Raw genomic sequence first — 57,671 nt, forward strand, 5'->3', positions numbered from 1 at the left:
TGATCGACGGCAACTACTTCTATCTGCGCTACAAGCCGGTGGTGGGCGATATGAGCGATCTGATCTACGTGCCGGCGGTGCTCATTTTGTGCCGCCTGCTGTTCGAATTCGGCAGCCGCTTGTATATGCACCTCTTAGAGCGCCTTACAGAACTTCCCCGAGCCTCCGGGCGATTCGGCGATAGGACGGCGCGTCTATTTGAATCCGTCCTCCGCTTCGGGAAATAAAGCCCTCCCGTTCCAGCGCGCCGAGGTGGCGGTACAGGCTCCTAAGCGAAAGGCCCGTCAGATCCGCGAGATCCGCGCGGGTAAAGGGAAAGGTGAAGGGAAAGGGCGGCTCGGCGGCGCGGTAAAAGGTGTATAGGAGGAGATCCTCCGGCGAAAGGTTCTTCTCCGACGCCCGCCGCTCCATCTCCTGCACGTGGAGCGCGGCGAGGTAGCGCAGCAAGAGCGCGAGCACCGCCGGGTCCCGAAACACGGCATCGCGCGCGTCGACGGCGTAGTATCGCCCGGCGGTAAGCGCCCGCACGCCCGATAGGATCTCGGTCTTTGCCAGGCTTTCGATCAGCCCCAGGCATTGGGGCGCGGCGAGAATGCTCTGTAACAGGCGCCTTCCGTCGCGGTCGTAGCGCGAGATTTCTACCGTGCCCTCTGCCACAACTAAAATCGAGGACGCGCGGCTTTCGGGAAAGAGCAAAATCTCTCCCTCTTCGAATACCGTGGCGGCGCGATCGCTGAGCGCGTCAAATAATGCAGAAAAATCCATATTCTCCTCCCTAAAGGTGCCAAATGGCATCTTTTTTTCTTCGAGAAGAGTATACACTGAAGTTAATAGGAAGTCTATGAGAATACAGGAGGGACGACATATGGAACGATTCAAGACCGTAGATAGCATCGTCGAGGCGGTGCGTAACGTACAACAAGACGACGCCCAAACCTACGAACAACAGACCTACCGATTGGCGAAGATCGCCGAAAACGTCGTGGATTACCCCGTGGCGGAAGACGACGCCTTCTACGCCCTGTACGAGAGCGGCCAGATCTGCGATCTCGACGAGGGCCATGCCCCCTATGCGCCCCGCTATATCTTGCCCGACTATGAAAAATACTTACGGGAGGGGAGCGCCTTTTTGCGCATCGATCCGCCCGAAACGCTCTTGGATGCCACCACCGCGCTATTGGTGCTCTACCACCACGTGCCGAGCATCACTCGATTCCCGGTCTATATCGGCGCATTGGATGCGCTCCTCGAGCCCTTTGTCAAAGATACGGATCCCGACACGGCGCGTTCGATCCTCAAAAACTTTTTGCTCCAGATCGACCGCACCGTCACCGACTCCTTTTGCCACGCCAATATCGGCCCCGAGGAGACCGAGACCGGCCGCATGATTATCGACTTGGTGGGCGAACTGCAAAACCCCACCCCGAACCTCACCTTCCTCTATGACGAGGCGGTGACCCCCGATGCCTTTGCCGAACGCGCCGTGGCGGCGAGCTTGGTCTGCGCCAACCCGGCCTTCGCCAACGACGCCTACTATAAGAAGGACTTCGGCGATGTGGACTACGGCATCGCGTCCTGCTACAACGCGCTTCCCAAACACGGCGGCGCCTTTACCCTAAGCCGTCTGCGGCTCAACAAGATCGCCGAAGCGGCGGGTTCCACCGAAACATTTTTCGAAAAGACCCTGCCCTTCGCCATCGATACCATGCTCCGCTTTATGGAGGCGAAGATCACCTATTTGGTGGAGGAAACGGCCTTTTTCCGCGCCAACTTTATGGTCAAAGAAGACCTGATCGACGTCGACAACTTCGTCGGCCTCTTCGGCATTGTGGGCTTGCACGAATGCGTGCAGACTCTCTTGGGCTATGACGAGATTCCGGGCACCTTCGGCACCGACGAGGCGGCCGATGCCATGGGAATTCGCGTTATGGACTATGTAGAGGAACGGGTCGGCGCCTTTACCTCCCGCTACTCGCCGGTGTGGAACCACAAGTTTATGCTCCACGCCCAAGTAGGCGCCGCGGGGGACCTGGGCACCACCGCCGCCCACCGCATTCAGATCGGCAAAGAACCCGATCTCTATACCCACCTGCGCCAGGCCGCCAAGTTCCAGAAATACTTCCCCTCCGGCGTGGGCGATCACTACCCCTTCGATTCCACCGCCAAGAAAAATCCCGGCGCGGTGCTCGACATCTTTAAGGGCGCCTTCCGCTTAGGGAATCGCTATGTAAGCGCCTACAACGAGGACGGGGATTTGATCCGCGTCACCGGCTACCTCGTCAAAAAGAGCGACGTCGAGGCCTTCCGCCGGGGCGATGCGGTGCATTACGACACCGTACAGTTTGCGTTGGATCCCCTGACCGAATACGGCGTGAACAAGCGGCAGGTCGAGGGCGTATAATGCTCGTCGTCAATCGCCTCATTCCCATGAGCGTCGTCGACGGCCCCGGCAACCGCTTTGCGATCTTCCTCCAGGGCTGTAATTTCAACTGCCTCTACTGCCACAATCCCGAGACCATCGGCCGCTGCGTGCAATGCGGCCACTGCGTGGACCTCTGCCCCGCCGGCGCCCTTTCCCGCACCGAGGCGGGGCGCGTGGCTTGGGACGAGAGCCTGTGCATCGACTGCGACCGCTGCGTCGCCGCCTGCCCCCACGGCGCATCGCCCAAGCTGAAGTATATGGAGACCGAGGCGCTACTGAAAGAAATCGACGACGCCCGCCCCTTTATACAGGGCATCACCGTAAGCGGCGGGGAATGTACCCTACAGGCCGAGGCCCTGATTCCCCTCTTCGAAGGGGTGCACGCGCGGGGCCTGACGGCGCTGTTGGACTCCAACGGCGGCATCGACTTTTCCCGCGGGACGATACAAAAATTGATCGAGATCTCCGACGGCGTTATGCTCGACATCAAGGCATGGGATGCGGCGGAACATGTGGCCCTTACCGGCCGGGACAACGCCGTGGTGAAGGCGAACCTCGCCTATCTCGCATCCATCGACAAACTCCTCGAAGTGCGGCTCGTGCTCTTAGAGGGGCGCGACCACGAAAAGACCATTCGCGGCATCGCCGACATCCTGGGCGAAAAAATCCAAAACGTCGCCATCAAACTCATCGACTACCGGCCCTTCGGCGTGCGGGCAAACAATGCCGCGCATCTCGCCGGCGTAGGGCGCAAAGAAAAAGAGCAACTGATCCACTGCGCCGAGGACTTGGGTTTTCGCGCGGTCATCGATATATAACAAAGGTGGATTTTCGGATCCGCCTTTTTGTGTGCTGTTTTTAGGAAAGTAGACTTCCGCTTTCAAAATGTTCACCGACTCCGTTATTTTCGCGTTGTACTCGATTTGTAACCGAAAAAATAAAAGTATGAACCTATTGTCATTTGCAAAATTTGCACGGGGGGTATACTCCCTATAGGGGAAGGTGCTAAAGGACAAAAGCTGCAAAGATAAAGATCTCTTGCCGGTACATACTGTGAAGCATAGGTTTTTATCCGCGCGCCGACGTTTAGATACGGCCATTCCTCGACAATAGATACTGTGTTTGCGGCGAGGACCGCAGAAAAGAAAGGAGAGGCCTATGAAAAAATTGGCAGTATTGGCACTGGCATTGGTCCTGTTGCCCCAGGCGGCCTTTGCGGATGCCCGCCCGGTTTCGGTGTATATGAACGGCATCAACATCACCGAAGGAACGGAGACCCTGAAGCCCATACTTCGAGACGATCGCAACTACTTGCCCCTACGCGCGGTAGCGGAAGACATGGGTATGAAGGTCGATTGGAATGCAGAAAAACGCGTGGTCACGGTGGGCGAAAAGGAGCGCGGCATCACCATGACCATCGGAAAGAAGACCTATACCAAGGCGGGAAAGGCCGTACAAATGGACGTGGCGCCCTTTATCGAGGCCGACCGCACCTATGTGCCCATGCGCTTTGTAGCTGAAGGCATGGACATTCCCGTCGATTGGGACAAAGAACAACGCATGGCCGTGGTCGGCAGCTACGCCAAAAAAACCGATTTCGACGAAGCCGATCGCGTACAAGCCGAGGGCTATTCGTATATTCTGCCCAAGGCATGGCGGGATCGCATCGTCGTTACGAAAAAGGGCAACGACTTGGTCTTTTACGACAAGGTGAATTCCACAGATGGTTTCGGCCGCATCGGGCAGATGCAAGTGGAAAAAGACCCCGTACAGATCCCCGTCCCCACCATTCTGCTCGGAAAGGCGGAGGGCGGATACCGGGTATTTACCTTTGCCAGCGACGTACAGGTCAAAGACATCGAAGACAAAACTTTGACGGAATCCTACGCGACCGCCCGGGCCGACGTACAAGAACTGTTAAAAACCTACAGAGCCGAGTAATTGAAAGAATATACACAGTCCACAGGGAGCCCGCAGAAAGCGGGCTTCTTTCTTGTTTGGGGAAGTGACAAAAAGAGAAAATTTGCAAAAAAAACTAATATGATATATATGGTGTTGAACGCGTGGGGACAATGGCAAAGGTCTGTCGAAGTTCTTTCCGCAACTGCCGCAAAGGGCGACAGAATGCCCTTCTCTGTGATAGGATAGAGGCGAGCAATGGCAGTAGGAGACAGGAGGAAGTATGAAAATCGTCTATAAAGACCCCGTCCGGGCGAGCCGACTGTATGTGGGGATTGTGACCGCAGTGTATCTCGTGTTCCTCGGCGCCTTTAGCGCAAAGGGGATGGGATACGGGGCAAGTCTTTCAGATTCGTTTTTCGATGCGGCGAGAAAGCTATTTTATATTGCCGGGTTTTGTGCCGTGATCGGCTGGGCGCTGATCCCCAAGACGCCGGCGGTTTGGGCGCTGATTGCGATCCCTGTGGCGTTTCACATCGGCGTCGGGATTCTGTTTCTCGTGCGGGGAGAGGGAAATATTCTGATCGCCCTTCCCGAATATGTCAATCGACTGGTGGCGGAACCGTTTCAAATGATCGAGGCATTCGCGGCCTATCGCGGGCCGATTGGCGACGCTACATTGGGACTCTTCCCGTAAGGAGGGCATATGAAAATCGTATATAATGACCCGGCGGCGGCACAAAAGCGCTTTATCCGCATTGCGTGGATCAGCTATATAGTGGTGGTCCTGCTTTTTACCTTGCGTGGAATGTCGGTCGGGCAGAATGTAACAACGGCCATCGACGGCGGTCTGTATTCTTTGATTCCCCTCTCGGGATTTTTTGCGCTGATCGGCTTGTTCTTTATCCCCAAGAGTCCTTGGGTATGGGTGAACATCGCCATTCCCCTTGCCTTGAATCTATTTTCTATGGTTCTCTTGATGGGGTTTCTGGACGGACACGGGTATTTTGGTATGTTCGGCCAGTACTTGGGCTATATGGTGGCTGCGCCGTTGTTCCTATTGCGCAGTTTGGTATATTTTAAGCAGTATGGGTAATCCGCCGCACGGTATGCAGCACTCTGATAAAGAGTGCTTTTTTATTGGGATTGTTGACTTCGTTTTCCCCCTTGGTATAGACTGAAACAAAATCGAAAGAAGCGGCGCAGAGCGCCCCAAGGAGGCAGTGGCGAACTATGAAAGTGATTACCGTGGCAGAGGCCGCACAATGTATAGAAGATGGAGACGCGCTGGCGGTGTCGGGCTTTTTGCTCGCCACCACCCCCAGCGAGATTTTGCGCGCGGTGGGCGCGCGCTACGAGCGGGAGGGCGCGCCCAAGGGCATGACGCTTTTGCAGGCGGCGGGGACGGGAAACAACGGCGACGAGGGGATCTACGAGATCTCTCGCCCCGGGATGATTCGCCGCTATATCACCGGGCACTTCGCCAACAACCGCAGGCTCGAGGCGCAGGCCATGGCGGAGGAGATCGAGGCGTATAATTTTCCCCAGGGCGTGCTGTCCAAAATGTATCGAAATCTGGCGGCGGGAAAGGACGGGGAGCTCACCAAGGTGGGGCTGATGACCTTTTGCGATCCCCGTTACGGCGGCGGCAAGGTAAACGCCCGCACCACCGAGGACCTGGTGGAATGCGTCACCCTCGGGGGTGAGGAGTACCTATATTACAAGGCGCAGAAGATCGACGTGGCGCTGATCCGCGGCACCACCGCCGACGAAGACGGCAATATTAGCTTTGAAGAGGAATCGGGGATTGTCGATGCCCGGGAGATCGCCATGGCGACGAAGGCCTGCGGCGGCAAGGTGATCGTGCAGGTAAAGTATCTCGCCGATGCGGCTTCGGTGGCGCGAAACGAGGTGCTGATCCCGGGGATCTTCGTAGACTATGTGGTGGTCGCTGAGACCCCCGAGCGCACCCATCGCCAGACGGTGGCGGCCTATTACGACCCGGCCATCGCCGGACACCGCCGGGTGTCGGTCAAAAAAGCGGCGCCGTATCCGCTCAATGCCCGAAAGGCGATCGCCCGGCGCGCCGCGATGGAACTCTCCCGCGGCGACGTGGTGAATTTGGGCAAAGGCATCCCCGAGGTGGTGGGCCTGGTGGCCGAGGAAGAGGGGATCGGCGACGATATCGTGCTCACCTTGGAAAGCGGCATTCTCGGCGGCATCCCTCTGGGCGGCGCCCACTTCGGCTCGGCGGTCAACGCCATGGCGGCGCTCCCCATGAGCCAGATGTTCGATTTTTACAACGGCGGCGGCCTGGACTGTGCGTTTTTGGGCTTTGCCCAGGTGGACGGCGCGGCGAATATCAATGTCAGCCACTTCGGCGATCGGATCGCCGGCTGCGGCGGCTTTATCGACATCTCCCAGTCGACGCAAAACATCTATTTCGTCGGCACCCTGACCGCCGGGGGCCTCGTAGAGCGGGTAGAAGGGGGAAAGCTCGTTATCGAGCGCGAGGGACGGGCGAAGAAGTTCCTCTCTTCCATTGATAAGATTACTTACAGCGGCGAATACGGGCAGAAGCACGGGCAGAACATCACCTTTATCACCGACCGCTGCGTCATGCGGCCCGCGAAGGGGGAGATGGTGATCACCGAGATCGCCCCGGGCGTCGATCCCGCGCGGGATATTTTGGCGCAGATGGAATGTGCGGCGCGGATCGCCGAAGATTGCATCGAGATGGACCCCCGGATCTTTCGGGCGGGCCCCATGGGCATTGTAGATGCGCTTTAATACAAAAAACCGAGGCAGAGCCTCGGTTCTTTTTATAGGGCGTGTTCTTTTTTGTAGCGCTTCCAGCGGCGGGAAAGAGTGCGGTCGTCGATCTTTCCCGTGCCGCCCGCCGGCAGTGCGTCGTGAAAGAGGATGTATTTGGGGATTTTGTAGCGCACCAGATGTTCGCCGATAAAGTCGCGGATCTCGTCTTCGGTCTGCTTTTCGTCCCGCTCCTCGTTTAAGGAGATATGCAGACAGATTTCCTCGCCCATATACTCGTCGCGCACGGCCAAGGCGCGGGCCTGTTCGATATAGGGCAGGTCTTTGACGACGTTTTGGATCTCGATGGCCGATATATTTTCTCCGCCGCGGATGATGATGTCCTTGCTCCGGCCCGATACATAGAGATTGCCGTCGCGGTCCAACAAGCCCACATCGCCGGTGCAGAGCCAGTCGCGTTCGGTGTAGCGGCGCTCGCCGTTGATATAGCCCTTCATGACATTGCGGCCCCGCACTTGTATATGGCCGGGGTGATTGGGCGGTACGGGGTTGCCGTCTTCGTCGAAGATCGCCACCTCGCAGCCGGGAATCGGCGCGCCGACGCTGGTGGCATATAGGGTGGGGGAATCACCCGGGCGGTTCATGGTGACTGCCGGGGAGGTCTCGGTCTGGCCGTAGGACTGGATTAAGGATTCGAAGCCGAAGCGGATCTTAATCTCCCGGTACTCCTTGGCCGTAAGGGGGGCGCCGGCGATAATGCCGCTCCGCAGGGTAGAGAGGTCGTATTCGGATACGTCGTTGTGGCGCATCATGACGATAAAAAGCGTCGGCACGCCGTTAAAGATCGTCACCTTGTCGCGGCCGATGGACTGCAGAATATGCGAGGACTGAAAGGGCTCCACGATGGTGAGTTCCGCCCCCAACATAAAGGCGCAGAGGGTCGTCGCCGTCAGCCCGAAGCAGTGAAAGAGCGGCACCGTCAGGAGGAAGATATCGTCTTTGCACCAGCCGGCGACATCGGCCGTGGTGGTGCAGTTGTGGAGCAGATTGTCGTGGGTGAGCTGCACGCCCTTGGGGATGCCGGTGGTGCCGGAGGTGAGGAGGATACAGGCCACATCCTTTGTATCGTCCTTGCGCGTAAGCTGCAGCAGGGGGGAGTATTGGCCGCCGCGGTCCATAGGAAGAAGCACATAGTCCCGTTGTAGAGCGTGGAGGCCGCGGATGCGCGCCGTCACATTTTGAAATTCGTTATATAGGATGACTTTGGCGCCGACGATCTCCATAATCTGACCCAGCTCCCGGGGGGTAAAGGAGGGGTTTACGGGCACGGGGACCGCGCCCAACAGCTGGAGGCCGAAGAACGAAAAGAGCCAATCGGCGGAATTTTTGCCCATAAGGACCACCGCTTCCCCTTCTACGATGCCGGAGGTGGCAAAGTAAGAGGCGAAGGAGGCCGACTTTCGGTAGAGTTCTTCGTATGTATAGGTGACGCCCTTATATTTTAAGGCGCGGCGTTCTTGAAATCGCGTGTTCCAATCTTCCAGCGCGGCGCCGATGGTCGTATATGTCATGAAAATCCCCCAAATGAAATCGTTCTACCCCCGGAAAAAGCCGTTGGGATACTTGTATACAAGTATTACATTACTATAAATTAAAAATTTGGCAAGGGGTTTCGAAAAATTTTTGACGGGGATTCGGAAAAAATATTTGCCCCGAAGGACGGAAAAACGGGGCAAAAAAGGAAAACTATTTCCGAAATCGTTAAAAAAGAGCCGAATATTCGGAAATTTGTGAAACTCCATACAAACGCTATATATAGGCGATAGCAGCGGGTATTCTATTTCGAGAGAAATTTGACGAAGGGATTGTTAAATTTCACAGAATCTTCTTGCAATTGTTTTTTCTTAATAGTAGACTAGTACACAAGAAGGAGAAGTCTATGCTTACAAAGATAAACTCAGAGACCCTGTATAGGGAACTGCTCCGACGGATTATCGATCTGGAACTCTATCCGGGAATGCGCATCAGCGAAAACGCTGTCAGCGAGGAATTCGACGTATCCCGATCGGTGGTCCGGAACGCTTTTGCCCGTCTCGCCCAGTCCAAACTCTTAAAGGTGTACCCCCAGCGGGGGACGTATGTAAATCTCGTAGACTTGAACTACATACGCAAGGCGCTGTTGATCCGCGTCTCGGTGGAAAAAGAGATGTTACGCCGCTTTATGAGACAGGCCGACAAGGAAGAGACCCTCAAAAAGATGGAAAGAAACCTCGAGGAGCAGAGGAAGTATTACGACGAGAAGAGGTATATCGACAAGTTCAGGCTGCTGGACGAAGAATTTCACAATCTGATTATCGCGAGCCAAGGCTCTGAGGATATACTTTATTTAATGGATACGCACCTCCTTCACATTGCTCGCTGGAGAAATATCTACGTTCGAAGCGGGGTTTATCTCGCGATTCTCGTGGACCAACACACGCGGATTTTGGAAGCCATATGGGAAGACGACCTGGACAAGGCGTTGGAGGCGACCGAGATCCACATCGACACGGTGCACGATATGGTCGTGATCGATCCGGATTTTGCGGATTATTTTCAGTAGCCCTGTCGTCGCTCTCGTCGGTTACAGCAGTATTTCCCTGGGGAAAACGAAATCCCGCAGGCAAGGAAAGGATGGATACGATGGAAAACAGAAAGAAGCCCTTAGAGGGCGTAAAAGTTGTCGAGCTGGCGACCTTTATCGCCGCCGCCACCACCGGCCGCTTTTTAGCAGACCTCGGTGCAGACGTCATTAAGATCGAAAGCGCAAAGGGCGATCCCCTTCGCTACACGGCGCCTTCCGAAGGCAGACCCCTGGATATGTACGAAAACACCACCTGGGAATTGGAAAACGCCAACAAGAGATGTCTCTCCATCAACACCCGCGACGAAAGAGGAAAAGAAGCCCTTTTTAAGCTATTGGAAGATGCAGACATCCTGATCACCAACTGGCGCGTGGGCGCGCTCCAAAGAGCCGGCCTCGACTATGAAACCCTGAAGAAGAAGTTCCCGAAATTGGTCTACGGCATTATCACCGGCTACGGCGAATTCGGTCCCGACAAGGATCTCCCCGGATTCGACTTCACCTCTTTCTTTGCAAGAGGGGGCTATTTGGAAACCCTGCGTCAAAAAGACGACGTGCCCTTTAACGTCGTACCGGGCGTCGGCGACCACAATGTCGGCATGAACCTCGCCTGCGGTCTTTTGGCGGCATTGTATCACGCAAAGATGACCGGCGAAGGCGAAAAGGTAGAAACCAGCCTCTTCGAAACGGCGATCTTCAACATGGGCATGATGGTGCAAGCCGCCCAATACCCCGATTACGGCAGCACCTACCCCATCAACGTACGGGAATCCAACAACCCCTTCCTCGCCTGCTGGAAGAGCAAGGACGGCCGTTATGTGCAAACCTGTATGCCCGACTACAACACCTATTTTGAACGTTTTATGACAGCGCTGGGCCTCACCCAATACCTAAACGACGACCGTTACTTCCCCGTAACGAATCTGCAAGAAAACAAATTGGGTCCCGATCTCTATGACGCCATTATGGAACGCTTCGGCACCAAGACTTTGGACGAATGGAACGAAATCCTCGTAGAAGCCGACATTCCCTTTGCGTTGGCAAAGAACTGGGAAGAAATCCTCGAAGACGAACAGGCTTGGGCCAACAACTGCTTCTACAAGATGGACTACCCCAACGGCGAACGCATCCTCGTCAACCAACCGGTACGCTACCACGAAATGGGCGCCACCGAATACAACAAGGGCCCCTTGATCGGCGAACACAGTGTGGAAGTCCTCAAGGAACTGGGATATTCCGACGAAGAAATCCAAAACATGCTCGACGAAAAAGTCGCCTATGTTTGGGATAAATAAGCTGTCGCTCAGGAAATAGTAAGGACGGGAATGTGGACATCTTAACCATGGGAATCGATATCGGTTCCACCTCTTCGAAATGCGTCGTGCTGAAGAACGGAACGGATATCGTCGCAAAAGAAATCGTAAATTTGGGCGCGGGCACCAAGGGCGTCAAGCAGGTGCTCGAAAAGATCGCCGCCGAAACGGGCCTCGACCGGGACGACATCGACGTGCTCGTCGCCACCGGTTACGGACGAAATTCCTTCGAGGACGCGGACAAGACCATGAGCGAATTGAGCTGCCATGCGCGCGGCGGCGCCTTCTTGTTCGGCGAAGTCAACACCATCGTCGACATCGGCGGCCAAGACATCAAGGCGCTTTCGCTCAGAAACGGAATGCTCCAAAACTTTCTGATGAACGATAAGTGTGCGGCGGGAACCGGTCGGTTCCTGGAGGTGATGGCCCGGGTATTGGACGTAGAGATCGACGAATTGGGAGAACTGGATGCGCAGGCGACCGAAAAAGCCTCCATCAGCTCCACCTGTACCGTGTTCGCCGAATCTGAAGTGATCTCCGCCTTGGCCAAAAACATCCCCATTCCCAATGTCGTTCGCGGAATTCACGCTTCCGTGGCGACGCGGGTGGCGGGTCTCGCCCGCCGGGTGGGTCTGAAGGAGCCCGTCGCCATGACCGGCGGGGTCTCCAAAAACCCCGGCATCGTCCGCGCGCTGGAAGAAGAATTAAAATGCGACGTAAAAGTTTCAAAGGATTCGCAATTGGCAGGTGCCTTAGGCGCCGCACTCTACGCCTTTGACGAGTATGAAAAGAAAAGGAAGGATTGAGTATGTCGAAAGAATCGCTAAAAGAGAGAGAAGCGCAAATTAAAGAAGAATTTGCCGACTTGCCCGCAGCGAAAATGCTGGGCAAAATCGTAGGAAAGAGCTACAAGGATGCCTTCGAAGCCAAAGAAGCCGGAGAACCGGTGGGCTGGTGTGCATCCAACTTCCCCCAAGAAATCCTGGAAACCTTGGACATCAAGGTCGTGTTCCCGGAAAACCAAGCGGCCGCTATTTCTGCCAAGGGCGGCGGGGAAAGAATGTGCAATATCGCTGAAGACAGCGGATATTCCAACGACATCTGTGCGTATGCGAGAATCTCTTTGGCCTATATGGATGTAAAGGATGCGCCCGAGATGAATATGCCCCAACCGGATTTCGTCGCATGCTGCAACAATATCTGTAACTGTATGATCAAATGGTACGAAAACATCGCTCGTGAACTGGACATTCCCTTTATCATGATCGATGTACCCTACAACAACGAGTACGAAGCCGAAGAAGACCGCGTCGCCTACTTAAAAGGACAATTCGATCACGCCATCAAACAACTCGAAGAGATCTCCGGTAAGAAATGGGACGACGAAAAGTTCCAAGAAGTTATGGACATTTCCCAAAGAACCGGCCGTGCATGGCTCGACGCCACCGGATACGCCAAGTATACGCCCTCTCCCTTTAGCGGATTCGACGTATTTAACCACATGGCGGTTGCCGTATGTGCACGCGGTAAGTTGGAATCGGCCATCGCCTTTGAAAAACTCGCCGAAGAATTTGCCGAAAACGTCAAGACCGGAAAGTCTACCTTTAAGGGCGAAGAAAAATACCGCATTATCTTCGAAGGTATCGCATGCTGGCCGCACCTCCGTCACACCTTCAAGGGTCTGAAGGACAACGGCGTCAACGTAGTCGGTACCGTATATGCGGACGCCTTTGGATACATTTACGGCAACACCAACGAACTCATGCAGGCATACTGCGGAACCCCGAACGCGATCAGCTACGAACGTTCCCTCGATATGCGTCTGAAACTCGCGAAAGAAAACAATGTAGACGGCATGCTCGTCCACATCAACCGCTCCTGCAAACAGTGGAGTGCGATTATGTACGAAATCGAACGCGAGTTCAGAGAAAAGACCGGCATCCCCACCGCATCCTTTGACGGCGACCAAGCCGACCCGAGAAACTTCTCGGAAGCCCAATATGATACACGCGTGCAAGGCCTCATCGAAGTGATGGAAGCCAACAAGCAAAAGGAATCTAAGGAGGCGTAAGGATGACAGCGAAAGAACTGATTCAAGAATTAGATATCGACGTACTCGGTCGCATCGATCAATACGTCAACGAAGGCAAGAAGGTAATCGGCGTTTCCGGACCCTTTGCACCGGAAGAGCTGGTATACGCATCGGGCATGATTCCCGTAGGCATTTGGGGACAAGAAGGCGAAGTCGTAGGCGCTAAGGAATACTTCCCTGCATTCTACGCTTCGATTATTCTCCGCACCTTGGATTTGGGTCTCGAAAAGAAGCTGGACAAACTCTCCGGCATGGTGATCACCAACCTGAGTGACGGTCTGAAGGGCTTCAGCCAAAACTGGAAGCGCGCCGTCGACGTGCCCCTGCTCTACATCCCCTATGGACAAAACCGTAAGATCGAAGCGGGACTGGACTACAACGAAAAACAATATATAAAACTGAAAGAACAGTTGGAAGAGATCTCCGGCAACAAGATCGAAGACGACAAGATTGAAGAAGCCATCGCCCTCTACAACGAACACAGAAAGGCCATGCGCGAATTCAACGATCTCGCCGCCAAGCACTTGAACACCGTAACCCCGATTCTCAGAAACCGCGTGTTCTCCAGCGCCTATGTCTATGACGTAAAAGAACACCTTGAAAAGGTCAAGGCCATCAACGAAGCCCTCGCGGCCATGCCCGAAGAAGAATTTAAGGGCAAGAAGGTCGTCACCACCGGTATCCTCGCCAACTCCGAAGACATCCTCAAGATCTTCGAAGAATACGGATTCGGCATCGTAGACGACAACATCTGCCACGAATCGTTGCAATACGAAACCCTGATCGACGAAAAGACCGGCAATCCCGTGCGCGCCCTTGCCAAGGAATTCTCCGACATCGAAGGCAATCTCTTTATCTTCGACGAAAAGAAATTGCGCGGACCGATCCTCGCAGAAAAGGTCAAGGAAAAAGGTGCCGACGGCGTCGTCTACTTGCTCACCAAGTTCAGCGACACCGACGAATTCGACTATCCCATCATCCGCAAGGACCTGGAAAAAGAAAATATCCCCTTGATCAAGATCGAAGTGGACCAACAAATGGTCAGCTTCGAACAAGCCAAGACCGCACTGCAAACTTTTGCGGACATGATCTAAGCTATACGGAAGATACCGTGTAGATAGCCCGAACCCGACCCCCGAAGCGGGGGTTTCGGCTACCGGGCAGGAAAACTATTTCCCCGTGTCAAAGGCACCACGAAAGGAGACTGAAAATGGTAAAAATTAGAAGTACTTGTAACAAAAACTATGTAGAAAAATTTGGCGTCGAAAGACCGGCCGATTGGGATTACCAATATATCAACTACCCCTGCTCCGACGAAGAACTGGTAGAACAATGTAAGGATGCCGACATCATCCACTGCGGTCCCGTCGACTTCTTCCGCAGAGAAGTCATCGAACAACTCGACAACTGCAAGCTGATCCAATCTCTGGGCGTAGGATTCGACAAGATCGACCTCGAAGCCGCCAAGGAAAAGGGCATCTACGTATGTAACAACCGCGGCGTAAACGCAAAACCCGTAGCAGAACTCGCCGTTGCCCATATGCTCACCAGCCTTCGCCGCATGCCCGAAGCCGATATGAAGATCAAACTCCACGGCGCCAAGGGATTTGCCGAAAGCTATAAAGAATTTACCGAAAAGGGACAAAACGAAATGGGTTCCCGCGTGGTCGGTCTCGTAGGCCTCGGCGCTATCGGACACGAAGCCGTAAAATTGCTGAAACCCTTCGGCTGCAAGATCCTCTACTACGACGTAGTGCGCCACGAAGAGTTCGAAAAAGAACACGACCTCACCTACGCCACCTACGAAGAAATCCTCGACCAATGCCATATCATCTCTTACCACGTACCGGTATTGGATTCCACCCGCGAAATGATCCGCAAGGAAACCATCGAAAAGATGAAACAAGACGCCATCGTCGTCAACGTCGCCCGCGGCGAATTGGTCAACAACCAAGACCTCGCAGACGCGTTGAACGCCGGCAGAATCTTTGCCGCATTGGACGTAGTCGCTCCGGAACCCCCGGCAGAAGACCACCCCTTGTTCCAACTCAACGAAGTCGGCCAAGCCAGACTCTCTATCACCCCCCACATCGCAGGTACCACCGACGACTCCTTTATGCGCATGAGCCAATGGTCCTACGACAATATGCAGAGAATCGTCGACGGCGAAAAGCCCATTAATATCGTAAACGGTTTATAAAAGACCAGAGCCGAAATCGGCTACAGGAGTGCTTATGGAAATCAAAAGAAAAGACATACTGGTCTGCGGTTTTGCCCTATTTGCCATCTTCTTCGGCGCAGGAAACCTGATCTTTCCGCCCTATCTCGGCGTCCTCTCCGGGGACCGCTGGTTTACCGCGGCGGCGGGGTTTCTGACATCCGACCCGGTTATGCCCATTCTCGGGGTAATCGTAACGGCAAAATTGGGCGGCAGGGCCGTCGACCTCGGAAAGCGAGTGGGGTATACCTTCTCGATTATCGTAGCGGCGATCTCGATACTGATCATCGGACCGTTCTTCGCGGTACCCCGTACCGGCGCTACGACCCACGAAATCTTCGTCATCCCGAACTTCCCGGCGATTCCCCCGGTGGTGACCTCCGTCGTATTCTTCGGATTGTCCCTGTACCTGGTATTGAATCCCGGCAAAGTCCTCGACTATATCGGACAGTTTTTGACCCCGGCGCTGTTGGTGATCCTCGCGGTCATCGTGGCCGTCGCTATCGCCAATCCCCCGGGCACCATGATTACCACCGATACCCCCAAGCTCTTTGCCATGAGCTTTAAGGAAGGCTACCAAACCATGGACGCCCTCGGCGCCTCGTTGATGAGCGGTATCGTACTTACGGACTTGATCCGACGGGGATACCACGACAAGGAAACCCAATTTAAGGCCAGCTGGCAAATCGGCGTCGTCGCCTTTATCTGCCTCGCCCTGGTATACGGTTCTTTGACCTATGTCGGCGCAACAGTGAGCAGTTTCTACACCCCCGACACCGAGCGTACCGTGATCCTGATCGGCATGGTAGAAAAACTCTTGGGCTCCGTCGGACGGACGCTCCTCGGTTTGGGCGTCGCCCTGGCCTGCCTCACCACCTCGGTGGGCTTGACCTCGACCTGCGGCAACTTCTTCGAAGACGTATCCAACGGCAAGCTCCCCTATAAGAAAGTCGTCGTCGTCGCGACGACCGTAGCGTTTATCATCTCTCTCGTCGGCGTCGACGGCATTATCAACATCGCGGTGCCCGTCCTTACGGCGGTATTCCCCGTGGTGATCTTCTTGATCCTCGCCTCGATCTTCGACGAAAAGATCAAACACAATCTCTTCTTTACCGGCGGCGTGATCGGCGCATTGGCCGTGAGCCTGGTAGAGGCGATCAACCTCTTCTCCGTCATGCAGGGCGGCAGCGCTTTGCAGGATCTGGCCGATAAAATCTACGCCCTTCCCTTGGGACAGATCGGTCTGGAATGGTTTGTGCCCGCATTGATCTGCGCCATTATCGGCGGACTGATCGGTAAGTACGCAAAAGTGGGCGGAACCCGCGAAGACGTCTATCGTCTCGAAGCGATCCGCGACGAACAAAGAGCCAAAGAAGCGGCTGCAATCGAAAAGTAAATTCAGTTTGGAGGAACTATGAGCAATAAAAAAATGGCCCAGTTGGGCAAACAAAAGTCCGTAATCCGTGAACTCGCCGGATTCGGCGCCGAACGCGCAAAAGTCGTCGGCCCCGAAAACGTACTGAACTTCAGCATCGGCAACCCCAGCGTACCGGCGCCCAAGGAAGTACAAGAGGCGATCATCGACATCGTCACCAACGAAACGCCCCAGGCGGTACACAGCTATTCCGCCAGCAACGGTTTTGAATCTACGAGAAAAGCCATCGCCGACAACTTAAACGAACGCTACGGCACCGACTACACCGCCGACAATCTCTACATGACTTGCGGCGCGGCGGCATCTTTGAACATCTCGTTGGCGGCCTTAATCGAAGAACCCAGCGACGAAGTCATCGTACTCGCGCCTTTCTTCCCCGAATACACCGTATTTATCGAAAGCCAAGGCGGCAAAATGGTCCTGGTGGAAGCCCTCGAATCCATGGAACTCAATCTCGAAGGCATTGAAAAGGCGATCACCAAAAACACCCGTGCCGTCTTGATCAACACCCCGAACAACCCCGGCGGCGTGATCTACGGCAAAGAAGACCTCGAGGCGCTCGCAAAACTCCTCACCGAAAAGAGCAAAGAAATCGGACACGATATCTTTATCCTAAGCGACGAACCCTACCGCGAACTCGTCCTCGTCGACGATGCCGAAGTGGCATGGGTACCCAGCCTCTATAAAAACACCGTCGTATGCTACAGCTGGTCCAAATCCCTCTCCTTGCCGGGCGAACGGATCGGATACATCCTCGTCCCCTCCGACGTATCGGATAAGGATTTGATGGCAGCCGTCGCCGGTGCGGGCCGCTCCCTCGGATTCGTCTGTGCGCCGACCTTGATGCAAAAAGTCATCGAACGCTGCGTAGGCGTAGAGCCCGACGTGACCGTCTACAAAAAGAACCGCGACCTCTTGGCCGATGCCCTGACCGAAATGGGATACACTGTGGCCAAACCCGCCGGCGCGTTCTACCTCTTTATCAAATCTCCGGACGGAGACAGCGAAACCTTCTCCGAACGGGCAAAAGAATACGATATGTTGGTCGTTCCGGGCACCGGATTCGGCTCCAAGGCATTTATGCGTCTGAGCTACTGTGTGGATACCGAAACTTGTGAAAAATCCATCCCCATCTTTAAGGAAATGATGGAAAAATATTATAGCTAAGACCTTGAAAAATGCGGTTTCGGGCTTTGGAAACAAAGTCCGAAATCTCGCATTTTTTGCTTGTTACTAAAGGGACAATGCGGTATACTAGTAGACAAGGTAAACGTGAAGGTTTTCATTCCCTTCTCCGGAACCAAGGTATGCTTACGAGTATTCGTAATTAGCGATTGTAGAAATGTAAACGTGAAAATTTTCCCGTGTGGGAAAACGGTAGCGTACACTGCTCCGGTACATTTCCGACCGGTGCACTGCACGATTTTTTGTGCGAAAATACCGATCATTAGGAGGAAAACATGGAATTTACGAAAGAGCACCAACTGATTCGGGATCTGGCAGCGAAATTTGCCGATACGGAACTCACCGATGAAGTACTCGAACAAGCCGAAGAGACCGGCTGTCTCGATATGGACGTCGTCCGCAAGATGGGCGAAGCCGGATTTTTCGGCATTAAGACGCCGGTAGAATACGGCGGCGCAGGCGGCGACCACGTAGCATATGTAGCCGTTATGGAAGAAATCTGCAAGAGAAGCGGCGTGGCCGGGGTCTTTGTATCCAGCCCCAACTCCCTCTGCGGTACCCCGATCCAACTCAGCGGCACCGAAGAACAAAAGAAAAAGTACTTAACCGGCATCGCCACGGGCGAAATGACCTTCTGCTTCGGCCTCACCGAACCGGGTGCGGGCAGTGACGCGGGCGGCACCAAGACCACCGCCGTCCTCGACGGAGACGAATACATCATCAACGGCCGCAAGACCTTTATCACCGGCGCGCCTTTGTCCGATTACTGTATCGTATACGCCAAGACCGACATGACCCAAGTGGGATCCCGCGGCATCTCCGCCATCATTGTCGACTTGAAGAGCGAAGGCGTATCCTTCGGTAAGCCCGAAGACAAGATGGGCATTATCGGCTGCCCCACTTCCGATATCGTGTTCGAAAACGTGCGCGTACCCAAGGAAAACCTCCTGGGCAAAGAAGGCAAGGGCTTCTCGAACGCCATGGCCGCCCTCGATACCGGCCGTATCGGTATCGCCGCGCAATCCATCGGTATCGCCGGCGCCGCCCTTGAAGAAGCGATCTCCTTCGCCAAGGACAGAAAGCAATTCGGCCAACCCATCGCAAAATTCCAAGGCATTCAGTTTATGCTCGCCGATATGGCCACCAAACTCGAAGCCATGCGCCTGTTGGTATACGAAGCGGCAGCAAGAAAAGACAAGGGCGAAGACGTCACCAAATTGGCTTCTATGGCGAAATACTTCTGTGCCGAAGGCGCCAACGAAATCTGCGCCAAAGCGGTACAAATCCACGGCGGTTACGGCTACATTAAGGAATACAAAGTCGAACGCCTCTATCGCGACGCCCGCATCCTGACGATCTACGAAGGTACCAGCCAAATTCAACAAATCGTCATCGCCAGCCAAATTTTGAAATAAGATCAGTACAGGAGGAAGATCATGAATATAGTGGTATGTATCAAACAAGTACCCGATACGACCGAAGTTCGATTGGACCCGAAGACCAACACCTTGATCCGCGAAGGCGTCCCCAGCATCATCAACCCCGACGACCTCTCGGGTCTCGAAGTGGCGCTCAGAATCAAGGACCAAGATCCCGAAGGCGTAAAGGTCATCGCCCTTTCCATGGGGCCCCCGCAAGCGGAATACGCATTGCGTGAAGCCCTCGCCATGGGCGCAGACCAAGGCATCCTCGTGAGCGACAGAGCCTTCGGCGGCGCTGATACCTGGGCGACTTCCTGCACCATAACCGCGGCCATCGAACAAATCGACTACGACTTGGTCATCGCCGGTCGTCAAGCCATCGACGGCGATACCGCACAAGTCGGTCCCCAAATCGCAAGACACCTGGGCATCCCGGCCATTTCCTATGCGGAAGGGGTTGAGCTCGAAGGCGATAAGATCGTCGTAAAACGCCAATTCGAAGACCGTTACCACGTACTCGAAGCGGATATGCCGATTTTGATCACCACCCTGACCGAAGTGGCAAAGCCCCGCTATATGAGCATCAAGGGCATCTACGACGCCTACAAAGAAGAGATCACCGTATGGGGTCTGGAAGACATCAAAGACAAATTGGATATGTCCAATATCGGTCTGAAGGGATCCCCCACCCGTGTTAAGAAATCCTTCCCGAAACAAGGGAAATCCGCCGGTGAAATCGTAAAAGACGTATCTCCGGACGAAGCGGCACAGGCCATTCTCGCAAAACTCAAAGAAAAGTACATTATCTAAGGGGAGGACGAAATGAGTAAAGATATATTCGTATTTATCGAACAACGTGATAACCACTTAGAAAAAGTCGGCATCGAACTGCTCGGCAAGGCCCGCGAACTCGCCGACGATCTGGGACAAAAAGTAGTCGGCATGCTGATCGGCGGAAGCGTAAAATCCGAAGCGGAAATTCTCTTCCGCCACGGCGCCGACAAGGTCATCGTCGTAGAAGATCCCCGCCTCAAGGAATTCTTGAGCGAAGACTATGCGGATGTGGTCTACGGCATCATCGAAAAATATGAACCCGAAATCGTGCTCTTCGGCGCGACTTCCATCGGACGCGACTTGGCGCCGAACCTCGCCGCCCGCGTACACACCGGCTTGACCGCAGACTGCACCAAGCTGGAAATCGACCCCGAAACCAAGCTGCTGATGATGACCCGTCCTGCATTCGGCGGAAACCTTATGGCGACCATCGTCTGCGAAAACTTCCGTCCCCAAATGGCGACCGTACGCCCCGGCGTAATGTCCAGCATCGACGTCGAAGGCGTAGAAGGCGAAATCATCGAAGACAAATTCGAATTCTCCAACCCCGAACCTAAGGTTCGCCTGCGCGAAGTGCTCAAGGTCGAAAACAAGAAGAAAGACATCACCGAAGCCAATGTATTGGTATCGGGCGGCCGCGGACTCGGCGGCCCCGAAGGATTCGATCGCCTCGAAGGTCTGGCAAAAGAGCTGGATGCGGAAATCTCCTCCTCCAGAGCGGCCGTCGATGCGGGCTGGATCGAAAAATCCCAACAAGTCGGACAAACCGGTAAGACCGTACGTCCCGAACTCTACCTCGCATTGGGCATCTCCGGCGCCATCCAACACGTCGCCGGTATGGAAGATTCCGATCTGATCATCGCCGTCAACAAGGACGAAGGCGCACCGATCTTCGACATCGCCGATTTGGGCGTCGTGGGCGATATGAACGCCATCATCCCCAAATTGGAAGAGCTGATCAAGAAGGAAAGAGAACTCAACGAACAACTGTAAGAGAAAAAAGCCGGAGTGATCCGGCTTTTTTAATGCGAAACTATAACATGAAAAAATCCCCGGACGGGCATAGCCGCTTCCGGGGATTTTTCTATTGAGAAAGAAGGAAATTTCGGGAACGTAATTTATTTCATTGCGTCCTTGATAACTTCTGCAAGGCGCTTGATGCCTTCTTCGATCTTTTCTTCGCTCATGCAGCTGTAGTTCAAGCGGAAGCAGGATTCGCGGGGATTTTCCGCAAAGAATGCGCCGCCGGGAACAAATGCGACCTTCTTTTCGATGGCCTTCATGCCGAGTTCGCGTGCGTTCATGTATTCGGGGAGTTCTACCCACAGGAAGAGGCCGCCTTCGGGGTTGGTGAAGGTAACGCCTTCGGGGAAGTACTTCTTCATGGCGTCGACCATGACGTTCTTGCGTTTGCCGTAGAGGTCGATGATCTTCTTAATGTGTTCTTCGAGATCGTTGTCGTCGAGGAATTGTGCCAGGATCATTTGGGTGGTGGTAGAGGTTTGCAGGTCGGCACCTTGTTTTACCATGTTGAATTTTTCAAGGATTTCGGGCGCTGCGTTGAACCAACCTACGCGGATACCGGGGCTGAAGATCTTGGAGAAGGTACCCATAAAGATAACGCGTCCTTCGGTGTCGAGGCTGCGGAGGGAAGGTTGAATTTCGCCTTCAAAGCGCAGTTCGCCGTAGGGGTTGTCTTCGAGGATCATGACGTCGTATTTGTTCGCCAGATCGATCAGGCCTTTTCTTCTTTCCATGGTCCAGGTCTTGCCGGAGGGGTTTTGGAAGTCGGAAATGGCGTAGATGAACTTCACATTGTCGTGGCTTTTCAGCTTGTTTTCCAGGTCTTCGAGGTCCATGCCGTATTCGTCGAGTTCGACTTCGAGGAACTTGGGTTCGTACGCCTTAAACGCGTTCAAAGCACCTAGATATGTAGGGCTTTCAACTACGATGTAATCGCCCGGATCGATAAATACTCTGGGGACGAAGTCGAGACCTTGTTGGGAACCGGAGAGGATTTGAATGTCCGCTGCGGTACAGTCCACGCCGACTTTCTTCATGCGGGTTACGATGTGCTCTCTGAGGCCCAAGACGCCGTCGGTGGGGCCGTATTGCAGAGCAGCCGCGCCGTTGTTCTTCATAACCTTGTTGGATGCTTCGATCCATGCGTCGATGGGGAACATTTCTGCCGCTGGGAGACCGCCTGCAAAGGAAATAATGCTGGGATCGGCCGTCAATGCCAAAAGCTCGCGGATTTCAGAAGCTTTCAGATTGTTCATTCGTTTTGCAAAATTAGGCATTAAAAACTCCTTTCGTGAATCAATCGTAGGGAAACGTTTCTACAAGTCTATTGTATACGCAGCGAAGGGTAAAGTCAATCGCGGGGAGGACCAAACTCCGTCCATAGGCGGTCGCTTTTGAAGGAAAAAGCAGGAAAGTGGAAAAAGGGCGCAAACTTTCTCAAAAATCGCCGAAATCGGTAAATTATAGGAAAAGATCGTAGAAAACCGGCGTAAAAAAAGTATATTCGATTCTACCATCTGGACAGAAAGGGCGCCTCTTCGTATAATGAAAGGGAAGGAAAAGCGGCAGCGGGCATCCGATGCGGCGTCGAGGAAGACGGCGCTCGGGAATATATATGAAAAGGATGTCATTCGCGATCGGACACAAGAAAGGAATCGTATGAAGACGAAAGATTGGGAGGCGGAGCGCTACGATCCCCGCGAGGAGCGATCCAACGCGCTCTCCCATTGGCTGGGGGCGCTCCTCGGGGCGATCGGGTTGAGTGTGTTGTTGTTTTGCGCCATACGAAATCGGTCGGTGGCGCAGATTGTGAGCTTTTCGATCTACGGCGGCTCCTTTATTCTGATGTATATCGCCTCGGCGAGCTACCATTCCGTACAGGCGCCGCGGATCCGAAAGCTCTTGCGGGTGGCGGATCACAGTGCGATTTTTCTGTTTATCGCGGGCACCTATATGCCCATCGCCATTTTGAGTTTGCGCGGCGGGCTCCGCGTGGGCATCAGCTGTGCGGTGTGGGGGATCGCGGTATTCGGCGTAGTCTTTAAGATCCTTACCGCCAAGCGCCTCAGCAGCACTAAAAATGTGTCGCTGTTTTTGTACCTCGCCCTGGGCTGGCTGGCACTGTTGATCGTACGGCCGATTGTGGAGACGGTGGGGATTCAGTTTCTCCTCTTTCTCCTCGCGGGGGGCCTGTTGTATTCCGCCGGGACGGTATTTTATGCCAAGCGTACCCTGCGGTTTCACCACGCCATATGGCATCTGTTTGTGCTGGCGGCATCGGTGGTGCATTATATCGGCATATTGGACGCCTACGCCCTGCCGTAGGCAAATAAAAAACGTCGAATGCGATTACGCACTCGACGTTTTTTGTTATTCGCTTGTTATTCGCTCTCTTGCAGCAGATACAAGGCGGCGGCCACTTCGCCGGCGATGCCGTCAAAGAGCGCCGATTCCTGGGGCGCAAAGCGGGAGGAATGGGTGGGGTAGACCGGCCCTTCCTTCGGCGCGACGCCGATATTGAAGAAGGTGCCGCGGGCGGCTTCGGCAAAGTAGGCGAAGTCCTCGGCGCCCATGCTCGCCGAGGGGAGGGTGCGGACGCGCTCTTCTCCGAAGGCGTCGGCCAGCGCGCGGCGCACCTTTTCGGTGGTATCGGGATCGTTAAAGAGGGGGATATAGCCCTCCAAGATCTCGACCTTCGCCTCGCAGTCGAAGGCGCGGGCGGTTGTCTCTGCGATCTCCGCGAGCTTTTTTTGCAGATAACCGCGGTTGATCGCCGTATGGGCGCGGAGCGTCCCCGTAAGGGTAAAGGTGTCGGGGATGATATTGGGCTTGGTGCCGCCGTGGGCGCTTCCCACGGTTACGACTGCCGGATCCAAAGGCGACAGCTTGCGCGAGACGATGGTCTGGAGCGCACAGATTACATGGGCGCCCGCCACGATGGGGTCCTTGCACTCCTGGGGATGGGCGGCGTGGCCGCCCTTTCCGCGGATCTCGATGACGAAGTCGTCTACGCTCGCGTTCATAAAGCCCGGCAGTACGCCGTAGACGCCCAGGGGCAGTTGATGGGATACGTGGAGGCCGATGACGTAGTCCACGCCGTCCATGGCGCCCTTTTTCACCATGGGCTCGGCGCCGCCGTTTTTCTCCTCGTCGGGCTGAAACAAAAGGCGCAGGGTGCCGGGAAAATTGCGGTGGTGCATAAAGTAGCGAGCGGTTCCCAAGAGCACCGCCATATGCACGTCGTGGCCGCAGGCGTGCATCACCCCTTCGTTTTTGGAGCGGTAAGACAGCCCGGTCTCCTCGAGAATGGGAAGGGCATCGGTATCGGCGCGGATCGCCACCAACCGGCCGGGGCCGCCTTCGCCCACGATGTCGATAGAGAGGGCGTGTTGGCCGTAGTCCTTGACATCCGGCCCCAGCGCCTCGAGTTCCGATTTTAAGAAGCGGGCGGTCTCCGCCTCCTCGCCGCTCAGTTCCGGATGGGCGTGCAGATGCCGATAGACGGCGCGTATTTCTTCCGCTATGGTCTCGATCGTTTGAATATGCATAGTACTCCCGTCTAAACGGAGAGATCTCCGTATATATCGCTGCGGCGTTCTTTCCACAGGTCGAAAAACGCCTTTTCGGCTTCCACTTCGCCGAGATCCAATTCGGCGACGAATACCCCCGGCGCTTGATCCGCCATTACCAGGGCGCGCCCGTCGGGGGCGAAGACACAGCTTCCGCCGCCGCCCATGGCGGGGTAGTCGCCGAGCTTGGTGCAGTTGGTCGCCACGACGAAGCATTGGTTTTCTACCGCCCGGGCGCGGGCAAAGAGGTGCATATGCTCGATGCGGCTGAGATGCCACGCCATGGGGACAAAGAGGATCTTCGATTCGCCCCGTACGGCGAGGCGTACCCATTCGGGAAAGCGCAGGTCGTAGCAGAGCACCATGCCGCAGGCGACGCCCGTCAAGGGAAAGCGGCAGCTACGATCGCCGGCGCGAAAGACCTCGTGTTCCCCGCCTGGGCTGAACAGATGCGCCTTGTCGTAGGTGCTCACGATGCGGCCCGTCTTGTCGAAGACATAGGCGCGGTTGACGCGCGCGCCATCTACGATTTCGGTGAGGCTTCCGCCCACCAGCGCCACGCGGTGCTTGCGGGCAAAGGCGGCCATTTCTACTTTTAGGCGATCGGCCGCGTAGTCGTCCTCGCGCACCAGCACCTCGGGATAAAAGCCCGTGTTCCACATCTCGGGCAGGACGATCACATCGGGTTTCGATTCCATCGCCTGCGCCAACAGCGAAAGCACCGATGCGCGGTTTTCCTCGACCCGCATGGGCCCTATGGGCGCCTGGATTAGTGCGACTTTCAAGCGCGTGCCTCGACAAGGTGTTCCAAGATCTGGATGGCGTTTAGGGCGGCGCCCTTTCGGGTGTTGTCCGCCACCACCCATAGGTTTAAGCTGTTTTCGGCCGAGGGGTCCTTGCGAATGCGGCCCACAAACACTTCGTCTTTGCCTTCGGCATAGATCTGCATGGGGTAGACGAGAGAGGCGGGGTCGTCTTGGAGCACGACGCCTTCGGCTTCCGAGAGGGCGGCGCGAATGTCTTCGAGCGCAAAGGGTTTTTGAAGGGTCACATTGACCGAGATCGCGTGGGCGCTTTTTACCGGCACGCGCACCGCGGTGGCGGTGATCTTCATATCGGGGCGGTGGAAGATCTTTCGGGTTTCGTCGATCATCTTCATCTCTTCTTTGGTGTAGCCGTCCTCGAGGAAGTCGTCGATATGGGGGATGCAGTTATAGGCGATGGGGTAGGGATACATCTCCGGTTCTTCGCCGGCGACGCCCCGCTTTAGATCCGAAAGGCCCTTTACGCCGCTTCCGCTGACGGCCTGAAAGGTGGTAAAGACCACTCGATCGATGCCGTACTTCTCCTCTAAGGGTGCAAGCGCCACCACCGACTGAATGGTGGAGCAGTTGGGGTTCGAGATGATCCCCGCCCCGCCTTTGGCATCCGCCATATTGATCTCCGGCACCACCAGGGGCACCTCCGGATCCATGCGGAAGCGGGAGCTGTTGTCGATCACCGTGGAGCCCGCCGCCTTGGCCGCCGGGCAAAAGCGCGCGGCCAGATCGCCGTCCAAGGCGCTCAGCACATAGTCGAAGGCGCCTTCTTTCAGAGCGTCTTCGGTGAGTTCCCTTACGGTCAGGGTCTTTCCCCGAAAGGCAACGGTCTTACCCGCGCTGTTTTCCGAGGCGAACAGGGTCAAATCCCAATCATCGCTCCGTTCCTCTAAGATATTTCTCATATTCTGTCCGACCAGGCCCGTAGCCCCTAAAATTGCAATACGCTTCGACATACAGATACCTTCTTTCTGAAATATAGTGTTGTTTTTCTTGACTATAGCAAAAACAGTCTAGTATAGTCAATTCAGAATAACGGAGTACTGAAATAAAGGGGGAAGTATGAAAATCGCAATTATCGGATTCGGCACCGTCGGAAGAGGTGCCTACGACATCTTAAAAGACCGCAAAGAAATTCTCGCACAATACACTGAGCCCATAGAGGTATCGTATATCGTCGTCACGGAAAGAAGTAAGGCGCGTCTCGCCGAGCAGTTTGGCGATACGGTCGTCACCGGCGCCGACTACGACCGCGTACTGGACGAGGTGGATCTCATCGCCGAAGCGACGGGAGATACGGAGAGCGCCTTCGATTACATGAAACGGGCGCTGGAAAAAAAGATCGCCGTCGTCACCGCTAATAAGGCGGCGGTCAGCGCCCACTACCGGGAACTCGTCGAGCTCGCCGAAAAAAACGACACGCCCTTTCTCTGTGAAGCCGCCGTGGGCGGCGGGATTCCCGTCCTTACGCCCCTGCGGGGTCTCGCCCTTCAAAATGAGATTCGCGGCGTACGCGGCATCCTAAACGGCACCTGCAACTATCTACTAAACGCCATGTACGACGACGGCGCTGATTACGCGGAAGTCCTCGCCCAATGCCAGGAGATGGGCTATGCCGAGCAGGATCCCACCGACGATGTCGAGGGATTCGACACGCGCAGAAAGCTGCACATTTTGATCGAGATGGCCATGGGCGCCATAGACGGCGACGCGATCCCCACCCGCGGCATCGCAGAGATCGACGGGGACATCGTCGGCTATTTGAAGGCGCGGAACAAAAAGATCAAACTCGTCGCCTCTGCGACAAAGACCGCCCGCGGCATAGAAGCGGTGGTGGAACCGTTGATCGTCGATGCCGACAGCGCCTTGGGCGTACTGCCCCTCGCCATCAACCAGGTACAGGTCAAGGGCCACTGGGTGGGCGATGTCGCCTTTACCGGCCCCGGTGCGGGAAAAGAGCCCACCGGCAATGCCGTCGTCGCCGACATCGTAACCGCCGCGACGAAGAGCGATCTGCCCCTGCTCCGCCGCGAAAGCCTGCCCCTCGCCGGCGTGCGGGGCCGCTACTTCGTCGCATATCCCTTAGAAGGAGACATCGTCGATCGCATCGACGACGGCTATGCGATTACCAAAGAGATCGAACGCGAGCGCCTCTCAGAGCTGCTGCCCGATACGGCCTTCTTCGCCCGCATCGAAGGAGACGAGTGGAACCGTTAATCGTCGCCCGACACAAAAACAGCCCCGCCGAGAAAGGCGGGGCTGTTGCGTGCTTAAAACACGAGGCGGCGTTCGGTGGTGGGATCGAAGAGGTGGATGCCTTCGGTGGGGATCGAAAGCGCCACCCAATCCCCCACCCGATAGGGGGATTGGGCGGGGGCCTTCACGATGATTTCCGCATCGGCACCGCCCGCGCGGGTGAGGGTGATCAATTTTTCGCTCCCGAGATTTTCGACGAGCGTTACCCGATGCCCGTCGCCCGGCGAAAGGCGCGCGTCTTCGCTCCGGATGCCCGCGATAACGGGGCCGTCGGGGAGGGGAATAGCATGTAGGGTGCCGAAGAGATCGAGTGCGCCGTCTGTAATGTGGGTCTCGAAGAGATTCATTTCGGGGGAACCGATAAAGCGGGCGGTAAAGAGATTGTCGGGGCGACGATAGAGCGCATTGGGCGCGCCCTTTTGCAGAATCTTGCCTTCGTGCATCAAGACGATCGTCGTCGCCATCGTCATCGCCTCGATCTGGTCGTGGGTCACATACACCGTGGTGACGCCGAGTTTTCTGTGGAGCTTCACAATCTCCGCCCGGGTCTTGGTGCGTAGCTTTGCGTCCAGATTCGAGAGCGGCTCGTCCATCAAAAACGCCTTGGGATTGCGGACTATCGCCCGGGCGAGCGCCACTCGCTGCATCTGCCCGCCGGAAAGCTGTGCGGGCTTTCGGCCCAAGAGATCGGATATGGCGAGCGTATCGGCCACCGCCGCCACCCGGGCCTCGATCTCCGCTTTCGGCGTTCTCTTGAGCTGCATGGAGATGCCGATGTTTTCGGCGACCGTCATATGGGGGTAGAGGGCGTAGTTCTGAAACACCATGGCGATGTCCCGGTCCTTGGGGTGCCTGTCGGTAATGTCCTCGCCGTCGATATACAGGCGGCCCACTTGCACCGACTCGAGCCCCGCGATAATGCGAAGCAGCGTACTCTTTCCGCAGCCGGAGGGCCCCAAAAGTACCAAAAACTCGCCGTCCGCCACGGCGAGGTCGAAGTCCTCGATCACATTTTGTTGTCCGTCGTACGATTTCGTCACGCCTTCCAAGCGAATTCCCTGCATGGTACATCCCCCTATGTATACGATAAAATATTTCCATTTGTATCGTAACACGGGGGATAGGGGAAGACAACGGAATAGAAAACACCTATGCGCACAGAACGGCATAGGGTTTAACGATTGAAGAATAGAAGGAATTTGCATACACTATATGTGTAGAAAAAATCATATACATAAGGAGGATATCATGAAGAAAGTGATGAGACTCGCATCCATGTTGCTCGCGGCCGTATTTTTATTGGCAGGCTGCGGCGGCGATGCGACGGCGCCGGCGGAAAACGCGCCTGCAGAAGAGGGCAGTGCCACAGACGGCACAGAAATTACGCTGATGATCCCCGACTGGGGTGCCCCCACCGAAGAGATGCTCGCCGAATTTAAGGGCGAGACCGGCATAAGTGTCAAGGTGCTTCCCACTGCGTGGGACGACACCAAGTCCAAGGTTTCCATCGCCTCTGCCGGAAAAAACGCCCCGGCGGACGTAATCGAAGTGGACTGGTCCTGGGCGGGCGAATTCGTAAGCGCCGGCTGGCTCGAACCCCTGGAAGTGGACGACGAGACCAAGGAGGACATTCCCTCGGTTTCCTATTTCGATTTCGACGGCAAGACCTACGCGGTGCCCTATGCCAACGGCCTGCGCCTCGCTTATATGAACAAGAAGATGATGGAAGAGGCGAAGATCGAAAAGGCGCCGGAAAACTGGACCGAACTCGAAGACGCATTCAAACAGCTCAAGGAAAGCGGCGCGGTGGAATACCCCTATCTCTTCCCCCTGGCGGCGGAAGAAAAGACCACCACGTCTTTTATGTCCGTGGCCTATACGCGTAACGGCGTCATCTTTAACGACGACGACACCCTAAATCGCGAGAGCGTCCTCGACGCGTTGACTTTGATCGACGACTGCGTCAAGAAGGGCTATATCAATCCCGATAGCGTATCGATCGCCGGCATCGACACCTTTAAGGGCATCAACAATGCCGAAGGCGCCTTCCTATTCGGGCCCACATCTTATATCACCAGTTCCAACAATCCCGAGGTTTCCAAGGTGGTCGACCAAATCACCACCATCCCCATGCCTTCCAAAGAAGGCCCTGCCGAGAACACCATCTCCTTTACCGAGGCCGTAGGCGTCAGCGCCTTCTCGGAAAACAAGGAAGCGGCAAAGAAATTCGTCGAATGGTTCTCCCGTCCGGAAACCCAACTGGCGCTCAACAAGGCGATCGACAACACCCCCACCCGCACCTCCGTCATCGAAAAGATGGTCGAAGAGGGCATTATCAAGGAACCGGGTTCCATCGTCGAGCAGTCCAAGATCGTCAACACCCCCTTCCCCAACGGCGTGCCCAAGTACTACACCAAGATGAGCACCGAGATGTTCAACCTGATCAACCAAATGGGTCAGGGCAAGATCACCCCGGAAGAAGCCGCCGACAAAATGGTGGAAGCGGTCGACAAATTGATCGAAGAAAACAAATAGAAGAGAGTCGGGTTCGCCCGGCTTTTTTCGTATGAGGTATCCTATGAAACAATCCGCCAAGCGCGCCGCCCTCTTTCTCGTGCCCTGCACGCTGTTGATGGTATTTTCCGTCTTCTTTCCCGTGCTGATCACCTTCGGCTACAGCCTAAAGCATATGAATCTCACGGAGCCGCTGAACGAGGAATTCGTCGGCGCGGTCAACTACACCCAAGTCCTTACCGGCGCGGAATTCCGATCCGCCCTATTAAATTCCCTGGCGGTGCTCGCCATGGTGATCGTCATCGGCATGGCGGTGAGTCTCGCCATCGCCCTGGTGCTCCACCAAAAGACCCGCATCACCCCGCTTTTGATGGCCGTCGTCATCGTGCCCTGGGCGCTTCCGCCCATCGTAAACGGCATTATGTGGAAGTTTATCTTCTTTCCCGGCCCGGGCCTTGTCAACAAGCTCTTGGAGGCTGCGGGGCTGATCCAATCGCCCGTCAACTGGATCGTCGACCGCCGGCTTTTTCTCTTGGTGGTCTCCGTGGTCGTCGCCTGGCGCATCGTTCCCTTTTCCGCCGTCGTCATCCTCTCGAATCTCGAGAACATTCCCCGCACCTATTACGAGGCCATGGTGCTGGAGGGGAGCACGCCCTTTCAGACCTTTCGCTATATCACCCTGCCGCTGATTCTGCCGTCTTTGGGGATCGTGTTGATCAATCTCACCACCACGGCGATCAATGTCTTCGACGAGGTCATCGCCCTCTCGGGCTACCAGTTCGAGAACCAGACGCTCCTCGTCTACAACTACGCCACCACCTTCCAGTTTTTGGACTTCGGCTTGGGGAGCGCGATCTCGTATGTCATTATGGCGATTTCCGCCGTATTCGGCTATTTCTACGTGCGCAATATGACCGTCGAAAAGGTATATAAGGGGTAAACTATGAAACGAAAGCATGTACTCTATATCCTCTGTGTGGCGCTGATCGTCCTCTTCAGCCTGGGGCCGATTGTGTGGTGCTTTATCATCAGCATCAGCCCCGAGCAGGAGATGCTCACCGCCGGGGGCGGGGTTCTCCCCTCGCGCGTGCTCTTCACCCACTACGCGGACATCTTCGACGCCTCTAGCAAGGCGCACCAGGCGGTCTTCGGGGGCCTCGCAAACAGCATCAAGATTTCGCTGCTGACCATCGCCCTGGGCGTGCCGATCTCGTACTTGACCGCCTACGGGCTAGCGCGCTTCGACTTTCCCCACAAAACGCTCTATGTCCGCCTGTTGCTGCTCACGGTGGTGATCCCGGTGTTTACCACCATCATCCCCGTCTACAATGTGTTCCGCGAATTGGACCTCTTGGACAATATCTTTTGGAACTGCGTCATCTATATCTCCTCGTTTTTGCCGCTCAACACCTGGATTATGATGAACTACATCAAAGAGCTGCCCGAAGAACTGTGGCAGGCGGCGGCAATCGACGGCTTCAGCGAGCGCGAGATCTTTACGCGCATCGCCCTGCCGCTTTCAAAGCCCATCCTCCTCACCACCACCCTGATTCTCTTTCTGATGGCGTGGAAGCAGTATATGATCCCCATGATCCTGCTCTCGTCCTACGAAAATAAGCCGCTGACGATGATCCTTTCGGAATTTATGACCCGATACGCCATCGACTACGGCACCATCGCCGCGGTGGGCGTAGTGTCGGTCTTGCCGCCGGCGATCGCGGCGATCCTCTTTCGAAAATTCCTGGTCTCGGGCCTCGCCGCCGGGGCGGTCAAGCGATAGAGACACAAAAACGGAGCCTCCCGAGAACGAGAAGCTCCGTTTTTTGTGGGAAAAATTATTTTTCCTGAATGCGGATCGTGTTGTGTTCGCGAATGTCCTTGCCCTTCACCTGATTCAAGGCGCCGATGGTATTGGTGCGCTTGATGGTGATGCTTTCCCGCAGGCGCATCAGAAAATCGTCGAGCGCCTTGGAAGAAGTGGACTTAATGCGGATTAAAAATTGATACTCTCCCATCAGCTTCCAGCAGTCGGTCACTTCGGGGGAGGATTTTACGTATTCGATAAATTCGTCGAGGGTGTTGTCTTCCTCGGATATGTCGATCAGGCAGAAGGAGTGGATATACGAATCGTCCTCTTCTCCGCCCAATAGGATGGTATAGCCCGCGATGACGCCGGCGTCTTCTAAGCGGTGGATCCGGTTTCGGGTGGCAGAAACGGACAGACTGACCTTTTTGGCGATATCGCTCAAGGACGTCCGACTGTTTTCGTTCAGCAGGGTAAGAATATAGGTGTCTATGGAATCACCGGTAAATCGATTTATGTGCAAAAAAATGCACCTCCCTTAATGCAAAATAAAACTACTTAACCGTATTATACCAAAAAACCGACTTGTTTTCACGGTGGGGTTAATAAAATTTGCAACAAATTTTCCATCTGCCTCGCGACTTCTCACGCGGCGGCCGGCGGCGGGAAAACGGGGAGAATTTCAGGATATCGATGTGGGTTTCAAAAAATCACAAGGCGACGGGAGAACTTCTCTCCTATTAAGCGAAAAGGCCAAAAAAATTTTATCCGAAAAATCAGAGAAAGTACAAGGAAAACTATACCGCCGCCGGCAGAATCGGAAATTGCATATATTATATGATTTACAGCGAAAATTGAGTAATTTCCTTCTTATATACTGCAAGATTTCGGATTCTTTCCGATAGTTTTGCTTTAGCAGATCGAGAGTACTATAATGTTGATGAATTGCGGAAAACGGATTTCCGTTCCCGCCGTTGTATGGAAAGGGGCTATGTTTTTTGGAACAGTTAATTCGAAATGTCATAGACTTGGACGAAAAGACAAAGAAGATGGTGGAATCGAAGGAATCCGCCATCCGCAACGAAAAATCGCAGATGCAGAAAATATTTTCAGAGATGGAGGTAGAACAGCGGGAGCGCTCGAAGCAGGTGGCCCGCGAACAATACGACGAGATCTACGGCGAGGCCCGCGCGGTCGTCGACGAAATCGCCGAAAACAATCGCAAGATGTTAGATCGTGTCGACGAAATTTACAATCGACATAAAGAGGAGTTGGTGGAAGAAGCCTTCAATCTCCTGGACATTTAGCGGGTGGTAATGTGAATTATGCTGCAGTGAATACGAAAGCGGTGGCAGTCTACGCCCGCTATTTGAAAGCAGAAATTCCCCTGAAACTCCTGGAAGCGGGAAACTTAAAGGACGCCGTAAAAATCCTCGAAGAGAGCTGGGGGCTTTCCCTCGGCGATTCTCCCGATCTGTTACAGATCAATGTGGAGATGGAAAAAAAGGTGTACGAGGCGCTCTCGAACTTCGTCTATTATCTTCAGGGCGAGAGCCGAAAGTTTTACGAGGCGCTCCTTTTGCGCTACGAACTCCGGGATTTGAAGCGGATCTTTCGGGCGGTCTACCACCACGAAAATATCGATATGGTGAGAAACAGTATGCTCGCCTTCGACGCCTCTCTCTTGCCCGCCGACGAGGAGATTTCGGGGGAGCACCTGTTCGAGATCCTCTCTCACACCCAATACGGGCGCATGCTCTCGGTCTATAAAGACGTGCCGGGCGACCGGATCCTCTTTTACATCGAAATGGAGCTCGACCGGGCGTATTACGAAAACCTCCTCAAAGAGGCGGAAAAGCTAAAGGGCGCGGACAAAAAGGTCGCCCTCGCGCTATTGAATCGCCACGTCGACCTGTTGAACATCCTCTACATCTATCGGGGTAAGAAGACCTACGACATACTGAGTACCGAGATGGCGAACTTCGTCATCCGCGGCGGCAATATCCCCCGGCACAAGTTGCAGGACTGGGTCTATGCCGACGACGTGGCCGCTTTGGTGGAGGCCGTGGGGCATTCTTCCTTTTCTTTTTTGTTCAAAAAGGGCAGAGAAGATCATATGACCGATATTTATTCGTCCCGGGACTTATCCGAGGTCTACCGGGAGCATTTCTTACACGCGGGGCAGACCATCGCCAAGGTACTGGCGATCTCGGTGCTGTTGGAATTCGCCGTTCGCGACGTATCTACGGTGCTCGAAGGCCTGCGCCTGGGATTCGGAAAGCAAGTAATACGGAATCTGTTGACGATTCCCGTAAAGGAAGGTGAAGTATGGCAGTAGAAAAAATGGTCATGCTCAGCGTCGTCGGTCGCCTGGACGATATGGAAGACATCCTCTTCGATATCCTCGAGTCCGAGTCGCTGGACATGGTCGATGCCATGACCCAGTTGTCTGAAAACAGCAATATCTACCGATTGGAAGACAATGTGGAGATGGTCGTCGACCTGAACAATCTGGCGCCTTTTCCCCAAGACCCGGGCATTCGCTCCCGGGCGAACGAGGCGCAGAAGCTGGTGGAGTACTTCGGCATCGATTCGATCCCCGTCCACCGCATCGATCCCTCGTCGGATCAGACGCAGCGGTTTGAGGCGCTGATCGAGCGGGTAGAGCCCTTGCGCAAGGAATACGAAGACATCAACCGCAAGCTCGAAGAAGCCGAAAACTTTAAGCGCAATGTCGAGCTCTTCAAGAACGTCGACGTGGACCTAAACAAGATCCGCGATTTGGAATACTTTTCCGCCCGCTTCGGCCGGCTCGAAAAGTCGTCTCGGATCCGGCTTAAGGAAAGCTACGAAAACCTCTTGGCGCTCGTATTCCACACCGGTTCCTTCGAAGACGAAGAGGTCTATATGATCCTCTATCCCAACGAAGTCGCCGACGAGATCGACCGGGTCTTAAAGTCCCTCCACTGGATCGACATTCCAATTTTGGAACACGCCGAGGGCACCGCAAAGGACACCCTGGCGCATTTGGAAGAGAACGAAAAGCGCCTCCACCGCCGTATGGCGGTCATGGAAGACGAGCGGGAAAAGATCTACACCGAAGACCGGGAGAAGGTCAAAGACATCCTCGCCCACGCCCTCTTTATGGGACGGGTGGAAGAGGCGAAGCAGAAGATGGCCCGCTCCAACAAGTACTTCCTCGTCACCGGCTGGACCGACGAGGACGGGGTAGAGGAGATCCGAAAGCGGACCGAAAAATACCCCGAACTCACCGTCACCGTACAGGGGGAGGAGGCGGCGGAAAAGGGCATTACGCCGCCGACGAAGCTATCGAACCCCTCGTTCTTTAAGCCCTTTGAGCTCTTGGTTCGCATGTACGGCATTCCCCACTACAACGAGATCGACCCGACCATCTTCGTCGGCATTACCTATATGCTCCTCTTCGGCGCCATGTTCGGCGACGTGGGGCAGGGGCTGATCTTCGTCCTGATGGGCTGGCTGGTCGCCAAAAAGTGGCAACCCGATATGGGGGGCCTGCTTATGCGCATGGGGGCGGCGTCGACGGTATTCGGCTTTTTGTACGGATCAGTCTTCGGCAACGAAGAACTGATCCCCGCCCTGTGGATGCGGCCCTTCGAGAACATTTCGCAGGTGCTCGTCATCGCCATCGGCTTCGGGATCGTGCTCTTATTGCTCGCCTACGGCATGAACTTCTTAAACGCCATCAAGAACAAAGACGTCGCCGGGGGGCTTTTCGGCGAACACGGCCTATTCGGCTTTTTGGTCTTTATTATGCTGCTTCTGATGATCCTCGATGTGGCGGGTGTGGTGACGATCCTCCCCATGTGGGTCGCCGCGGCGATTTTGATCGCCTCCATGCTTTTGATGATCTTCAAAAAGCCCATTATCGCCAAACTCACCGACACCGAGCTGCATTATGAAGGCGGCAAGTCCGGCTACTTTATCGAAAGCTCGTTTTCGATGATCGAGCTGTTGATCTCGACGCTTTCGGGCATCGTGTCCTTTATCCGGGTAGGCGCCTTTGCCATCAACCACGTGGGGCTCTTTATGGCCTTTCACGTAATGGCCGAAATGGCCACGCATAGCGTCGGGAATATACTGATCCTGGTGCTCGGCAATGTCCTCATCATCGGCTTGGAGGGCCTGATCGTGTTTATTCAGGGCCTTCGTTTGGAATATTACGAACTCTTCAGCAGATATTACAGCGGCAACGGTCGCGAATTCCGTTCCGACAAGCTCCGCCTCACGAAAGGCAAACAAAAATAGGAGGATTCCCATGGAAAAGATTTTATTTTTCGCATCTCTGATCGTCATCTCTACCATCGTGGCAGGCTTTATCTATCTCGAGCGGGGCGTATCCGCCGACCGCGCAAAGCTGAAAAGCGCGATGCGGACCAATCTCGCCGTATTTATCCCCACCGTCGTGGCGGCCTATGTGCTCCTCGTCCCCGGCGTCGTAGAAGCGGCGACCGCCCCCGCCGAAGTGAACGGCCTGGGCCTTTTGGCGGCGGCGCTCTCTACGGGCCTTGCCACCATCGGCACGGGCTATGCCGTCGGCGTCGTCGGCAGCGCCGCATTGGGCGCGGTGAGCGAAGACGATTCCATCTTGGGTAAGACGCTGATCTTCGTCGGCCTGGCGGAAGGGATCGCCATCTACGGTCTGATTATCTCCATTATGATTCTGGGGAAACTGTAATGCGCTCCAGGGTCATATCCAGAGACAACGAAATGCTCGTGGCCCTCAGAATGAGCGGTTTTAAAGGGGTATATTGTTCCGATGCACAGGAACTGAATGCCGCCTTTGACGCGGCGCTTCTCGACAAGGAGATCGGCATGATCATCTTAAACGAGAAGGACTTCCGCGAATTGGAAGAAAAAGTGCTCGCGGTAAAAGAAAAAAAACGCAGTCCCTTTATCTGCACCCTGCCCGGCAGGCGGGGCTACAGCGAAAAGGATTTTATCCTGAAATACGTTCGCGAAGCCATCGGGATTAAACTGGAGTAGACAGGTGATACAATGCTGCAAATCGAAAATAAATTAGAGCTCTTTGAAAACGTCGTATACAAGCGGCGCATGCTTGATTTGGACAAGCGAAAAGAAGTTTGGGAGGAGGAACGCAAAGACCTCCTCAAGAAAAAGTCGGAAGTGCTCGGAGCGGAAAAGACGCGCATCGTCAAGCGACGGGAAGATTTGGCGCGGATTCAAGGCAACGAACAGATCGCCAAGGCGCGGGAAGACGAGCGCGTGCTTCGGCTAAAAAAGCTGAACCAGCTCGAGGAAGACTTCGTCGAGGCGATTCGGGCGCGCGTCGGGGAATACACTCACACCCCCGCCTACGGCGAAGATTTGATGAAAGACATCGACGCCTCCTTGGCCGAACTCACCCCGGGCGAGTTTCGCATCGGCCTCGTACAGGCGGATACCGATCGCTATCTCGACGAAATCCTCGCCCGGGCCGAGGAAAAGGGATTTACCCTAAAGCCCTTTGTCCTCGAGGACTACCGCATCGGCGGGCACACCATCAGCGACATCGAGCGCACCTACAGCTTTAACTCCGACCTCTATACCAAGATCGAAGGAAAGCGCTACGAAATCGGAAAACTTCTCTATCGCCTGTTCCGGGAGGAGTTGGATTATGTCTAAAGCAGGAAAAATTGCAAAGATCAACGGCCCCGTCGTCATCGGCCGCCCCATGGGCGACTTTACCATGCGGGAGATGGTGCAGGTCGGGGACAAGAAGTTGATCGGCGAGGTGATCGCCATCCGCGGCGACGAGGGCACCGTACAGGTTTACGAAGAGACCGAGGGCCTAAAGCGCGACGAAGACATCGTCTCGACCGACGGCCCCCTATCCGTGCGTCTGGGCCCGGGGCTGATCGGCAATATGTTCGACGGCATCGAGCGGCCCTTAAACCGCATTAAGGATCTCTACGGCGACTTTATCCCCGAGGGGATCGGGCTCATGAACCTCGATCTCGAAAAGAAATGGCCCTTCGTCCCCGCCGTCTCGGTGGGAGATATCGTAGAGGGCGGCGCGATCTTCGGCACCGTAAAGGAAAGCGAGATCATCGACCATAGGGTCCTCGTGCCGCCCAAGACGCGCGGCAAGGTTGTTTGGATCGCCGAAGCGGGGGACTACAATATCGTGGAGCCGGTGATGAAGATCGCCACCGAGCGGGGCAAAGAAGAGATCGCCATGAGCCACGAATGGCCCGTGCGGATCCCCCGTCCCGTCGAAAAATATGCCGATGCCAATCAGCTTTTGGTGACCGGCCAGCGGGTACTCGACGTATTCTTTCCCATCGCAAAGGGCGGCACCGTCGCCATTCCCGGCGGATTCGGTACCGGTAAGACCATGACCCAGCACTCCATCGCCAAGTACTGCGATGCGGACATTATCGTCTATATCGGCTGCGGCGAGCGGGGGAACGAAATGACCGAGGTACTCGAGGACTTCCCCGAGCTGATCGACCCCAATACGGGCAAGCCCCTGATGGAGCGGACCATTTTGATCGCCAATACATCCAATATGCCGGTCGCCGCCCGCGAGGCGTCGATCTACACCGGCATCACCATCGCCGAGTACTTCCGCGACCAGGGCTATCACGTGGCGATGATGGCGGATTCCACCTCCCGCTGGGCCGAAGCCCTGCGCGAGATCTCGGGCCGTCTGGAAGAAATGCCCGCCGAAGAAGGCTACCCCGCCTATCTGCCGTCCCGCATCGCCTCGTTCTATGAGCGCAGCGGATACGCCAAGACCTTAAACGGCGCGGAGGGATCGGTAACCACCATTGGCGCGGTATCCCCGGCCGGGGGTGACTTCTCGGAGCCGGTGACCGAAAACACCCGCCGCTTCGTCAACACCTTCCTCGCCCTGGACAAGGACCTGGCGTACTCGCGTCACTATCCCGCCATCCACTGGCTCAACAGCTACTCGGGCTATGTGCAGGCGCTTTCGAACTACTACGATAACCGCCTCGACGGGGATCTGCCCACCCTTCGCAAGAAGTTTTTGGGGATCCTCCACGAGGAGGCGCGGCTCCAGGAGATCGTCATGCTCGTCGGCGAGGACGTGCTGCCGGACAAGGAGCGGTTTTTGCTCCAGATCTCGAGAATCATCAAGGACGGCTTTTTGCAACAAAACGCCTTCCACCCCACCGACGCCTATGTGCCCTTGGAAAAGCAGTTCGAGATGCTTCGCATTATCGACACGCTCTACGAAGAGGGCAATCAGGTGCTGGATCTGGGCGTTTCCATCGAAGAGGTCAAAAACGAGACGCTCTTTTCCAAGGTGGTCAATATGAAGTACAATATCGACAACGACGACTTAAACGCCTTTACCCGCCTGAGCAACGAGATTCAGGACTATTACCGGGAGCTGCGGATCGAATACGGCGTATCGGAAGAGCAGATGGGAGAGTGACAGTATGAAGAAAGAATATTTATCCCTCGATACGGTCGAAGGTTCTCTGATCCAACTGTCCGGACTCCATCACGTCAGCTACGGAGAGATCGTCTCTATCACCAATGCGGCCACCAAGGAAGAACTGGTGGGCCGGGTGATCGGCATCGACGAAGACGCGGCGACGGTACAGGTATTCGGCGAGTCCATGGGCGTCTCTACCGAAAACCTGCGGGTGGTCTTTGAGGGCAAGCCCTTCGAAATCCCCCTTTCGCCTGACATTTTGGGACGCACCTTTAACGGCATCGGCCGGGCCATCGACAAGGGCGGGCCGGTCTATGCCGACCGCTTCTACAATGTCAACGGCAGCCCCATGAACCCCGTAGCGCGGGAATACCCCCGTAACTACGTACAGACCGGGATCCGCGCCATCGACTCGGTTATGACCCTGATCCGGGGGCAAAAGCTTCCGATCTTTTCGGGTTCGGGCCTTCCCCACAACGAGCTGGCGGCGCAGATCGTCAAGCAGGCGAATATCGTCGGCGAAGACGCGGAGTTTTCCGTCGTATTCTGCGGCATGGGCTTAAAGCGCGAGGTGGCGGCATACTTCATCGACAGCTTTATGGAAGCCGGGGTTATGGATAAAGTCGTCATCTATATGAATTACGCCGACGACCCCATTATGGAGCGGATCATCGCCCCCAAATGCGCCCTGACCGCGGCGGAATACCTGGCCTTCGAACAGCACCGCCACGTGCTCGTCATCATGACTGATATGACCAGCTACGGCGAAAGCCTGCGGGAAGTTTCGTCCCAGCGGCAGGAAGTGCCCTCGAGAAAGGGCTATCCGGGCTATTTGTACTCGGATCTGGCGGCGATTTACGAGCGCGCGGGCATGATCAAGGGCGTCGACGGCTCCGTCACCCTGATCCCCATCCTCACCATGCCCTCCGACGACATCACCCACCCCATCCCCGACTTGACCGGATACATCACCGAGGGGCAGATCGTACTGAGCCGGGAACTCAACGGGCAGGGGATCTACCCGCCGGTAGACATCTTAAATTCCCTCTCGCGGCTTATGAAAGACGGGATCGGCGAGAAGTACACCCGCAAAGACCACGCCGACGTATCGGCACAGCTCTTCGCTTCATACTCCCGCTGTATCGAAATCCGCGCCCTGGCGCAGATCATCGGCGAGGAAGAGCTCTCCGAAAACGACCAAAAGATTATGGAATTCGGCCGCCGCTTCGAAAACGAGTTTATCGGCCAGGATTATAACGAATCCTCGACCATCGAAGAGACTCTCGATGCGGCGTGGGGACTCCTCCGCATCCTGCCGAGAGAGAGCCTGGTGCGGATCGATCCCAAGATCTTGAACGAGTATCTGTAGGAGCATCGTATGGCAAACAAAGTGACGGCGACCAAAGCCAATTTAATGAAAATCAAAAGCGCCCTCTCTTTTGCCAAAAAGGGGTACGGCCTTTTGGACAAAAAGCGCGCCGTGCTGATGCGCGAGATGATGCGCTTAAACGACCGCGCGGCGACGATTCAACAGGAAATCGAAGAAAAATTCGCCCATTCCTACGAATCCCTGACCATGGCCTCGGTGACCATGGGCTGGGAAGCGGTGGTCGATATGTCCAAATCCATGCCCAAGGAAGAACCCTACAAGATCGGCTACCGCTCCGTGATGGGGGTAGAGATCCCCGAAATCCACTACAAGGAATTTCAGCCAACCTCCACCTTCAGCATCTTCGAGAGCAGCTTCGCCTTTGACCAAGCCTATATCGAAATGCACGAGATGCGGGCGCGCATCTACGAGCTCGCGGAATTGGAGACCGACCTCTACCGATTGGCAAAAGAAATCAAAAAAACTGTAAAGCGGGCCAATGCCCTGGAAAAGATCCAGATCCCCAAATATGAAAAGGCGCAAAAAGAAATCGAAGAAATTCTCGCCGAAAAGGAACGGGAAGATTTTTTCCGGCTGAAACGGGTAAAAAGCAATGTATCCGAATAGACCTCTATAGAGGTCTATTTTTTATAAGGAGGGTTTATGGAACTCAGACGAATTTACGACGAAAACTTCGAATACCGCGGCTATCTAAAAGACAGAGCGGTGCCCTTAGAGGCCGACGAATACGTGCTGGTAGCGGGCGTGATCCTCTTTTCCGAGGGGAAATTCCTAGCCACCAAGCGGGCGGAAAACAAAGAATATCCCCACAAGTGGGAATTTACCGTAGGGAGCGTCGTCCGCGAAGAGAGCGCCCTCGAAGGGGCGCTTCGGGAACTCTCCGAAGAAGTCGGCGTCAAGGCGACGGGCGAAGAGCTGCGTTTTTTGGGCGCCATGAAAGAAACGCAGAAATTCTCGAAAATCTTTCTCCTCGAAAAAAACGTCGAGAAGATCAAATTGCAAAAGAGCGAGGTAGAAGACTACAAGTGGATCGACAAAAGCGAGCTTGACGCCATGCTCGAGGCGAACGAATTTGCCGAACCCATGGCGGCAAGACTCCGCAAATACCTGCCCATGATCGAGGATTGCTTCGGCGCCTAGGCGCGGTTGTGCGTGCGGCGTGGCAAGAAAATAAAGACATAGCATAGAAAAGGCATCCCCCGGCGCGACCGGGGGATTTTTCATGCGCAAAAAGACAAAAACAAAGAAAATAAATTACAATACAAAATTTCATTTTACATTGTAGTTTTCTGTGATAAAATAGTGAACGTAAAGAACAAATCAGAAGAACGAAAAGACGAGGTGAACATGGAACTCCTACTGACAATCAACGGGTATTTATACTATCCCATTTTAATTATCGTATTGTTCGGCGCGGGCCTGTACTTTTCCGTCCGCACCGGTCTCGTACAACTTTCTATGCTCGGCGAATCCCTTCGGGTCGTCCGGGAAAAACCCCATGGCGAGGGAGAAATTTCTTCCTTCCAGGCGCTGATGGTCTCGACCGCATCGCGGGTCGGCACCGGCAATATCGTGGGCGTCGCCCAGGCGATCTGCCTCGGCGGCTACGGCGCGGTATTCTGGATGTGGATTATCGCCATCATCGGGAGCGCCTCGGCCTTTGTCGAATCGACCCTGGCGCAGATCTACAAGCGCCGCGGCGAAGACGGCACCAGCTACGGCGGCCCCAGCTACTATATCGAAATCGCGCTGGGTTCGAGAAAGCTCGGCGTGCTCTTTGCGGTATTTTTGATCCTCACCTACGCGGTGGGCTTCAATATGCTCGCTTCCTTCAATATGCAGGATTCCTTTAAGGTCTACGACTTTTACGTGCCCGGCAAGACCTCCTGGTACATCGGCGGCGTCCTCGCCCTGGTGGCGGGTTACTGCGTGCTGGGCGGCGGCAAGCGAATCATCAAGGCGACCTCGACCTTGGTTCCCATTATGGGACTGCTGTTTGTCGCCATGAGCGTCTTTATGATCCTCGTCAATCTCGACTATATGCCCACCGTATTCCAAAACATCTTCGCCGACGCCTTTAACTTCGACGCCATCTTCGGCGGTCTCGCCGGCTCGGCTCTGGTCTACGGCATTAAGCGGGGTCTGTACTCCAACGAAGCGGGTATGGGTTCTGCGCCCAACGCCGCCGCATCGGCGGATGTGTCCCACCCGGTCAAACAGGGCCTCGTGCAGATGTTCTCGGTATTTTTGGACACCTTGGTCATCTGCTCCGCCACGGCCTTTATGGCGATGGCATCGGGCGTGGCAGCCACCGAAGAACTCGCCGGCGCGCCCTATGTGCAGGCGGCCCTCTCTACCGTCCTCGGCGGCTACGGCAATGTGTTTATCACCCTGTCCCTGGTACTCTTTGCCTTCACCACCCTTTTGGGCAATCTCTACTATGTAGACAGCTGCCTCAACTACCTGAACGGCAAAATGCCCTCCAAGACCTTTATGTTGATCTATCGCATCGTCGCCGTCCTCCTGATCTTTATCGGATCCAGCATCGAAATGAAACTCGCGTGGAACATCGCGGACTTTTTGATGGCGATGATGGTGCTCGTCAACATCCCCACCATCCTCGTTTTGGGGGATCAGGCCTTCGACGCCTTAAGAGACTACAAAGACCAACGCAAGCGAAATGTAGAACCGGTCTTTGTGGGCAAAAACATCGGCCTCGACGAAAGCAAATTGGACTACTGGAAATAAAGAATACGCCCCTGCCCGCCGCGGCAGGGGTTTTGTTTTTCAAAAGTGACGGTGCGTTTACAAAGACAAAGAAACGGCAGGCCTTTTTTTGTTCGGCGGTCGCATTGCTTTTATTGTAGTATGATGTGCGCAGAAACACAGTGCGATACGAGGAGGAGAAGAAGATGAATTTCGTCGTAAACAGCCGATACTTTCAGGACAAGAACGCGTACAAAAAAGGATTAAAGATCTTGTTGCTCGTATACGCCTTGCCGATACTGCTATTCATCCTGCCCTTTGTGGCATTTCCCATCAGCTTGGGACTGACCCTTTTGCTCCGTACCAACTTGCCGTCGGAGGCCGTATTGGCGGTGCTGATGAACAACGACTACCTGCATTGTATTCAGATATTTTCTGCATCAACACCGGACTATTCAGCCTGCTGTTTCTCGGCGTGGCGGGCATCGGAATCTATGGGCATATAAAGCGCGCCATCCCCTTTGCGGGCTATGTGATAGGTACGGCCCTTGCTTCCGCCGTGCTGGTCGCGGGCGTCGCGACATGGGTGTATCTTTCGACGCCGAAAGAAGAGCGTTCCGCCCTTCCGATTTCGTCCCCGTCTTCTACCGTGATGTTTTCTCAAGCGCCATGTGAATAGATACAAAAAACCCCCGCGCCGTATGGTGCGGGGCTTTGCTTTCGGCTGTCGTGCGATTAGCGTTCTGTGCGCTCGTCTTTGGCGCGGAGTTCGTCTTTCTCCATTCTCTCTTTGTGGCACTCGTTCAGTTCGCGGATCACCGCAAACATCAGGTAGAGCAAGGTGCATATCGTCACCACGCCGACGACGACACAGATAATGAGAATAATCACAAGGGGTAATGACGGATATTGTTCGAGCATGGGGACTCCCTTCGCCGATCGACGTAATCGGCCGAATCAGAATCGTTTTCGATAGGATTTCTGCCCTCATTATATATAATAGTGGGTTACAAAACGGCGAAAGGAAGGCAAAGTTTTGGAAAGCGGCCACAGAGCCATACAAAAACGACCTCGCATAGGATGGTGCGAGGTCGTTTTGTTATTGTTCTCTGCGATTGGCGAGGCGGGTTTTGAGGTCGCTTTCCAGGATTTCCAGTTCCCGGGCGGCCTTTTCCCGGTTCTCGTGCCCTTCGATCTGGATCTTGCGCACTTCATCTAAGGCGGCGATGAGCTGTTCGTTGGTATGGCGAATGGTATCGACGTCGATAATGCCGCGTTCGCTTTCTCTCGCCACATTCACCGTGCTGGTGCGCAGGGTCTCGGCGTTTTTGCGGAGCAGCTGGTTGGTGAGGTCGGAGACCTTTTTCTGCGCCTCCGCCGCCTGTTCCGAGTGGTGCACGCCCAGGGCGAGGACCATTTGGTTCTTCCAGATGGGAATGGTGTTGACGATGGTAGACTGAATCTTTTCCGCCATCACGGTGTTCGACGCCTGTACCATGCGGATCTGCGGCGCCATTTGCAAACTCACCATGCGGGTGAGCTCCAGGCCGTGGAGCTTCTTTTCGAAGCGGTTCGCCATATTCTGCATATCGTTGATCTTTTGCGCCTGAATGCCGCCCTCTTCCCCTTCGGATGCCGCCATTAAGGCGGGCAGGTCTTTGGTGCGCACCTGCTCGAGCTTTTTCTGGCCGGCGAGGATATACATCGAGAGTTCCTTAAAATAGGTCTCGTTGAGGTCGTACATCTGGTCCAAGAGCGAAATGTCTTTCATCAGGGTGATTTGGTGGTTTTCGAGCATACGGGCGATGTCGTCGACGTTTTTTTCCGCCTTGTCGTAGTTCGCCTTTAGGGCGGTGACTTTGTTGGCGGAGCGCATAAAGAAGCCCTTGATGCCCTTTTCGTCGGCGTCCTCAAAGCTCTTGAGCTCGGTGACCACGTCGGCGAGGAGTTTGCCCACTTCGCCCAGATCCTTGGTGCGTACGGAATTTAGGGTCTTTTCCGAGAAGTTCGAGATCTTCTTTTGGGCGCCCACGCCGTACTGCAGGATCACCGAGGAGTTGGTGAGGTCGATGGTCTTTGCAAATTCCTCGACCTGCTGCATTTCCGCCGGGGAGAGATTGACCTTGGGTTCTTTCTTCGGCGCTTCGGGCGCGAGTACGGGTTCGTCGACGGGCACATCGGCGCCGTCTAAGGTCAGTTTGATTTCGTCGTTCATTCTGTTTCATTCCTCCTGATCTCGTCTTTTTCCAAGAGTCCGTCTTGGCGGAGTACCGTTTCCATCACATTCATCTCGGCCTGCATCTCCAACAGATCGTCGGAATACAGGCTGTCGAGCAGCTTTTTATAGGCGCCGATGACCGTATCCAAGGAGCGCAGGATGTCCTGCATGGCGCGGCGAATGGCGTCGGTGGCAACGGCGGACGATTCGAACTGGATATAGCGCTCCACCAGCTTGATGGTGGTGGGGGTGTAGTAGTCGGCGAATTTGTTTAGGTCCTCGATCCGATCGGGATTGCCGGAAATGGCGTGCTCGATGGATTCCAAGAGCGGCAAAAGGGAACGGATGCGGCCTTTGATCTCTTCGGTCTTCGCCCGTTTCAGTTGATCCGCAAGCGCCTCTTTGTAACCGCGGATGGCGACGGCGCGGTCGTCCTGTTCCCGCGTCTCTTCTTCGAGGGAGCGGGGGCTTTCGTGCACGGTGACCGACCGCTTGCGGTAGTTGTCCTTATAGGCCTCGTAGGCGCTCTGGTCGAGGAGCAGGAGCTCGCCGTCTTCGACGATGCGCGCCTGGGGCAGATAGTCTCTGCGAATCATCTCCGACAGGCGGTCGAGGACGTAGCGCTTGGGCCGGTTTAAGGCGGTGCAGATGTCCTCGGTGCTCAAAACGAGATTGTCTGCGATCTCTCTGCGAATGCGAAAGAAGTCCCGGGAAAACTCCATCTGCCGGTGGCTGTATACGGTAACCAGGGCGCCCACGGCGGCGGCCGCCGCAAATAGCAGCGACATGATCAAATGGCTGAATACCGCGCCGCCGATGCCGCTGAACAAAAAGAGAAACAACATCAGCACGGCCCCCGCGGAACCCAGTGCCGCCACATTTCGCAGCCAAAACCAGGTATTGGGTGCGGTGATCTTTTGGTGCACAAAGGCGGGGTTGCGGTTGACGGAGAGGCGCTCCGGCTCTTGGGAGAACCCCCGGCGCACGCCCCGCATCAAGGCGCCGGCGCCGACCTTGGTGTACTGTATGGCGCTTTCCACGCTTTTTTCGATGGCATTGGCGACCTCGCGAAAGTCTTCGTCGTCGATGGCGCGGTCGATATAGTCCTCAATGGCGTTTTTCTTCTTCAATCTCCACGTCTCCTTTGCGTAGGCAATCGATTCGGCCTCTGTACCTATAGTATACCAATATTTTTCGATCGGGTCGTTATTTTGTCGTATCCAATAGCCCGTCTTGACGCAGTACCGTTTCCATGACATTCATCTCGGCCTGCATCTCCAGCAGATCGTCGGAATATAAGCTGTCGAGCAATTTTTTATAGGCGTCTATCACCGTATCCAAGGAGCGCAGGATGTCCTGCATGGCGCGGCGAATGGTATCGGTGGCGACGGTCGAGGATTCGAACTGCAAGTAGCGTTCCACCAGCTTGATGGTGGTGGGGGTGTAGTAGTCGGCGAATTTGTTGAGGTCTTCGATCCGATCGGGATTGCCGGAGATGGCGTGCTCGATGGATTCCAAGAGCGGCAAAAGGGAACGGATGCGGCTTTTGATCTCTTCGGTCTTTGCCTGCTCCAGCTGCTCCGCAAGCATCTTTTTGTATTCTGCGATGGCGACGCTTCGGTCGTCTTGATTTTCTTCGAGGGAGCGGGGGCTTTCGTGTACCGTAACGGATTTTTCGCGGTAGTTGTTCTTATAGGCCTCGTAGGCGCTTCGGTCGAGAAGCAGGAGCTCGCCGTCTTCGACGATGCGCGCCTGGGGTAGATAGTCTTTTCGAATCATTTTCGAAAGCTGGGAGAGTACGTAGTTTTTGGGCCGGTTTAAGGCGGTGCAGATGTCCTCGGTGCTTAAAACGAGGCTATCTGCGATTTCTCTGCGAATGCGGAAAAAGTCCCGGGCGAGTTCCATGCGCTTGTGGGTATAGACCACGCCGGCGACGCTTGCGGCGGTGGTGATGAGAGAAAGGACGGCGTCGCCGAGATAATGCAGCATGCCGTAAAGAATGGCATCGCCCAGATTCGATACGGTGGCAAAGGCGAACGCCGCCGCCGTCAGTATGAAGCCGTTTCGCAGCCAAAACCAGGTGTTCGGCGCGGCCGTCTTTTGGTGCACAAAGGCGGGATTGCGGTTGACGGGAAGGCGCTCCGGCTCGTTCGAAAAGCCCTTTTTGACGCCCCGCATCACGGCGCCGGCGCCGATTTTCGAGTAGTGGATGGCGTTTTCGACGCTCTTTTCGATGATTTCCGCCACATCGTGGAAGTCGTCCTCTTCGATGGCGCGGTCGATATAGTTTTCTATGGCATTTTTCTTCTTCAATCTGCTCGTCTCCTTCGCGATGGGCTGAGAATTTGCCCGATTTCTCGATACTTCTATCATAGCACAAATGCGGCAAAAATCATTTGCGTGCCGCCTGTGGCGGCGGGGTTTTTGAAGAATCTTCACGGCGTCTTTGCCCGATCCTTTCTTTTCGAAAAGTCTTGCACATTCCGCCCCTTTGCCCCATAATGGAAGGGAATCAAAGTATCGCCGCGTGCGAAACGGGTAGTCCTTGCGACTACTTTTTTTATGAAATGAAAATTAGGAGGATGTATTGAAATTTAATGCGTTTGCCCTATCCCAAGAGGTCTTACGGGGCATCGAGGATATGGGTTTTGAGGAAGCCTCGCCGATTCAGGCACAGAGCATGGAACCCTTACTTGCGGGACTCGATGTCATCGCCCAGGCACAGACGGGAACGGGAAAGACGGCGGCATACGGTGTGCCCCTATTGGAGCGGGTCACCGGGGAGAAGGTCGTACAGGGACTGGTCCTCTGTCCCACCAGGGAGTTGTGCCTGCAGGTGGCCAACGAACTCGCCAAGCTCGGAAAATACAAGAAAGAAATTCACATTCTGCCGGTCTACGGCGGCACCGCCATCGATCGGCAGATCCGCGCCTTAAAAAAGGGCGTGCAGATCGTAGTGGGTACGCCGGGCCGGGTGATGGACCATATGCGCCGGCGCACCCTCGACTTCTCGGGGCTGAAGGTGGCGGTCTTGGACGAGGCCGACGAGATGTTCGACATGGGCTTTCGGGACGATATGCAGACGATCCTCGACGAGACGCCCGAGACGCGCCAAACCTGTTTCTTCTCCGCCACCATGGAGAAGGAAATTATGGATTTCTCCGCCCGCTTTCAGCGGGATCCCGAGATTATCCGCATTCGCCATAAGCAACTGACGGTAGAAAATATCGAGCAATACTATCTCGAGATGACCGGCGCCATGAAGCCCGAGATCTTAAGCCGCCTGGTGGACATCTACGATCCCAAACTCACCATCGTCTTCTGTAACACCAAAAAACGGGTGGACGAGCTGGTGACCGAGATGGCATCGCGGGGATACTCCGTCGACGGCCTGCACGGCGATCTGAAACAGGGACAGCGCGATGCGGTCATGCGCCGCTTCCGCCAGTCCAGCATCGATATGCTCGTCGCCACCGACGTGGCGGCGCGGGGGATCGACGTGGGCGATGTGGATATGGTCGTCAACTACGACCTGCCCCAGGACGAGGAGTACTACGTACACCGGATCGGAAGAACCGCCCGCGCCGGCAGAAAGGGCCTGTCCTTTTCGTTCGTCGTCGGCCGCGACATCTATAAGATGGAAGACATCGTCCGCTACACCAAGGCGGATCTGCGCTATATGGCGCTTCCCACCATGGAAGAGATGGACACTCGCTCTCGCGAAAATCTGCAGGGCCGCATCGCCGCCGCCTTGGAAGAAGACGGGGACATCGCTCTCTATAAGCCGATGGTCGACGCGCTTCTCGCCATGGAATACGGCGCGGTGGAAATCTGCGCCGCCCTCATGAAGCTCCTCGACGACGCGGGGCAGGGCAAAAAGCACGACGCGCTGGAACAGGTGGACTACGGCAAGAAGTTCCGCGCCCGGGGCCTGCGCAAGGACAAGAAAGGCAAAAAGGACAAGAAGAAGGCGAAGCAAAACGGCGCTTACGCCAATATCTATCTGGACAAGGGAAGAAAGCAGGGGATCAATCCCAAGGTGATTCTCGCGATCTTCAAAAACGACACGACGATCCCCAAGGACGTCGTGGGCAATATCCTGATCCGCGACCGCCACACGGTGGTGGAGCTGCCGAAGGAAGTCGCCAAGGACGCCATTCGCCAGTTGGCGAGCGTCAAGGTGCGCGGCAAAAAAATACACGCGCGGTTCTACCGCGACTAAAAGACGCCCTCGTTTTGCGGGGGCGTTTTGCGATCTGTGATACAATAAAAAGAAGGAAAGGAGGGGATGTCGGTGCATATTGAACCCCTGCAAGAAGCGCATGTGCGGGACTTTTTGAACTGGCGGGATCACCGCGATCCCCTCTATGCGATGTATAATTTTATCGAGACCGAAGAGACCGTGGGCGAGTGGTATCGCTGGAAGACCAAGGGCGCACGGGACGACTATTTCGCCATCCTCGAAGACGGCCGGGCGGTGGGGTATATGGGCTTAAAGCACATCTCCGCCATCACCCGCACCGCCGAGGTGGGCATTATTATCGATCCCGCCTACAGCGGGCGGGGCATCGGCCATGCGGCCCTTACGTGGCTGTTGGCGTACGGCTTCGAGGACTTGGCGCTGATGCGGATTCACCTCGAGGTGCTTCCGTGGAACCGGCGCGCCCTCGCGCTCTACCGCCGGCTCGAATTCCGAAAGACGCGGGAGGTACCCCGCCAGGTAGAGATGCCCGGGGTGGACGCATCCCACGCGGCGATCGTTCCCTTTGCGGACCGCATCCGCTTTCACAGGGACTACGCCGTGGTATGGGTGGATCATATGGTTTTGTCGAAGGATAGGTGGCGTCGTGCAATTTAGGGTAGACAATCTGCAGTTGGATTTGGGGGATACCCCCGTCGAAAATATTTTTTTGAACGACTATATGCCCCAGGCGGACGGGGACTTCGTCAAGGTCTATCTGGTCGGCTACCAGATGGCGCTGAACGGCGGGGAGGGCGACAACCGGAGCATCGCCGATCGCCTGTCGATCCTCGAATCCGACGTCGAAAAGGCGTGGGACTACTGGGAGAGCGAGGGCATCGTCGAGAAAATCTACGAGGGCGAGAGCTACGGCATTCGCTTTCTGCGGCTCAAGGAACTCTACACCCGCGAAATCTACACCCCGGATCGGAGCGACTCCGCCCTGGTGCGCCGCATCGAGGACGAGGAAGTGGCGCATCTGTTGACCCGCGCCGAGTACTATATGCGCCGCGAGATCTCGCCGCAGCAGAAGATCGACATCGCCGATTGGCGCACGGTCTACAATATGCCCGCCAAAATGATCCTCGAGGCGTTTCGCTACGGCACCGAGGAAAAAAACAAGCGTTCGGTGAAGTATATCGAGGGGATTGTGCGCAACTGGGCGGATGCCAATGTGCGTACCGAAGAGGCCCTCGCGGAAAACTTCCGCACCCACGACGAGCGCTACTTCCGCTACCGCCACCTGCTTACGGCGATGGGACTGGGCGATAAGCCCTTTATCCGCGACGAAATGGAGGCGATCGAGCGGTATCTCGCGCATATGGACTTTGCGCTCCTCGAAGCGGCGGCGGCGCGCACCGGCGGCATCCAAAAACCCAACTGGCGCTATTTCGAAAGCATTCTCGCCGCCTGGAAGGCGAAGGGGATCCGGACCCTTGCCGATCTCGACAAGGACAAGAAGCCGGCGAAGCGGGCGCCGCTGAAAAAGGCCCCGCCCATCGCCGACTCCGCCACCGCAAAGTACAGCGCCGATGCCCTGGAGGATATGGCGCGGCGCAAGTGGCGGCAGTTTCAGGAACAAAAGAGGGAGAAATAGATGGCATCGATCTTCGATCACATTCGCAAAGAATACGAGGACATTCAGAGAAAAAACGAAAAGATCCTCGCCGATCGCAAAGAAGAGGCGCACTTTATGGTCCCCGGCCTCGCCGAGGTGGAGGCGGATATACGGAACTTGGGCTATGAAGCGGTAAAAGAGAGCCTGAAGTCGAAGGACGTCGCCTCCGCCGAGACGGCGGTGCGCGAGCTCGAAGCGCTCGAGGGCTACCGGCGATCGCTGCTCCTTTCGGCGGGGCTGCCCGCGGACTATCTCGATCCCGTCTACGACTGTCCCCATTGCAAGGACAAGGGGTATTTGGAAGACGGCAGCCGCTGCATCTGTATGCGCAGAAAGATCACCGGCTACCTGCACCGCGGCAGCAATATCGAGCGGCAGATCGAAAAGCACAACTTCGGCAATTTTCGTCTGGACATTTTCTCGGACCTTCCCTATGGCGACGAGGTCCTCTCGCCCCGGGAAAATATGCGGCATATCCTCGCCACGGCGGAAAAATTTGTCGAGGACTTCGCCGAAGCCGACGACACCAATCTCCTCTTTTACGGCCCCACCGGACAGGGCAAGACCTTTCTTTCCCACGCGGTGGCGGCGGAGCTGATGGCGAGAAACTACGCCGTGGTCTACGAAACCGCTTTCGGTCTGGTGCGCATCTTCGAAGAAAAGGTCTTCAACAAAGAAAAGACCCCCGAGGCGGAAATGGCCTACGAGAGCATTTTTGCCGCCGACCTTCTCATCGTCGACGATCTGGGCACGGAGCTTTCCAATTCCTTTACTAACTCCCAGCTCTTCAATATCATCAACACCCGCCTGATCGACGGCAAAAAAACCATCATCAGCACCAATCTCACTCCGCGAGAGATCTCCTCGGTCTACGGCGACCGCATATTTTCGCGGATCTTTCACAAGTTCGTGCCCGTCGCTTTTTACGGGCCGGATCTGCGCTGGGAAAGCGACGGCGCCTAAGGAAAAATTCCATACTATATACTTGTCGAGAAACGCTGTTTCTCGCCTTGGCGTGCTTGAGAAATCGTTTTTTTTGTTCTATAATGAAGACACAAAGAAAGAGAGGAGATTTTCATGAAACTATCCAATCGTATTCAATCCATGCCGTATAGTGCGATCCGTAAACTCACGCCCTACGCACAAAAGGCAAAAGAAGAAGGCAAAAAGGTATACCACTTAAACATCGGCGCACCCGACGTGGAAACCCCGAAGGAATTCTTCGAAGCGATTAAAAACATCGACATGGACGTATTGAGCTACGCCCCCTCCGCCGGTCTTCAAGAACTGCGCGAAGGCATGGCACAATACTATCAAAAACGCAACATCCCCATGGAAGCCGACGACATCGTCGTAACCGTAGGCGGATCCGAGGCGCTTTTGTTCACCTTGTTGGCCATCACCGACGTAGGCGATGAAATCCTCACCTGCGAACCCTACTACACCAACTACTACTCCTACTTTATCGAAACCTCTACCACCGTCAGCACCTTCCCGACCACGGTAGAAAATGACTTCCACCTGCCCTCCAGAGAAGTCATCGAATCCAAGATCAACGATAAGACTAAGGCGATCCTCTTGGCAAACCCCGGTAACCCCACCGGTGCCGTCTACACCCAAGAAGAAATCGAAATGATCGCAGACATCGCCATCGACAACGATCTCTACATTATCGCCGAAGAACTCTACCGCGAATTTATCTTCGACGGCAGAGAATTCTCCAGCTTCGGTACCATCGAACGCATCCAAGACCGTCTGATCCTGCAAGACTCCATCTCCAAACGCTTCAGCGGTTGCGGTGCTCGTATCGGTAACCTCGCCAGCAAGAACAAAGACTTTATCGCCGCGGCTCTGAAGCTCGCGACCGGCCGTTTGGCAGCGCCCACCGTCGATATGATCGGTGCCGCCGCACTCTATCAAATGGACGACGAGTACTTCGAAAACATCAAGACCGTTTACCAAGAACGTCGCGATGTCATCGTCGAAGAGCTCAACAAGATCGAAGGCGTGAAGTGCAATATGGCGGGCGGCGCATTCTATACCATCGCCGATCTTCCCGTAGACGACGCCGACGACTTCTGCCGTTGGTTGCTCGAAGAATTCGACGTGGACGGCGAAACCCTGATGATGGCGCCTGCTTCCGGATTCTACGAACACAGTGAAAATTTCCAAAGTCAAGTACGTCTCGCATTCGTACTCAATGTGGATGCCATTCGCAAGGCAATGCACATTCTCGACGAAGGCCTCAAGGCATACAAGGCAAGATAAGAATACGCGCAATCAAAAATCGGTTCCGAAATCACTCGGAACCGATTTTTTATTTGCCGAAAATGCCGTGTTTTTTGACGGCGACATCCGGCAGAAAGAGAAAACAGGCCAAATGGATCCCCGCGACGATCAGAGCCCGGGGATAGGCGGCATGGATGCGTGCGGGGAGGGCGCGAATCAGTGCGCCATCGGGGAGGGCGAGGTCGGTCGTCGCCCATACGAGGCCGAAGGCGATCGAGAGAAGGAGCGCGGCGAAGAGGCGCGGCGCCCCCTGCTGAAAGAGCGCCGAAAAGCTGTCCCGAAAGGCGATCCACTGCAACAAAAAGTGGAGCGCAAACAACAGGGTGATTAGCCCCTCCAGGGGACCTGTGGCGGAGATCTCCGTCACCGCGACGGCGGCGTAGGGGTAAAGAAGGGCGATCATAAAGAGGGCGATGCCTTTAAGTACGGGCGCGCTTTCGCGGATCCACTCCGTCGAAAAATAGGCGATAAGAAGCACCGCAAGGCCTACGACGTAGGTTTTGGGTACTAGGCCCATATACCACAGGCCCCACCACAGGGCGAGGGATAGGGCGAAAAAGAGGAGATCGCGATTGTTTCGTTTCATCGCGGCACCTCGACGGTCTCGACATAGCGCCCGCGCTTTCCGTACTGTTTGAGGATCGGCACCCGGCGGGGCCCGCGTCGATCGGCGATCCCCAAGGCACCGTCGAAGCGCTCCAGATGCCTAAGTTCCTTCGCCACCGCTTCGGGGGCGTCGGATCCCGCCGATTCCGCCGCGTCGAGAAACAGATTGTACGCGTCGTAGCCGATGGCGGCGTAACTGGTGGGGGATTCGCCGTATTTTTTCTCGTAGGCCTTGTGAAAGGTCTCCGAAGCGGCGTTAAAGGTGTCGTAGCGGGCGTAGTGGGCGGTAAAATACGCCCCTTCCGCCGCGTCCTTCGCGATCTCGTAAAAGGACGGGTTCTCCCAGCGGTCCGCGCCCATCACGGCGACATCGGGCATCTCTTTCTTGAGTGCCGAAAGCAGATAGGCGCTGGTGGCGGCATCCCCCGGGCAGTAGATGCCGTCGATGGGGAGCTTTTTGAGGCGGTCGATCTCGTTTCGAAAGCGGGTCTCCCCGGAGTGGTAGTAGACTTTATAGATATTCACATCTGTCGGCACCATATGTTCAAAGGTATAGGCGAGGTGCGCGCCGTAGCGCATTTCGGCGTCGATCACCAGCGCGATGTCCCGTAGGCCCAAATCTTCCACGGCGTACTGCGCCATGGCCTTCGCCTGCTCCACGTCGTCGACGCTGATTTGGGTGATCCAGTAGTTTTTCGCCAAGTCCGGCGAAGTGGAGCCGGTGAGGGCGGGGACTTCCGCCGCGGCGATGGCGGGCTTTGCCTGGTTCATGCTGTCGGTGCCGAAGGTGCCGATCAAGCCGTTTGCGCCCTTGTCGGTGAGGATGGCGACGGCATTGGCGGATTCGAAGGTCTGGCTTTTGGTATTGTAGACCGAAAGCACCACCTTTTTGCCGAGGGCGCGGGGCCGCCGTTCGTTGGCGAGGGTGACTCCGCGCAGCGTCTCCCTGCCCGATTCGCCGTAGATGCCGTTTAAGGGCTCGAATACGCCGACGACGATTTCGTCTTTCGGGACCTCTTTCGCGGGACTACAAGCGGTCGTCAAGCAGAGGAGGAGAATCATCAGCCAAATCACGGCGCACCTCCGAAGTATTCCGTCGCCGCCTCCAAGGATTCCTCCGCGATCAACAGCAAGATCTCGTCGCCGCCCTCTAAGGTGGTGTCCCGATTGGGGGTAAAAATGCGGCCTTCCCGCTGTACCGATGCGATCATGCCGTGATGGGGAATGTGCATGCGATGTAGGGGGATGCCGATATACGGCGCATCTCCCGGCACGAGGAAGTACTGCATGGAATAGGCGGGCTCGCCGGCGCGACTGTCTTCGGCAAACATATTGTCGTAGAGGGATTCGTAGATCGGTTCGCTCTTAAGGATCTGCGCGATCAGATAGGCGACCATCGCCGCGGTGGTTACCGAGATCATCTGTAGCATGGTGCCGCTCATCTCCGAAACCAAGAGGATCGAAAGGAGCGGCGCCTGAATCACCGACGAGAGGATCGCCGCCATGCCGAGGTACAAAAAGTTGGCGTAGTAGATGTCGTCGATGGGTAACACGAAGTGGCCGAAGGCGCCGAGGAGCGCGCCCAGGGTCAAGACGGGAAGAAAGATCCCTCCCTGGGCGCCGCTGCCGTAGCCGGTCCACACCAAAAGCAGGCGGATACAAAAGAAGAGCACGAGAAGGCGCGGTGCCATGGGCGCATCCGCCAGGGATTCGATTAGCCCGTGGCCGCCCCCCAGCAAGAGGGGATTGTAGAGGCCGAAGAGAAAGACGAGCGCCATGGCGAGAAAGATCACCCCATAGCGGGGGATCGAAAGCGCCTTGATGCGCGCCGAAGTGGCCAAGAGTCCCTTGTTAAAGACGACGCCGAATACGCCGCCCAGTACGCCGATGGCTACGGGCGCCCAGATAAAGTCCACCGGGAGCATCCGTTCCATGGGAAAGGAGAAGGCGGGTTCCATCCCCAAGAGGCGAAAGCTCACGAAATTCGCCACCACCGACGAGACGATACAGGGCACGACAAAGTAGTGGGAGAGGCTCTTGTGCATCTCTTCTAAGGCGAAGAGTGCCCCGGCGAGGGGGGCATTAAACGCCGCCGCGAGCCCCGCCGACGCCCCGGCGGTGACGAGATAGCGGCTTTCCATATGCGAGACGCCCGCTTTGTCGGCGAGAAGCCCCGCGAGGGTGCCGCCCAGTTGGATCGAAGGGCCCTCCCGCCCCAGGGTAAGCCCCGACAGGGCGGCCATAGAGCCGCCGAAGAATTTCGAGATGAGGGTGGGGACCGGCGCGATCTCCGCCCGGCCCAGCAGCTGCCCGCGAATCTGCGGAATCCCGCTGCCGCCGCTGTACGGCGCCCACGACAAGAGGCGGTGCATCAGAAACGCGAGGACGAAAAAGGCGAGCAGCATCCCCGCGCCCTTTGCCGCCGTCATATCCGAAAAGAGAAAGTTGCGGATCCCGTCGATCTGCCCCAGCGTATAGCGGTAGAAGACGGCGATCAGTCCCGAAAACAGGCCCACCAAAGACCCGCCGATCAAGAGGCGAATCCGGAGCCTGCCGTTTTTATAATTTTCCGTTTGATGGGTTTCCATAGCGCTCCTTTCCGAAGTTTACGACAACAAGTGGAGTACGATCGGCAAGAGGATCGTCGTGATAATCCCCGTCACGCCGATGGCGATCGACGAGACCGCTCCTTCCGTCTCGCCCATTTCCAGCGCGCGCTTGGTGCCCACCGCGTGGGAGGCGGTGCCCAGCGCCACGCCCCGGGCGATGGGGTGGCGAATGCCGAAGAGCGAATAGAGATTCGACGCAGCCATATAGCCCGTGTTTCCGGCGACGATCACCAGCGCGATGGTGAGCGCGCTGTCTTCGCCCAGGGTGCGAATCAGCTCCTGGGCAATGCCCGTGGTGGTGTTTTTGGGCAGAATGCTTAAAATCGCGCTCGCATCGAGCCCCACCAAGG

The 57,671-nt window shown here is 55.6% G+C and carries 56 protein-coding genes (2 of these 56 only partly in view); 40 read left to right on the top strand and 16 right to left on the bottom strand.

Annotation, left to right across the window (positions count from 1 at the left end; genetic code table 11):
* Positions 1–227, top strand: the 3' portion of a protein-coding gene (locus EL294_RS00320; protein ID WP_126464551.1) for a YwaF family protein. The gene continues 526 nt to the left of window position 1, outside the view; only the last 227 of its 753 coding nucleotides appear in the window; its start codon lies off the left edge, out of view; it ends in the stop codon at positions 225–227.
* Here EL294_RS00320 and EL294_RS00325 read toward each other — a convergent pair.
* On the bottom strand, positions 145–765 hold the full coding sequence (locus EL294_RS00325) for a Crp/Fnr family transcriptional regulator (protein ID WP_164715152.1): 621 nt from the start codon (positions 763–765) through the stop codon (positions 145–147). The two genes, EL294_RS00320 and EL294_RS00325, sit on opposite strands and share 83 nt — an antisense overlap.
* A gap of 100 nt (positions 766–865) precedes the next feature.
* Between EL294_RS00325 and EL294_RS00330 the strand changes: the two genes are divergently transcribed.
* The 6 genes from EL294_RS00330 (at position 866) to EL294_RS00355 (ending at position 7,111) form a co-directional block, all read left to right on the top strand.
* On the top strand, positions 866–2,401 hold the full coding sequence (locus EL294_RS00330; protein ID WP_126464553.1) for a YjjI family glycine radical enzyme: 1,536 nt from the start codon (positions 866–868) through the stop codon (positions 2,399–2,401).
* Positions 2,401–3,240: a YjjW family glycine radical enzyme activase gene (locus EL294_RS00335; RefSeq protein WP_126464554.1), complete on the top strand. Its 840-nt coding sequence runs from the start codon at positions 2,401–2,403 to the stop codon at positions 3,238–3,240. The genes EL294_RS00330 and EL294_RS00335 overlap by 1 nt, the downstream gene beginning before the upstream one ends.
* A gap of 340 nt (positions 3,241–3,580) precedes the next feature.
* A complete protein-coding gene (locus EL294_RS00340; protein ID WP_126464555.1) occupies positions 3,581–4,363 on the top strand; it encodes a copper amine oxidase N-terminal domain-containing protein in 783 nt (260 codons plus the stop codon).
* Between the two features lie 241 nt (positions 4,364–4,604).
* On the top strand, positions 4,605–5,018 hold the full coding sequence (locus tag EL294_RS00345) for a hypothetical protein (RefSeq protein ID WP_126464556.1): 414 nt from the start codon (positions 4,605–4,607) through the stop codon (positions 5,016–5,018).
* 9 nt (positions 5,019–5,027) lie between these two features.
* Entirely contained in the window at positions 5,028–5,417 is a 390-nt protein-coding gene (locus EL294_RS00350) for a hypothetical protein (protein WP_126464557.1), read from the top strand.
* A 137-nt stretch (positions 5,418–5,554) separates the two neighbouring features.
* Entirely contained in the window at positions 5,555–7,111 is a 1,557-nt protein-coding gene (locus tag EL294_RS00355) for an acyl CoA:acetate/3-ketoacid CoA transferase (RefSeq protein ID WP_126464558.1), read from the top strand.
* 32 nt (positions 7,112–7,143) lie between these two features.
* Here EL294_RS00355 and EL294_RS00360 read toward each other — a convergent pair whose 3' ends face one another.
* The gene (locus EL294_RS00360) at positions 7,144–8,664 is read right to left on the bottom strand and encodes a class I adenylate-forming enzyme family protein (protein ID WP_126464559.1); all 1,521 of its coding nucleotides are present in this window, start codon (positions 8,662–8,664) and stop codon (positions 7,144–7,146) included.
* A gap of 368 nt (positions 8,665–9,032) precedes the next feature.
* Between EL294_RS00360 and EL294_RS00365 the strand changes: the two genes are divergently transcribed.
* From EL294_RS00365 to EL294_RS00415, 11 genes are all read left to right on the top strand, one after another.
* Positions 9,033–9,695, top strand: coding sequence for a GntR family transcriptional regulator (locus EL294_RS00365; RefSeq protein WP_126464560.1), 663 nt, complete (start codon positions 9,033–9,035; stop codon positions 9,693–9,695).
* 80 nt (positions 9,696–9,775) lie between these two features.
* Entirely contained in the window at positions 9,776–11,011 is a 1,236-nt protein-coding gene (locus EL294_RS00370) for a CaiB/BaiF CoA transferase family protein (protein ID WP_126464561.1), read from the top strand.
* Positions 11,012–11,043: 32 nt separating this feature from the next.
* The gene (locus tag EL294_RS00375) at positions 11,044–11,835 is read left to right on the top strand and encodes an acyl-CoA dehydratase activase (protein ID WP_269471178.1); all 792 of its coding nucleotides are present in this window, start codon (positions 11,044–11,046) and stop codon (positions 11,833–11,835) included.
* A gap of 2 nt (positions 11,836–11,837) precedes the next feature.
* Positions 11,838–13,100, top strand: coding sequence for a 2-hydroxyacyl-CoA dehydratase subunit D (locus tag EL294_RS00380; protein WP_126464562.1), 1,263 nt, complete (start codon positions 11,838–11,840; stop codon positions 13,098–13,100).
* 2 nt (positions 13,101–13,102) lie between these two features.
* On the top strand, positions 13,103–14,215 hold the full coding sequence (locus EL294_RS00385) for a 2-hydroxyacyl-CoA dehydratase subunit D (RefSeq protein ID WP_126464563.1): 1,113 nt from the start codon (positions 13,103–13,105) through the stop codon (positions 14,213–14,215).
* Positions 14,216–14,331: 116 nt separating this feature from the next.
* On the top strand, positions 14,332–15,321 hold the full coding sequence (locus EL294_RS00390) for a 2-hydroxyacid dehydrogenase (protein WP_126464564.1): 990 nt from the start codon (positions 14,332–14,334) through the stop codon (positions 15,319–15,321).
* Between the two features lie 34 nt (positions 15,322–15,355).
* Positions 15,356–16,735: a branched-chain amino acid transport system II carrier protein gene (gene brnQ / locus EL294_RS00395; RefSeq protein WP_126464565.1), complete on the top strand. Its 1,380-nt coding sequence runs from the start codon at positions 15,356–15,358 to the stop codon at positions 16,733–16,735.
* A gap of 18 nt (positions 16,736–16,753) precedes the next feature.
* Positions 16,754–17,941 (top strand): pyridoxal phosphate-dependent aminotransferase, encoded by a 1,188-nt coding sequence (locus tag EL294_RS00400; protein WP_126464566.1) that lies wholly within the window; start codon positions 16,754–16,756, stop codon positions 17,939–17,941.
* Positions 17,942–18,234: 293 nt separating this feature from the next.
* A complete protein-coding gene (locus EL294_RS00405; protein ID WP_126464567.1) occupies positions 18,235–19,374 on the top strand; it encodes an acyl-CoA dehydrogenase family protein in 1,140 nt (379 codons plus the stop codon).
* A gap of 21 nt (positions 19,375–19,395) precedes the next feature.
* Positions 19,396–20,190 (top strand): electron transfer flavoprotein subunit beta/FixA family protein, encoded by a 795-nt coding sequence (locus EL294_RS00410; protein ID WP_126464568.1) that lies wholly within the window; start codon positions 19,396–19,398, stop codon positions 20,188–20,190.
* Between the two features lie 12 nt (positions 20,191–20,202).
* On the top strand, positions 20,203–21,207 hold the full coding sequence (locus tag EL294_RS00415; protein WP_126464569.1) for an electron transfer flavoprotein subunit alpha/FixB family protein: 1,005 nt from the start codon (positions 20,203–20,205) through the stop codon (positions 21,205–21,207).
* A 125-nt stretch (positions 21,208–21,332) separates the two neighbouring features.
* Here the strand turns inward: EL294_RS00415 and EL294_RS00420 are convergent, their stop codons facing one another.
* A complete protein-coding gene (locus EL294_RS00420; RefSeq protein WP_126464570.1) occupies positions 21,333–22,514 on the bottom strand; it encodes an aminotransferase-like domain-containing protein in 1,182 nt (393 codons plus the stop codon).
* A 382-nt stretch (positions 22,515–22,896) separates the two neighbouring features.
* Here EL294_RS00420 and trhA point away from each other — a divergent pair, with 382 nt between their 5' ends.
* Entirely contained in the window at positions 22,897–23,562 is a 666-nt protein-coding gene (gene trhA, locus EL294_RS00425) for a PAQR family membrane homeostasis protein TrhA (protein WP_126464571.1), read from the top strand.
* Between the two features lie 56 nt (positions 23,563–23,618).
* Here the strand turns inward: trhA and EL294_RS00430 are convergent, their stop codons facing one another.
* Genes EL294_RS00430 through EL294_RS00440 form a run of 3 tightly spaced genes read right to left on the bottom strand, consistent with a single transcriptional unit; the run spans position 23,619 to position 26,580 of the window.
* The gene (locus EL294_RS00430) at positions 23,619–24,785 is read right to left on the bottom strand and encodes a M20 metallopeptidase family protein (protein WP_126464572.1); all 1,167 of its coding nucleotides are present in this window, start codon (positions 24,783–24,785) and stop codon (positions 23,619–23,621) included.
* 11 nt (positions 24,786–24,796) lie between these two features.
* Positions 24,797–25,591 carry a nitrilase-related carbon-nitrogen hydrolase gene (locus EL294_RS00435; RefSeq protein WP_164715153.1) on the bottom strand — a complete coding sequence of 265 codons (795 nt, stop codon included), beginning with the start codon at positions 25,589–25,591 and terminating at the stop codon, positions 24,797–24,799.
* On the bottom strand, positions 25,588–26,580 hold the full coding sequence (locus tag EL294_RS00440; RefSeq protein ID WP_126464574.1) for an aspartate-semialdehyde dehydrogenase: 993 nt from the start codon (positions 26,578–26,580) through the stop codon (positions 25,588–25,590). The genes EL294_RS00435 and EL294_RS00440 overlap by 4 nt, the downstream gene beginning before the upstream one ends.
* Before the next feature lie 106 nt (positions 26,581–26,686).
* Here EL294_RS00440 and EL294_RS00445 point away from each other — a divergent pair, with 106 nt between their 5' ends.
* Complete coding sequence (locus EL294_RS00445) at positions 26,687–27,841, top strand: homoserine dehydrogenase (RefSeq protein ID WP_126464575.1); 1,155 nt, start codon at positions 26,687–26,689, stop codon at positions 27,839–27,841.
* 53 nt (positions 27,842–27,894) lie between these two features.
* Here EL294_RS00445 and EL294_RS00450 read toward each other — a convergent pair whose 3' ends face one another.
* A complete protein-coding gene (locus EL294_RS00450) occupies positions 27,895–28,944 on the bottom strand; it encodes an ABC transporter ATP-binding protein (protein WP_126464576.1) in 1,050 nt (349 codons plus the stop codon).
* 184 nt (positions 28,945–29,128) lie between these two features.
* Here EL294_RS00450 and EL294_RS00455 point away from each other — a divergent pair, with 184 nt between their 5' ends.
* Genes EL294_RS00455 through EL294_RS00465 form a run of 3 tightly spaced genes read left to right on the top strand, consistent with a single transcriptional unit; the run spans position 29,129 to position 32,174 of the window.
* Complete coding sequence (locus EL294_RS00455; protein ID WP_126464577.1) at positions 29,129–30,415, top strand: ABC transporter substrate-binding protein; 1,287 nt, start codon at positions 29,129–29,131, stop codon at positions 30,413–30,415.
* A gap of 43 nt (positions 30,416–30,458) precedes the next feature.
* The gene (locus EL294_RS00460) at positions 30,459–31,334 is read left to right on the top strand and encodes a carbohydrate ABC transporter permease (protein ID WP_232006479.1); all 876 of its coding nucleotides are present in this window, start codon (positions 30,459–30,461) and stop codon (positions 31,332–31,334) included.
* Between the two features lie 3 nt (positions 31,335–31,337).
* A complete protein-coding gene (locus EL294_RS00465) occupies positions 31,338–32,174 on the top strand; it encodes a carbohydrate ABC transporter permease (protein WP_126464579.1) in 837 nt (278 codons plus the stop codon).
* A gap of 55 nt (positions 32,175–32,229) precedes the next feature.
* Here EL294_RS00465 and EL294_RS00470 read toward each other — a convergent pair whose 3' ends face one another.
* Positions 32,230–32,721, bottom strand: coding sequence for an Lrp/AsnC family transcriptional regulator (locus EL294_RS00470; RefSeq protein WP_126464580.1), 492 nt, complete (start codon positions 32,719–32,721; stop codon positions 32,230–32,232).
* Between the two features lie 475 nt (positions 32,722–33,196).
* Here EL294_RS00470 and EL294_RS00475 point away from each other — a divergent pair, with 475 nt between their 5' ends.
* From EL294_RS00475 to EL294_RS00530, 12 genes are all read left to right on the top strand, one after another.
* Positions 33,197–33,505, top strand: a complete 309-nt coding sequence (locus tag EL294_RS00475) for a hypothetical protein (RefSeq protein WP_126464581.1) — start codon at positions 33,197–33,199, stop codon at positions 33,503–33,505.
* Between the two features lie 11 nt (positions 33,506–33,516).
* On the top strand, positions 33,517–34,536 hold the full coding sequence (locus EL294_RS00480; RefSeq protein WP_126464582.1) for a V-type ATPase subunit: 1,020 nt from the start codon (positions 33,517–33,519) through the stop codon (positions 34,534–34,536).
* The gene (locus EL294_RS00485) at positions 34,527–36,485 is read left to right on the top strand and encodes a V-type ATP synthase subunit I (protein WP_126464583.1); all 1,959 of its coding nucleotides are present in this window, start codon (positions 34,527–34,529) and stop codon (positions 36,483–36,485) included. Before EL294_RS00480 ends, EL294_RS00485 begins: the two co-directional genes overlap by 10 nt.
* 10 nt (positions 36,486–36,495) lie before the next feature.
* Complete coding sequence (locus EL294_RS00490) at positions 36,496–36,915, top strand: ATP synthase subunit C (RefSeq protein WP_126464584.1); 420 nt, start codon at positions 36,496–36,498, stop codon at positions 36,913–36,915.
* Positions 36,915–37,223, top strand: coding sequence for a V-type ATP synthase subunit F (locus EL294_RS00495; protein WP_126464585.1), 309 nt, complete (start codon positions 36,915–36,917; stop codon positions 37,221–37,223). The genes EL294_RS00490 and EL294_RS00495 overlap by 1 nt, the downstream gene beginning before the upstream one ends.
* 12 nt (positions 37,224–37,235) lie before the next feature.
* Positions 37,236–37,862: a hypothetical protein gene (locus EL294_RS00500; protein WP_126464586.1), complete on the top strand. Its 627-nt coding sequence runs from the start codon at positions 37,236–37,238 to the stop codon at positions 37,860–37,862.
* A complete protein-coding gene (locus EL294_RS00505; RefSeq protein ID WP_126464587.1) occupies positions 37,855–39,642 on the top strand; it encodes a V-type ATP synthase subunit A in 1,788 nt (595 codons plus the stop codon). The genes EL294_RS00500 and EL294_RS00505 overlap by 8 nt, the downstream gene beginning before the upstream one ends.
* 4 nt (positions 39,643–39,646) lie before the next feature.
* Complete coding sequence (locus EL294_RS00510) at positions 39,647–41,014, top strand: V-type ATP synthase subunit B (RefSeq protein ID WP_126464588.1); 1,368 nt, start codon at positions 39,647–39,649, stop codon at positions 41,012–41,014.
* 9 nt (positions 41,015–41,023) lie between these two features.
* Complete coding sequence (locus tag EL294_RS00515; protein ID WP_126464589.1) at positions 41,024–41,641, top strand: V-type ATP synthase subunit D; 618 nt, start codon at positions 41,024–41,026, stop codon at positions 41,639–41,641.
* A gap of 36 nt (positions 41,642–41,677) precedes the next feature.
* Positions 41,678–42,175 carry an NUDIX domain-containing protein gene (locus tag EL294_RS00520; RefSeq protein WP_126464590.1) on the top strand — a complete coding sequence of 166 codons (498 nt, stop codon included), beginning with the start codon at positions 41,678–41,680 and terminating at the stop codon, positions 42,173–42,175.
* 207 nt (positions 42,176–42,382) lie between these two features.
* Positions 42,383–43,783 (top strand): alanine/glycine:cation symporter family protein, encoded by a 1,401-nt coding sequence (locus EL294_RS00525; protein ID WP_126464591.1) that lies wholly within the window; start codon positions 42,383–42,385, stop codon positions 43,781–43,783.
* A 164-nt stretch (positions 43,784–43,947) separates the two neighbouring features.
* Entirely contained in the window at positions 43,948–44,247 is a 300-nt protein-coding gene (locus EL294_RS00530) for a hypothetical protein (protein ID WP_126464592.1), read from the top strand.
* Positions 44,248–44,476: 229 nt separating this feature from the next.
* On the opposite strand, the gene EL294_RS00535 is transcribed toward EL294_RS00530, so the two are convergent.
* The 4 genes from EL294_RS00535 to EL294_RS00550 form a co-directional block, all read right to left on the bottom strand.
* Positions 44,477–44,662, bottom strand: a complete 186-nt coding sequence (locus EL294_RS00535; RefSeq protein WP_126464593.1) for a hypothetical protein — start codon at positions 44,660–44,662, stop codon at positions 44,477–44,479.
* A 178-nt stretch (positions 44,663–44,840) separates the two neighbouring features.
* The gene (locus tag EL294_RS00540) at positions 44,841–45,956 is read right to left on the bottom strand and encodes a toxic anion resistance protein (protein ID WP_126464594.1); all 1,116 of its coding nucleotides are present in this window, start codon (positions 45,954–45,956) and stop codon (positions 44,841–44,843) included.
* Positions 45,953–47,089, bottom strand: coding sequence for a 5-bromo-4-chloroindolyl phosphate hydrolysis family protein (locus EL294_RS00545; RefSeq protein WP_164715154.1), 1,137 nt, complete (start codon positions 47,087–47,089; stop codon positions 45,953–45,955). Before EL294_RS00545 ends, EL294_RS00540 begins: the two co-directional genes overlap by 4 nt.
* A 76-nt stretch (positions 47,090–47,165) precedes the next feature.
* Entirely contained in the window at positions 47,166–48,272 is a 1,107-nt protein-coding gene (locus EL294_RS00550) for a 5-bromo-4-chloroindolyl phosphate hydrolysis family protein (RefSeq protein ID WP_164715155.1), read from the bottom strand.
* 274 nt (positions 48,273–48,546) lie between these two features.
* On the opposite strand from EL294_RS00550, the gene EL294_RS00555 reads away from it, so the two are divergent.
* From EL294_RS00555 to EL294_RS00575, 5 genes are all read left to right on the top strand, one after another.
* Positions 48,547–50,181 (top strand): DEAD/DEAH box helicase, encoded by a 1,635-nt coding sequence (locus EL294_RS00555; protein ID WP_232006480.1) that lies wholly within the window; start codon positions 48,547–48,549, stop codon positions 50,179–50,181.
* A 72-nt stretch (positions 50,182–50,253) separates the two neighbouring features.
* A complete protein-coding gene (locus tag EL294_RS00560) occupies positions 50,254–50,817 on the top strand; it encodes a GNAT family N-acetyltransferase (protein WP_164715156.1) in 564 nt (187 codons plus the stop codon).
* A complete protein-coding gene (locus EL294_RS00565) occupies positions 50,807–51,796 on the top strand; it encodes a DnaD domain-containing protein (protein ID WP_126464598.1) in 990 nt (329 codons plus the stop codon). Before EL294_RS00560 ends, EL294_RS00565 begins: the two co-directional genes overlap by 11 nt.
* Positions 51,797–52,780, top strand: a complete 984-nt coding sequence (locus EL294_RS00570) for an ATP-binding protein (protein WP_126464599.1) — start codon at positions 51,797–51,799, stop codon at positions 52,778–52,780. It begins immediately after the preceding gene.
* A 114-nt stretch (positions 52,781–52,894) separates the two neighbouring features.
* Positions 52,895–54,085 (top strand): pyridoxal phosphate-dependent aminotransferase, encoded by a 1,191-nt coding sequence (locus EL294_RS00575; RefSeq protein ID WP_126464600.1) that lies wholly within the window; start codon positions 52,895–52,897, stop codon positions 54,083–54,085.
* A 49-nt stretch (positions 54,086–54,134) separates the two neighbouring features.
* Here the strand turns inward: EL294_RS00575 and EL294_RS00580 are convergent, their stop codons facing one another.
* The 4 genes in view from EL294_RS00580 to EL294_RS00595 are tightly spaced (at most 18 nt apart) and all read right to left on the bottom strand, a layout consistent with a single transcriptional unit that may run on beyond the window.
* A complete protein-coding gene (locus tag EL294_RS00580) occupies positions 54,135–54,692 on the bottom strand; it encodes a hypothetical protein (protein WP_126464601.1) in 558 nt (185 codons plus the stop codon).
* Complete coding sequence (locus tag EL294_RS00585; RefSeq protein ID WP_126464602.1) at positions 54,689–55,786, bottom strand: ABC transporter substrate-binding protein; 1,098 nt, start codon at positions 55,784–55,786, stop codon at positions 54,689–54,691. Before EL294_RS00585 ends, EL294_RS00580 begins: the two co-directional genes overlap by 4 nt.
* Entirely contained in the window at positions 55,783–57,300 is a 1,518-nt protein-coding gene (locus EL294_RS00590) for a ClC family H(+)/Cl(-) exchange transporter (protein WP_126464603.1), read from the bottom strand. The genes EL294_RS00585 and EL294_RS00590 overlap by 4 nt, the downstream gene beginning before the upstream one ends.
* Before the next feature lie 18 nt (positions 57,301–57,318).
* On the bottom strand, positions 57,319–57,671 hold the 3' portion of the coding sequence (locus EL294_RS00595; protein ID WP_126464604.1) for an LrgB family protein. 352 nt of this gene lie beyond the right edge of the window; 353 of the gene's 705 nt are visible here — the last part of the coding sequence; its start codon lies beyond the right edge, outside the window — the gene reads right to left on this strand; its stop codon occupies positions 57,319–57,321.

It is taken from the genome of Aedoeadaptatus ivorii (assembly GCF_900638585.1).
Classification (GTDB): domain Bacteria; phylum Bacillota; class Clostridia; order Tissierellales; family Peptoniphilaceae; genus Aedoeadaptatus; species Aedoeadaptatus ivorii.

Coding starts and splice junctions, on each gene's coding strand:
- EL294_RS00325 (WP_164715152.1), bottom strand. CDS start 765: ATGGATTTTTCTGCATTATTTGACGCGCTCAGCGATCGCGCCGCCACG.
- EL294_RS00330 (WP_126464553.1), top strand. CDS start 866: ATGGAACGATTCAAGACCGTAGATAGCATCGTCGAGGCGGTGCGTAAC.
- EL294_RS00335 (WP_126464554.1), top strand. CDS start 2,401: ATGCTCGTCGTCAATCGCCTCATTCCCATGAGCGTCGTCGACGGCCCC.
- EL294_RS00340 (WP_126464555.1), top strand. CDS start 3,581: ATGAAAAAATTGGCAGTATTGGCACTGGCATTGGTCCTGTTGCCCCAG.
- EL294_RS00345 (WP_126464556.1), top strand. CDS start 4,605: ATGAAAATCGTCTATAAAGACCCCGTCCGGGCGAGCCGACTGTATGTG.
- EL294_RS00350 (WP_126464557.1), top strand. CDS start 5,028: ATGAAAATCGTATATAATGACCCGGCGGCGGCACAAAAGCGCTTTATC.
- EL294_RS00355 (WP_126464558.1), top strand. CDS start 5,555: ATGAAAGTGATTACCGTGGCAGAGGCCGCACAATGTATAGAAGATGGA.
- EL294_RS00360 (WP_126464559.1), bottom strand. CDS start 8,664: ATGACATATACGACCATCGGCGCCGCGCTGGAAGATTGGAACACGCGA.
- EL294_RS00365 (WP_126464560.1), top strand. CDS start 9,033: ATGCTTACAAAGATAAACTCAGAGACCCTGTATAGGGAACTGCTCCGA.
- EL294_RS00370 (WP_126464561.1), top strand. CDS start 9,776: ATGGAAAACAGAAAGAAGCCCTTAGAGGGCGTAAAAGTTGTCGAGCTG.
- EL294_RS00380 (WP_126464562.1), top strand. CDS start 11,838: ATGTCGAAAGAATCGCTAAAAGAGAGAGAAGCGCAAATTAAAGAAGAA.
- EL294_RS00385 (WP_126464563.1), top strand. CDS start 13,103: ATGACAGCGAAAGAACTGATTCAAGAATTAGATATCGACGTACTCGGT.
- EL294_RS00390 (WP_126464564.1), top strand. CDS start 14,332: ATGGTAAAAATTAGAAGTACTTGTAACAAAAACTATGTAGAAAAATTT.
- brnQ (WP_126464565.1), top strand. CDS start 15,356: ATGGAAATCAAAAGAAAAGACATACTGGTCTGCGGTTTTGCCCTATTT.
- EL294_RS00400 (WP_126464566.1), top strand. CDS start 16,754: ATGAGCAATAAAAAAATGGCCCAGTTGGGCAAACAAAAGTCCGTAATC.
- EL294_RS00405 (WP_126464567.1), top strand. CDS start 18,235: ATGGAATTTACGAAAGAGCACCAACTGATTCGGGATCTGGCAGCGAAA.
- EL294_RS00410 (WP_126464568.1), top strand. CDS start 19,396: ATGAATATAGTGGTATGTATCAAACAAGTACCCGATACGACCGAAGTT.
- EL294_RS00415 (WP_126464569.1), top strand. CDS start 20,203: ATGAGTAAAGATATATTCGTATTTATCGAACAACGTGATAACCACTTA.
- EL294_RS00420 (WP_126464570.1), bottom strand. CDS start 22,514: ATGCCTAATTTTGCAAAACGAATGAACAATCTGAAAGCTTCTGAAATC.
- trhA (WP_126464571.1), top strand. CDS start 22,897: ATGAAGACGAAAGATTGGGAGGCGGAGCGCTACGATCCCCGCGAGGAG.
- EL294_RS00430 (WP_126464572.1), bottom strand. CDS start 24,785: ATGCATATTCAAACGATCGAGACCATAGCGGAAGAAATACGCGCCGTC.
- EL294_RS00440 (WP_126464574.1), bottom strand. CDS start 26,580: ATGTCGAAGCGTATTGCAATTTTAGGGGCTACGGGCCTGGTCGGACAG.
- EL294_RS00445 (WP_126464575.1), top strand. CDS start 26,687: ATGAAAATCGCAATTATCGGATTCGGCACCGTCGGAAGAGGTGCCTAC.
- EL294_RS00450 (WP_126464576.1), bottom strand. CDS start 28,944: ATGCAGGGAATTCGCTTGGAAGGCGTGACGAAATCGTACGACGGACAA.
- EL294_RS00455 (WP_126464577.1), top strand. CDS start 29,129: ATGAAGAAAGTGATGAGACTCGCATCCATGTTGCTCGCGGCCGTATTT.
- EL294_RS00460 (WP_232006479.1), top strand. CDS start 30,459: ATGAAACAATCCGCCAAGCGCGCCGCCCTCTTTCTCGTGCCCTGCACG.
- EL294_RS00465 (WP_126464579.1), top strand. CDS start 31,338: ATGAAACGAAAGCATGTACTCTATATCCTCTGTGTGGCGCTGATCGTC.
- EL294_RS00485 (WP_126464583.1), top strand. CDS start 34,527: ATGGCAGTAGAAAAAATGGTCATGCTCAGCGTCGTCGGTCGCCTGGAC.
- EL294_RS00490 (WP_126464584.1), top strand. CDS start 36,496: ATGGAAAAGATTTTATTTTTCGCATCTCTGATCGTCATCTCTACCATC.
- EL294_RS00495 (WP_126464585.1), top strand. CDS start 36,915: ATGCGCTCCAGGGTCATATCCAGAGACAACGAAATGCTCGTGGCCCTC.
- EL294_RS00500 (WP_126464586.1), top strand. CDS start 37,236: ATGCTGCAAATCGAAAATAAATTAGAGCTCTTTGAAAACGTCGTATAC.
- EL294_RS00505 (WP_126464587.1), top strand. CDS start 37,855: ATGTCTAAAGCAGGAAAAATTGCAAAGATCAACGGCCCCGTCGTCATC.
- EL294_RS00510 (WP_126464588.1), top strand. CDS start 39,647: ATGAAGAAAGAATATTTATCCCTCGATACGGTCGAAGGTTCTCTGATC.
- EL294_RS00515 (WP_126464589.1), top strand. CDS start 41,024: ATGGCAAACAAAGTGACGGCGACCAAAGCCAATTTAATGAAAATCAAA.
- EL294_RS00520 (WP_126464590.1), top strand. CDS start 41,678: ATGGAACTCAGACGAATTTACGACGAAAACTTCGAATACCGCGGCTAT.
- EL294_RS00525 (WP_126464591.1), top strand. CDS start 42,383: ATGGAACTCCTACTGACAATCAACGGGTATTTATACTATCCCATTTTA.
- EL294_RS00530 (WP_126464592.1), top strand. CDS start 43,948: ATGAATTTCGTCGTAAACAGCCGATACTTTCAGGACAAGAACGCGTAC.
- EL294_RS00535 (WP_126464593.1), bottom strand. CDS start 44,662: ATGCTCGAACAATATCCGTCATTACCCCTTGTGATTATTCTCATTATC.
- EL294_RS00540 (WP_126464594.1), bottom strand. CDS start 45,956: ATGAACGACGAAATCAAACTGACCTTAGACGGCGCCGATGTGCCCGTC.
- EL294_RS00570 (WP_126464599.1), top strand. CDS start 51,797: ATGGCATCGATCTTCGATCACATTCGCAAAGAATACGAGGACATTCAG.
- EL294_RS00575 (WP_126464600.1), top strand. CDS start 52,895: ATGAAACTATCCAATCGTATTCAATCCATGCCGTATAGTGCGATCCGT.
- EL294_RS00580 (WP_126464601.1), bottom strand. CDS start 54,692: ATGAAACGAAACAATCGCGATCTCCTCTTTTTCGCCCTATCCCTCGCC.
- EL294_RS00590 (WP_126464603.1), bottom strand. CDS start 57,300: ATGGAAACCCATCAAACGGAAAATTATAAAAACGGCAGGCTCCGGATT.